Source organism: Paenibacillus agilis, from assembly GCF_007786455.1.
Classification (GTDB): domain Bacteria; phylum Bacillota; class Bacilli; order Paenibacillales; family Paenibacillaceae; genus Paenibacillus_B; species Paenibacillus_B agilis.
In genome coordinates this window covers 1,945,475-2,003,145 of record NZ_VNJK01000001.1, presented here as the reverse complement: position 1 = coordinate 2,003,145, position 57,671 = coordinate 1,945,475, and the positions used below count along the sequence as shown (strand labels likewise).

Annotated in this window: 51 protein-coding genes (1 of these 51 cut by a window edge); 10 read left to right on the top strand and 41 right to left on the bottom strand. The window is 41.3% G+C overall.

Annotated elements, in window-relative coordinates:
- The 9 genes from FPZ44_RS09065 to FPZ44_RS09025 all read right to left on the bottom strand — a co-directional run.
- A protein-coding gene (locus FPZ44_RS09065; RefSeq protein WP_186785974.1) for a DUF2975 domain-containing protein crosses the window boundary here: on the bottom strand, positions 1–304 show its 5' portion. Its footprint begins 194 nt before the window's first position; 304 of the gene's 498 nt are visible here — the first part of the coding sequence; it begins with the start codon at positions 302–304; its stop codon lies off the left edge, out of view.
- Positions 305–697: 393 nt separating this feature from the next.
- Complete coding sequence (locus tag FPZ44_RS09060; protein ID WP_144989435.1) at positions 698–961, bottom strand: hypothetical protein; 264 nt, start codon at positions 959–961, stop codon at positions 698–700.
- 159 nt (positions 962–1,120) lie between these two features.
- Entirely contained in the window at positions 1,121–2,014 is an 894-nt protein-coding gene (locus FPZ44_RS09055) for a DMT family transporter (RefSeq protein WP_272482986.1), read from the bottom strand.
- A complete protein-coding gene (locus FPZ44_RS09050) occupies positions 2,011–3,366 on the bottom strand; it encodes an opine metallophore biosynthesis dehydrogenase (protein ID WP_144989431.1) in 1,356 nt (451 codons plus the stop codon). The genes FPZ44_RS09055 and FPZ44_RS09050 overlap by 4 nt, the downstream gene beginning before the upstream one ends.
- 1 nt (position 3,367) lies before the next feature.
- Positions 3,368–4,153, bottom strand: a complete 786-nt coding sequence (locus FPZ44_RS09045) for a nicotianamine synthase family protein (RefSeq protein WP_186785973.1) — start codon at positions 4,151–4,153, stop codon at positions 3,368–3,370.
- A 26-nt stretch (positions 4,154–4,179) separates the two neighbouring features.
- Complete coding sequence (nikC, locus tag FPZ44_RS09040; RefSeq protein ID WP_144989427.1) at positions 4,180–5,073, bottom strand: nickel transporter permease; 894 nt, start codon at positions 5,071–5,073, stop codon at positions 4,180–4,182.
- Positions 5,070–6,014 (bottom strand): nickel ABC transporter permease, encoded by a 945-nt coding sequence (nikB, locus tag FPZ44_RS09035; protein ID WP_144989425.1) that lies wholly within the window; start codon positions 6,012–6,014, stop codon positions 5,070–5,072. Before nikB ends, nikC begins: the two co-directional genes overlap by 4 nt.
- Before the next feature lies 1 nt (position 6,015).
- Positions 6,016–7,563, bottom strand: coding sequence for a nickel ABC transporter substrate-binding protein (gene nikA, locus FPZ44_RS09030; RefSeq protein ID WP_144989423.1), 1,548 nt, complete (start codon positions 7,561–7,563; stop codon positions 6,016–6,018).
- Between the two features lie 276 nt (positions 7,564–7,839).
- Positions 7,840–9,060: a lytic polysaccharide monooxygenase gene (locus FPZ44_RS09025; protein ID WP_144989421.1), complete on the bottom strand. Its 1,221-nt coding sequence runs from the start codon at positions 9,058–9,060 to the stop codon at positions 7,840–7,842.
- 418 nt (positions 9,061–9,478) lie between these two features.
- Between FPZ44_RS09025 and FPZ44_RS09020 the strand changes: the two genes are divergently transcribed.
- Entirely contained in the window at positions 9,479–10,405 is a 927-nt protein-coding gene (locus FPZ44_RS09020; RefSeq protein ID WP_261378264.1) for a patatin-like phospholipase family protein, read from the top strand.
- Positions 10,406–10,538: 133 nt separating this feature from the next.
- Here the strand turns inward: FPZ44_RS09020 and FPZ44_RS09015 are convergent, their stop codons facing one another.
- Positions 10,539–11,414 carry an AraC family transcriptional regulator gene (locus FPZ44_RS09015; protein WP_144989420.1) on the bottom strand — a complete coding sequence of 292 codons (876 nt, stop codon included), beginning with the start codon at positions 11,412–11,414 and terminating at the stop codon, positions 10,539–10,541.
- Between the two features lie 173 nt (positions 11,415–11,587).
- Between FPZ44_RS09015 and FPZ44_RS09010 the strand changes: the two genes are divergently transcribed.
- Complete coding sequence (locus tag FPZ44_RS09010) at positions 11,588–13,852, top strand: GH92 family glycosyl hydrolase (protein WP_261378263.1); 2,265 nt, start codon at positions 11,588–11,590, stop codon at positions 13,850–13,852.
- A gap of 239 nt (positions 13,853–14,091) precedes the next feature.
- On the opposite strand, the gene FPZ44_RS09005 is transcribed toward FPZ44_RS09010, so the two are convergent.
- The 13 genes from FPZ44_RS09005 to FPZ44_RS08945 form a co-directional block, all read right to left on the bottom strand.
- Positions 14,092–15,579 (bottom strand): ABC transporter substrate-binding protein, encoded by a 1,488-nt coding sequence (locus FPZ44_RS09005; protein ID WP_144989416.1) that lies wholly within the window; start codon positions 15,577–15,579, stop codon positions 14,092–14,094.
- A gap of 249 nt (positions 15,580–15,828) precedes the next feature.
- The gene (locus tag FPZ44_RS09000; protein ID WP_144989414.1) at positions 15,829–16,779 is read right to left on the bottom strand and encodes a D-2-hydroxyacid dehydrogenase; all 951 of its coding nucleotides are present in this window, start codon (positions 16,777–16,779) and stop codon (positions 15,829–15,831) included.
- A 139-nt stretch (positions 16,780–16,918) separates the two neighbouring features.
- Positions 16,919–17,359 carry a hypothetical protein gene (locus FPZ44_RS08995; protein WP_144989412.1) on the bottom strand — a complete coding sequence of 147 codons (441 nt, stop codon included), beginning with the start codon at positions 17,357–17,359 and terminating at the stop codon, positions 16,919–16,921.
- Positions 17,305–17,469 (bottom strand): zinc ribbon domain-containing protein, encoded by a 165-nt coding sequence (locus FPZ44_RS27090; protein WP_144989410.1) that lies wholly within the window; start codon positions 17,467–17,469, stop codon positions 17,305–17,307. The genes FPZ44_RS08995 and FPZ44_RS27090 overlap by 55 nt, the downstream gene beginning before the upstream one ends.
- Positions 17,470–17,731: 262 nt before the next feature.
- A complete protein-coding gene (locus FPZ44_RS08985; protein ID WP_261378262.1) occupies positions 17,732–18,889 on the bottom strand; it encodes an AI-2E family transporter in 1,158 nt (385 codons plus the stop codon).
- 145 nt (positions 18,890–19,034) lie between these two features.
- Positions 19,035–20,192, bottom strand: coding sequence for a DUF418 domain-containing protein (locus tag FPZ44_RS08980; RefSeq protein ID WP_144989408.1), 1,158 nt, complete (start codon positions 20,190–20,192; stop codon positions 19,035–19,037).
- 22 nt (positions 20,193–20,214) lie between these two features.
- A complete protein-coding gene (locus FPZ44_RS08975) occupies positions 20,215–20,706 on the bottom strand; it encodes a PadR family transcriptional regulator (RefSeq protein WP_144989406.1) in 492 nt (163 codons plus the stop codon).
- A gap of 46 nt (positions 20,707–20,752) precedes the next feature.
- The gene (locus FPZ44_RS08970; protein WP_186785972.1) at positions 20,753–23,233 is read right to left on the bottom strand and encodes an ABC transporter permease; all 2,481 of its coding nucleotides are present in this window, start codon (positions 23,231–23,233) and stop codon (positions 20,753–20,755) included.
- Positions 23,193–23,924 carry an ABC transporter ATP-binding protein gene (locus FPZ44_RS08965; RefSeq protein WP_144991759.1) on the bottom strand — a complete coding sequence of 244 codons (732 nt, stop codon included), beginning with the start codon at positions 23,922–23,924 and terminating at the stop codon, positions 23,193–23,195. Before FPZ44_RS08965 ends, FPZ44_RS08970 begins: the two co-directional genes overlap by 41 nt.
- A 79-nt stretch (positions 23,925–24,003) precedes the next feature.
- On the bottom strand, positions 24,004–24,318 hold the full coding sequence (locus FPZ44_RS08960; RefSeq protein WP_144989402.1) for a DMT family transporter: 315 nt from the start codon (positions 24,316–24,318) through the stop codon (positions 24,004–24,006).
- A complete protein-coding gene (locus FPZ44_RS08955) occupies positions 24,318–24,659 on the bottom strand; it encodes a DMT family transporter (protein WP_144989400.1) in 342 nt (113 codons plus the stop codon). Before FPZ44_RS08955 ends, FPZ44_RS08960 begins: the two co-directional genes overlap by 1 nt.
- Positions 24,660–25,034: 375 nt before the next feature.
- Positions 25,035–25,886 (bottom strand): DUF2785 domain-containing protein, encoded by an 852-nt coding sequence (locus FPZ44_RS08950; RefSeq protein ID WP_144989398.1) that lies wholly within the window; start codon positions 25,884–25,886, stop codon positions 25,035–25,037.
- On the bottom strand, positions 25,883–26,593 hold the full coding sequence (locus tag FPZ44_RS08945; protein ID WP_418789172.1) for an alpha/beta fold hydrolase: 711 nt from the start codon (positions 26,591–26,593) through the stop codon (positions 25,883–25,885). Before FPZ44_RS08945 ends, FPZ44_RS08950 begins: the two co-directional genes overlap by 4 nt.
- Before the next feature lie 322 nt (positions 26,594–26,915).
- Between FPZ44_RS08945 and FPZ44_RS08940 the strand changes: the two genes are divergently transcribed.
- Complete coding sequence (locus FPZ44_RS08940; RefSeq protein ID WP_144989396.1) at positions 26,916–27,836, top strand: aldo/keto reductase; 921 nt, start codon at positions 26,916–26,918, stop codon at positions 27,834–27,836.
- A 169-nt stretch (positions 27,837–28,005) separates the two neighbouring features.
- Here FPZ44_RS08940 and FPZ44_RS08935 read toward each other — a convergent pair whose 3' ends face one another.
- From FPZ44_RS08935 to FPZ44_RS08895, 10 genes are all read right to left on the bottom strand, one after another.
- The gene (locus tag FPZ44_RS08935) at positions 28,006–28,767 is read right to left on the bottom strand and encodes a hypothetical protein (protein ID WP_144989394.1); all 762 of its coding nucleotides are present in this window, start codon (positions 28,765–28,767) and stop codon (positions 28,006–28,008) included.
- Between the two features lie 179 nt (positions 28,768–28,946).
- Positions 28,947–29,357: a thiol-disulfide oxidoreductase DCC family protein gene (locus FPZ44_RS08930; protein ID WP_144989392.1), complete on the bottom strand. Its 411-nt coding sequence runs from the start codon at positions 29,355–29,357 to the stop codon at positions 28,947–28,949.
- A gap of 381 nt (positions 29,358–29,738) precedes the next feature.
- Positions 29,739–30,200 carry a hypothetical protein gene (locus tag FPZ44_RS08925; protein ID WP_144989390.1) on the bottom strand — a complete coding sequence of 154 codons (462 nt, stop codon included), beginning with the start codon at positions 30,198–30,200 and terminating at the stop codon, positions 29,739–29,741.
- Positions 30,201–30,298: 98 nt separating this feature from the next.
- Positions 30,299–30,970 carry a hypothetical protein gene (locus FPZ44_RS08920; RefSeq protein ID WP_144989388.1) on the bottom strand — a complete coding sequence of 224 codons (672 nt, stop codon included), beginning with the start codon at positions 30,968–30,970 and terminating at the stop codon, positions 30,299–30,301.
- 12 nt (positions 30,971–30,982) lie between these two features.
- Positions 30,983–31,141 (bottom strand): hypothetical protein, encoded by a 159-nt coding sequence (locus FPZ44_RS26430; RefSeq protein WP_186785971.1) that lies wholly within the window; start codon positions 31,139–31,141, stop codon positions 30,983–30,985.
- 225 nt (positions 31,142–31,366) lie between these two features.
- A complete protein-coding gene (locus FPZ44_RS08915) occupies positions 31,367–31,828 on the bottom strand; it encodes a hypothetical protein (protein ID WP_144989386.1) in 462 nt (153 codons plus the stop codon).
- 20 nt (positions 31,829–31,848) lie between these two features.
- Complete coding sequence (locus FPZ44_RS08910; protein WP_144989384.1) at positions 31,849–36,840, bottom strand: RHS repeat-associated core domain-containing protein; 4,992 nt, start codon at positions 36,838–36,840, stop codon at positions 31,849–31,851.
- Between the two features lie 367 nt (positions 36,841–37,207).
- Entirely contained in the window at positions 37,208–37,405 is a 198-nt protein-coding gene (locus FPZ44_RS08905; protein ID WP_186785970.1) for a hypothetical protein, read from the bottom strand.
- Positions 37,406–37,526: 121 nt separating this feature from the next.
- Positions 37,527–38,219 carry an LrgB family protein gene (locus FPZ44_RS08900; RefSeq protein WP_144989382.1) on the bottom strand — a complete coding sequence of 231 codons (693 nt, stop codon included), beginning with the start codon at positions 38,217–38,219 and terminating at the stop codon, positions 37,527–37,529.
- Positions 38,216–38,623 carry a CidA/LrgA family protein gene (locus FPZ44_RS08895; protein WP_261378260.1) on the bottom strand — a complete coding sequence of 136 codons (408 nt, stop codon included), beginning with the start codon at positions 38,621–38,623 and terminating at the stop codon, positions 38,216–38,218. The genes FPZ44_RS08900 and FPZ44_RS08895 overlap by 4 nt, the downstream gene beginning before the upstream one ends.
- 145 nt (positions 38,624–38,768) lie before the next feature.
- On the opposite strand from FPZ44_RS08895, the gene map reads away from it, so the two are divergent.
- Positions 38,769–39,515: a type I methionyl aminopeptidase gene (gene map / locus FPZ44_RS08890; RefSeq protein WP_144989380.1), complete on the top strand. Its 747-nt coding sequence runs from the start codon at positions 38,769–38,771 to the stop codon at positions 39,513–39,515.
- A 165-nt stretch (positions 39,516–39,680) separates the two neighbouring features.
- On the opposite strand, the gene FPZ44_RS08885 is transcribed toward map, so the two are convergent.
- From FPZ44_RS08885 to FPZ44_RS08855, 7 genes are all read right to left on the bottom strand, one after another.
- Positions 39,681–40,610 carry a tyrosine-type recombinase/integrase gene (locus FPZ44_RS08885; RefSeq protein ID WP_144989378.1) on the bottom strand — a complete coding sequence of 310 codons (930 nt, stop codon included), beginning with the start codon at positions 40,608–40,610 and terminating at the stop codon, positions 39,681–39,683.
- Between the two features lie 413 nt (positions 40,611–41,023).
- Positions 41,024–41,197, bottom strand: a complete 174-nt coding sequence (locus FPZ44_RS08880) for a mersacidin family lantibiotic (protein WP_144989376.1) — start codon at positions 41,195–41,197, stop codon at positions 41,024–41,026.
- Positions 41,198–41,388: 191 nt separating this feature from the next.
- A complete protein-coding gene (locus tag FPZ44_RS08875) occupies positions 41,389–44,610 on the bottom strand; it encodes a type 2 lanthipeptide synthetase LanM family protein (RefSeq protein WP_261378259.1) in 3,222 nt (1,073 codons plus the stop codon).
- A gap of 51 nt (positions 44,611–44,661) precedes the next feature.
- The gene (locus FPZ44_RS08870; RefSeq protein ID WP_144989374.1) at positions 44,662–46,812 is read right to left on the bottom strand and encodes a peptidase domain-containing ABC transporter; all 2,151 of its coding nucleotides are present in this window, start codon (positions 46,810–46,812) and stop codon (positions 44,662–44,664) included.
- Positions 46,787–47,059, bottom strand: a complete 273-nt coding sequence (locus FPZ44_RS08865; RefSeq protein WP_144989372.1) for a response regulator transcription factor — start codon at positions 47,057–47,059, stop codon at positions 46,787–46,789. Before FPZ44_RS08865 ends, FPZ44_RS08870 begins: the two co-directional genes overlap by 26 nt.
- Positions 47,060–47,310: 251 nt before the next feature.
- The gene (locus FPZ44_RS08860; RefSeq protein WP_144989371.1) at positions 47,311–47,907 is read right to left on the bottom strand and encodes a YqaA family protein; all 597 of its coding nucleotides are present in this window, start codon (positions 47,905–47,907) and stop codon (positions 47,311–47,313) included.
- A 205-nt stretch (positions 47,908–48,112) separates the two neighbouring features.
- Positions 48,113–48,571, bottom strand: coding sequence for an Lrp/AsnC family transcriptional regulator (locus FPZ44_RS08855; RefSeq protein ID WP_144989368.1), 459 nt, complete (start codon positions 48,569–48,571; stop codon positions 48,113–48,115).
- A gap of 136 nt (positions 48,572–48,707) precedes the next feature.
- Between FPZ44_RS08855 and FPZ44_RS08850 the strand changes: the two genes are divergently transcribed.
- From FPZ44_RS08850 to FPZ44_RS08825, 6 genes are all read left to right on the top strand, one after another.
- Complete coding sequence (locus FPZ44_RS08850) at positions 48,708–49,295, top strand: DJ-1/PfpI family protein (RefSeq protein ID WP_144989366.1); 588 nt, start codon at positions 48,708–48,710, stop codon at positions 49,293–49,295.
- Between the two features lie 744 nt (positions 49,296–50,039).
- Complete coding sequence (locus FPZ44_RS08845; RefSeq protein ID WP_144989364.1) at positions 50,040–51,089, top strand: lytic polysaccharide monooxygenase; 1,050 nt, start codon at positions 50,040–50,042, stop codon at positions 51,087–51,089.
- 154 nt (positions 51,090–51,243) lie between these two features.
- Entirely contained in the window at positions 51,244–51,723 is a 480-nt protein-coding gene (locus FPZ44_RS08840) for a DinB family protein (RefSeq protein WP_144989362.1), read from the top strand.
- A gap of 324 nt (positions 51,724–52,047) precedes the next feature.
- A complete protein-coding gene (locus FPZ44_RS08835) occupies positions 52,048–53,100 on the top strand; it encodes a lytic polysaccharide monooxygenase (protein ID WP_144989360.1) in 1,053 nt (350 codons plus the stop codon).
- A gap of 725 nt (positions 53,101–53,825) precedes the next feature.
- Positions 53,826–54,878, top strand: a complete 1,053-nt coding sequence (locus FPZ44_RS08830) for a lytic polysaccharide monooxygenase (RefSeq protein WP_144989358.1) — start codon at positions 53,826–53,828, stop codon at positions 54,876–54,878.
- Between the two features lie 427 nt (positions 54,879–55,305).
- On the top strand, positions 55,306–56,064 hold the full coding sequence (locus FPZ44_RS08825; RefSeq protein WP_144989356.1) for a lytic polysaccharide monooxygenase: 759 nt from the start codon (positions 55,306–55,308) through the stop codon (positions 56,062–56,064).
- A gap of 252 nt (positions 56,065–56,316) precedes the next feature.
- Here the strand turns inward: FPZ44_RS08825 and FPZ44_RS08820 are convergent, their stop codons facing one another.
- Positions 56,317–57,648: a YheC/YheD family endospore coat-associated protein gene (locus tag FPZ44_RS08820; protein ID WP_144989354.1), complete on the bottom strand. Its 1,332-nt coding sequence runs from the start codon at positions 57,646–57,648 to the stop codon at positions 56,317–56,319.
- Positions 57,649–57,671: the final 23 nt, after the last annotated feature.

The following is a 57,671-nucleotide window of genomic DNA, read 5'->3' as shown; positions in this document are numbered from 1 at the left end:
TAGCTGCATATATGGAAATCCGCTTCAAACACTTCGGTATCTTCGCAGAAAAAGGGTGGCCCGTTGCAATCAACTTACATACTTTCTTCAAGTCAACTAAAGCAGCGACATATGGTATTGCACAAATATAAATAACAGCAATAACGATATTTACGACGTAATCCAATTCCGCCCCTGATAATGAAAGTCCAGACTTGGCAAAAGCGGTGAATACTAAAGGTGCAGCTAGCAATGATAGGATTGTAAGCGATAACCCGATCAAGACGATAAGATTTAATACTTTCGCTATAGTTTTGTTTTTCATGTTGATATTCCTCGACTTTCTTGATTTGTGGTACGCCATTTACAATATCCGATCATTTTTTCTTTGTCAACAAGAATTGATTAAAAAACAGATATATTTTATTATTAAACACTACTTATTTATTGATAAACAATAAATTAAGATCTCCTTCACCCAATTATGCCCTAACAATAAGCTTTGTATTACGTAATTCTGTAACTTCAATACGATTAAGCTGCAACAAATTACTTCGTTTTCCTTACTCTGACTTACATCATCGCAACCTTCGATCCATCTTTGATTTTGTTTGCGCAAATAGGTACACATACAGAAAAAGACCCTATGCCAAAGGGTCTTTCATCCGCACTGCAATCTTTCATCTGTACTCAATTAATGCCTATTATCTTATTTATCTTATATATCAATTGCAACATGAGGCTTGCTATAATGACTCGTTCCACCGCCACCTACTAATACATATCCGCCTTTGTTGAAAATGAGCCGCTTGCTCGAACCATTCGCCAACAGCACTTCCACTACTGATCGGTTTGCAAGAGCGATATATTTAACATATCCGCTGCGCAGCACAATGGTCTTCCAACTGTCACCAAACTCTGAACGCACTACCCGATTAGAGTAGACTTGATTTTCTTTACGTCCCACACGAGATTTTCCCATCGAGATATCGCCCCTTCACTAATAGCAGAATAATGATAATGATATTTCATGATCCTACTAACTACTCTTTTGTGAGTAGTATATTCAGCAGCGATACTCGATGTTTGGGTTTAAGGACAGCTACTCGATTTTAGAGTACTAGCTCGCACTTACCCAAGTTTACTTCCGACTGGTTGCTGGGCTTTGAGAACTTATAGAGCTCAATTGTTGATTCTTTAATTTTTGCTTACCTTGAGACATCATAATGCAAGTCGCCACTATTAGGCAGCCCCCTGCAATTGTGTAGATGTCCGGTATTTCGAACCAGAACAAGAATCCCCATAGCGCATTAAATACGATGCCAATATAACGAGTGACCTCTACCACAATCGCATTTTCATGTGTAAATGCCTTCGTCAAAAATACTTGCCCAATTAAGGATACGACACCAATTGCGATAAGATAGATCCATTCCGTTGTATTCGGTATCACGAAGCTATTCCACATAAGCGGGATGGAGACAAGCGTGGCTGTTGCTAGGAAGTAGAACACAATTTCATAGGCATGATGACGTTGGCTCAAATAACGAATTGAAGTTGCAGCACCTGCGCCAAGAACTGCACTCAACAGCCCTACGAGCGCATACATCGAATACGATGAGAATTGGAATGGCTTTACTAGCAGTAAGGCTCCGATAAATGCAATGGGCATAATGTACACCATTCGACGCGACAACTTCTCCTTAAGGAAAAAGAAAGCGAGAATAAATACGAAAATAGGAGACATATGTGCTAGTATGGTAGCGTCTGTTAAAGGTATTTTCGAGATCGTATAAAAATAAGTAATTAAGTAAATCGCCCCTAACACGCCTCGTGTCAGTAACATAGGAATCCCAGTTGTCGAGAAGGAAACTTTGCTCTGCTTCATCAAGGCAAAGATAAGTATCGTTCCAATCAGGCTGCGAAAGAAGGCAACCTCCGTTGGAGGGAGCGTGAAGCTGACGGCCTTTACAAGCGCATTCATAATACTGAACACAAGAGATGCTAAAATAGCTAAATAAATGCCGTTTTTCATGTTGTACACTCCCACGCTCTATAGATCGCATCTATGTCTTCACTCGTCGTATCGTTGAGCATATCAGGATGGATAGCGGATACTCCCTTTTCAGCAATAAACTGCCGCAATCGCTGCTCAAACAGCCGAATAAGCTGTAAGGTTTGTGGCATGTTCACCTTCATTAACTCCGCCACACCGTAAAGAACCTTTAACCGCCTATAATCCTCGAACGGTATCCGCGGTATCAGCCAGCGCCCACATCCATCTTGGTACACTTGTTTATACGGTACAGCAGAGAAATCAAAATACTTCCCCTTTTCATCAATGGACGAGAATGGATCGATAAGTAGAGATGAATAACGAATATAGAGCAAATATTCTTGATGGATCGGCTCCAGTTCTGCAAAATGTTCAATTTCATATCGTGACAGGCTCTCTTCCCGCACAGGATAATTATCATCATTCATAAATTGCAGCAAGTTAATTGGCTTAGACCCGCATTTCACTAGAAAACGGGATATTTCCCGCCACAGCTCTGCCATGACATGAATGACTTGAGACGTAATCGGGCCCTCTGGATACAGTTTGTACATCCATTTCTTCGAAGGCTCTTGGCTGTGGCTAAGAATTTGATCCAGCGAGAATTCATTTATAAACAATGGAGAATGTACATACATCGTAATGCTTCTGCTCTCTGCCTCAAGCGGATTACTTACTTTCTCACATTGAATACCCATACTTGAAATAAATTGTCGGAGAGGCTCGATAGACAAGCTGTTAGCTTGATTCGAGGCCACATAGACTTTCTTCTTCATTGCTTTCGTGTAGGCGGCTGTTATAGAAACGGAATCGAACTTCGTTGCGGCAAAATAAGTCGACAGACTAATAACATCAATACCTCTATCGATAGGAAGTTCGCTATTGACCAGCAGATTTGAACCAAGGCTTGGAGAAAGCAATATAATCGTGTTTACAAATGGTAATCGCTCTAGCTTAAGCTGACGGATTACATCCCGATAGCTATCACAAGGCGTACAAATGATAATCGTTTCCCAGCTTCCATGAGCCTCCAAACCCATATAACCCGCGTAAAAATGATCGAGTTGAACCGTCCCTTCTAAATGTTGAAGCTGCTCATCCTGTAATCGCGATGAAATCCTTTGTTGTGATTGCTCTAATGCTTGCAGCAGCCGAGCAGCATGCGGCCCTTCTCGATTCAATAAGCCAAGCTTACTGGAGCAGCCGCGAGATAATTGGACAGCTGCGTGTATCGCTGCAGGGCCAGCACCAATGAGCAAGGTATCACCAAAAGGTGTTGCACATATCTCTTGGGATGCTTTCCTATTTTGATCGGATGCATATCTCGTCATATTAACGTCTCTCCAATACTAACGTATCGTACAAATGCCGATCGTCATTGATTTTTCGCTGCACCCATGTGTCAGCAACATCTGCTTCCAGAGGATAATTGAAAATAGATTTGAGGCCATTTCCATAGCGGACAATAATTTTGGCCTGTGGGTTCATATGCTGACGAAGCTCTTCCAGCACCTCTAACTTGTTTTTTACTAACGAGGCGATAATAATATGCGTTGCTTCTCCAGTGAAGGACAATTCCTGAGCCTTCTTATTCGTAAAGCTGATGCAGTCTCCCAATCCAGAGGTAGCAGCCACTTGCTGGGCCCACTCAATAGCTTCAGGATCAATATCTAAGCACATGACCTGTGCTCTCGTCTCTCTCGCAATCGTTAAGGCAGAAGTCGGAAAAGCACCCGATCCGATAAACAGTACCTTGGAGCTATCATCAATATGATGCTTTTTCATTTCATCATTTACGGCACGCGCCAGCGTATCTAGGTAGTCACTAATATCTGAATGATGTTCACAAGTATATTTGGCTTGATATTTTTCCATATCACATAGAGCTTGAATGGAAGCTTCTCTCACTCTTTCTGCATACTCCGCTATTTCAGCATGTTCGCCCCATTGGCTCCACCGTTGCAAATTATCATCATTAATCATGAACTGGCACAAATAATCCAATCGCTCTTTTAACAATTCAAAACAATCACAATGTTGCTTCGAGTAAGTAGTCAATTCTCTAATTTCAAATTCAAGTAATTTTAAGGAGAGTAAATAATGATATTTGTCTTTCATAAACAGCTCCTCCATTCATGTAGGTTTTATTTGTTCCTAACGTCAAGAAGTTGACGAAGTCCATCCCCGATCAAATTGCATAACATAACGACTAGCATGATGCATAAGCCAGGGTAAATCATAAGTTCCGGAATCGTCTGAAAATAAGGTCTTCCATCATTCAGCATAGCCCCCCACTCGGGTGTTGGAGGTTGTGCTCCTAAGCCTAAATAAGAGAGCGATGAGACGATAAGAATAATTTTCCCGATATCCAGTGATGCAAGGACAATAACAGGAGATACGATATGAGGAAGCAGCTGTCTTCGAATCATATGCCATGTACCAAATCCCGCTGCACGTGCTGCCTCCATATATTCCTTCTCACGCTCCAACAATACGATGCTTCGTACGAGCCGGACATACTCAACCCATTTGACCGCAATGATAGCTATTAATAAATTCGTTATGCTCGGCCCGAGGAAGCCCGAAACTGCAATCGCGACAATGATTTCAGGCAATGCGCCAATACCATCGACAATCCTCATAATGAAGGAATCAAGCCTTCCTCCTACGTAGCCAGATAGAAGTCCTATCGGTACACCAATCAACACCGTCGCTGTAATCACGATTCCTGCTAAACTCAACGTCATTTGCGCCCCTGCTGCCAAACGCGAGAAAATACATCTGCCTAGATGATCCGTGCCGAGCGGATAGTCCCAACTTGCGGGTCGAAGACGTTCCGACATTTGGATTAGCAAAGGATCATTAGGTACAAAATAAGGTCCTGCAATGACAATCAAGATTAGCGTAAGAAATAGGGTGAAGCCAATCAACATGAGCGGATAGCGCATCAGAATCTTCCAACGGGAAGTGCTCCTAGTGCTTCTACCTTGCTGAATAAGAGCAGCGGCGGCAGACAACGTATTGTTATTGGAGCTCATGTTATCCTCTCCTTCACATAGCGAACACGAGGATCTATCCATGTATAACTGAGATCAATTAGCAAATTAACCATCACGATCATGCTCCCTGAAATCATGACGTAGGCCTGAATGACAGGATAATCACGCTTAAATATGGCTTCAATAGCCATGTCACCTAAACCCGGCCATGAAAACAGCGTTTCAATAATGACTGAACCGGCCAATATGCTTCCTGCACTCGTACCAAATACCGTCATAACGGGTATAAGTGCAGCACGCAGCGCATGTTTGTACATAATCCGCCATTCCCCTACACCCCGCGCACGAGCGGCACGTATGTAATCCTGTACAAGCACCTCTAGCAATCCAGCACGCAGCATACGCGCATAAATGGCAGCCAAACCAAAACCTAGCGTGATGCTAGGCAAAACAAGATGTGCAGCAGAACCCATACCCATTGTTGGCAGCCAGCCAAGCCTATATGAAAAACCGTAGATAAGCATAAGTCCCAGCCAGAAAGCAGGTATAGAAGCTCCTAACAAGGCGAGTATGCTGCTAATATGGTCAATCCATTTACCCTCATATTTCGCTGCTAATAGCCCTAGAGGAATCGAAATGACGAGCAATACGATTAAACTGCCCGCAGCAAGCTCCAAAGTAGCTGGCAAACGTTCTAGGATGTCTTTCCATACAGGCTTGCCATTAATAAGGGAGCTTCCGAAGTCGAATTGCATGATACTATACATCCATTTTGTATATTGAATATATATAGGCTGGTCCAGCCCAAGCTCCTTTCTTAGCGCTTCTTCATCTGCTGTAGTAGCAGCCACTTCGTCCGCACGCAATATAGAAAACACAGGATCACCAGGTGCTAATTTCATTAAAGTGAATGTAAACAACGATAGAAAAAACAATACGATTACTAGCTGCAGCAGCCGTTCTTTAATAATCGTCAGCATGCTACTTCACATCCATTTTGTTCGTGATGATATAATATTCCTCCGCTCCTGGCGCCCAATTGTGAACACGTTTATTTACACCAACTAAAATATTAGGGTAAATAACATAGGAATGTGGGACTTCCTTTTGAATCAAAGAGACTGCTTCTTTTGACAGCTTCATGCGGGTATTCGGATCTTCTGTTGCATTAAGCTGATTGAGGAACGGCATCAATTTGTTCACTTCTATATTGCCTGGATTTAAGGCGCCTCCTTGCTGATAAGCAGCGTTAAGGAAGTATCCCCCATCTCCTCGCGGAGCTGATAGACTGCTATAAGTGGCTATGTCCCATTGATCGTTTTCTTGTAAATGTGCATCAACGTTCTCTACAATCTTAATCTCAACCTGAATCCCAATCTTTGCTGCCTCTGACTGGAACAATTGAGCGATTAGTGTAAGTTCCGGACGAGTCTTATACGTAATGAGCTGGATGCTCATTGGCACACCATTCTTCTCAAGTTTGCCTTCCACATTCGGTTGATACCCCGCTTCATGAAGGAGTTCCAATGCTTTGGCTGAGTTAAATGCAGTAACTTCACCATCATTTCCAAAAGGCAGTGTCTTCGGGAAAGGTCCGTTGGCTGGCTGTGCATGGCCAAACATAATTCCTTCCACCACCGTTTTACGATCAACAAGCAAATCAAGAGCCTTTCTTACTCGTATATCTTGCATATGCGGCCGTTTAGCATTGTAGATCAGATAGTGAACGCGCAGGCCGGTAACTGACTTCACACTCAAATTGTCATCATGCTCCAAAGCTGCTATTGATTCGGCAGGCAGCTGATAGGCGATGTCTGCCTCATTGGACTGAAGTGCCATCATCCTCACATTTGCATCCTCATTAAATTGGAATGATACTTCGTCAAACATGGCAGGCGTATCCCAATATCCCTCGTAACGAACTAATTTAGCTTCACGGTTAGGGGCAAATGAAGCAATCTGGAATGGCCCCGTCCCTATAGGCATATCGTTGAATGACAAGGTACCCACTTTAGCCTCTGCAGCTGTACTGATAATCGAAGTGTACGGATTAATGAGTTCAGACGGCAGTGCTGGATTAGGTTCTGATGTGACAATCGTGAGCTCCTGTCCCTTTGCTTCCATAGAAGCTATTTTTAACCCTCTGGAAAGGGAATGATTGGCCTTCAACGAACGTTCAAGCGATGCCTTTACTGCTGCTGCATCCATTTTCAACCCATCATGAAACGTCACATTGTCTCGAAGTACAAATACCCATGTTTGCGGGTCTTTCAATTTCCATTCCTTTGCCAACCATGGACTCGGCTTCATTTCGTTATCGAGCTTTACCAGCGTCTCTACTGCGCCCGCTCGCAATGGTGCCCAGCTATTATGCGGATCTAACGTATTGACCGAAAGATGGTACATCATTGTTAGCTTTTTCAAATTCTTTATCGTGCTATCGTCAGAACCTCCCGTGCTGCAACCCGTAATCAAAAGTATCAAACCTAGAAATAACAATATTTTTGCTTTATGCTTGCTGCTATTCATGTAATCCTCCTCCATTTTCTTATTCGTAATTTTTACGATTAAACAAGGTTATAATATCCATTTCATTTCAGTATGTCAACAAAAAAAGTCTGTTAGCGTTAGCCAACAGACTTTCTAAGTAATGAATGGACTGCATTCTTATGCAAGAACACCGCATAGAATAGTACGATTTTTCCCACAGCTGTAAACGAAAAAAAAAAAAAGAACCTCCAACGCCAACAAGGCATTGAAGGTTCTTCGCTTGATTCTATCATTCTCCCCTAAAGAGCGTGGTAACTACTTAACGACTTTCCATACGCCAGCTTTACCAGGCTCTTCCCCTTGTGTCCACCAAGATGCTTGGTAAGTAACACCGTTAAATGTTACGGTTGCACCACCTACATAAGCTTTTTTAGCGTTCCACTCAAGCGTTACATTGCTAAGCAATTTCCATGCATCAGAATTGTCAGGAGTGTTGCCTTGTGTCCAATAAGCAGCTTGATACTCCAAGCCATTGTATTGAACTTTATCTCCGCCTACATATACTTTCGTTGCATCCCAAGCAGGAAGTGTGCTTGGACCACCAGGATTTGGGTTTCCTGGATTCGGGTTGCCAGGGTTGCCGTTATCGCTCGGAAGCGTTGTAACGGACACAGCACTGGACAGTGGAGACTTCTTGCCTGCTGCATCAACCGCGCGAACCGTATAGCTGTAAGCCGTGCTAGCAGTCAGACCATTGTCAGTAAATGTCGTTTGATTAACCGTGTTAACCAATGTTCCATTGCGGTATACTTCGTAAGCTGCTGCTTTTGCAGAAGCTGTCCAGTTGATTTCAACGCTAGTTGCGGAAAGAGCTTTACCTGCAACATTTTTCGGAGCTGCAATCGGTTCTACCGGAGCAGTTCCATCGTTTACAAGATTAACGTCGATAACTTGGTAGAAAGCATTTGGTGTATCTGCAATTTCCCACACGCCAAGAATCAAGTGGTAGCCACTGCGGTCACTTGGAACTTCGCATTCATGGGATGTAGTTTTAGATGGCTTCTTACCACCATCGTAATAGTAGCAGAATTGGTCCAAATCAGCACGAGTCAACGGCTTGTTCGGGTTCCAATCTTTTTTCGTAATGTAATATTTCCACTCTTTTGTAGCATGTGCAGCTGTCAAATTCCAAGTGAACGTTTGCTTGCCGCTGTTCAACGTATGTTTCTGCCAACGTTCAGCCGTTTGCTCGAACATTTCTGGGAAGATGCCTCCACCCGTAATTTCACCGTCTTTTGGACCAGCAACTGGGAAGTTACCAATCGCCTCCACACTTTGCGGTTCATATTGAATCGCACCGCACTTCGTGTTAGTTCCTTGCTTACACATATAAGCACGGCTGGAAGGTGACTCAATGTAACCATGCGCCGATGCTTTTTCAGCTACAGCTAAAGAACCTAGACCCAATAAGAACGCCGTTCCGAGTACGACCGATACTCCTTTGAACATGCTTTTCAATATACCTTGTTGCTTCATAACGTAATCTTACCTCCTACAAGTATGGTTTTTTCTGATAGGCTGCTATGCTATGTATCCCCTATCACTTAGCATATGAACTTGTGCTATCCGACCTCCTCTTGTATGTCATTTTATCGTTCACATTTGTCATTGTATTACATTCCATGTCAATTTAACGTAGTTCTAACTCACCAAATTTCTATCTCGTTCTACTTATTTCTGCAAGAAAACTTGTAAATTTTTGCTCAATCCGATCACATTGGCTTACAAATATAGGATTAAGGTATGATATATTACTTAGCCTCACTAATATTTAGTGTAGAAGACTAGTTTGTTAAGTCTCAACTCTTTCAATTTCTGAAGAAGGAAATTACTCTACTAATATCCAATTAATCTATAGCCTTACTAATGTTGTCTAACCTATTGGAGGTGGGAGATGATGCAGGTAGATGCTGTATTCGAAGGTGGCGGAGTGCGAGGAATTGCCTTTATCGGTGCCATTGAGCAAATAGAAGCAGCCGGCTACATGTGGCGGCATATCGCAGGAACATCAGCTGGGTCAATCTTCGCTGCGTTATTAGCAAGCGGCTACACATCTAACGAGTTAAAAGATCTGATGTATGGATTAGATTACACGAGCTTGCTGGGTCGCAATTGGCTGCACCACATCCCTATTGCAGGTCAGGCTATCCCAATGCTCCTCTACTCTGGCATTTATAGCAATACGGTATTAGAGCAGTATATGACGACTTGGTTGCATCAAAAAAATGTCCATACCTTTGCTGATCTTCCCCAAGGCAAGCTGAAAATTATCGCTTCTGATGTTAGCAGCGGCAACCTTATCGTATTTCCTGATGATCTCGCCAAGTACGGCTTCACACCTTCCGATTTCCCTATTGCAACCGCTGTTCGTATGAGCACGAACATCCCCTTTTTCTTTCGGCCGTATCGCTGGCAAACTCCCACGAATGTAAAACCATATTATGTCGTGGATGGAGCGCTGCTCAGTAATTTTCCTATTTGGATCTTTGATGTGGAAGATACACCTATTTGTCCAACCTTTGGATTTCGGCTGTCAGAGAAAAAAATCTTCACTCCACACCATCCGATAGAAGGACCTTTTTCATTGTTTAGCGCAATGTTCAAAACGATGCTGCAAGCTCATGATCAGAGGCATGTGGACAAGCATGGAGAGAGTCGCACCATGTTTATTCGCACGGGTCATGTCACACCTACGGACTTCGATTTAAGTGAAGAGGATCGCGTTTATTTGTACGAGGAAGGTAAAATTGCTGCACAACAGTTTCTTAAACGATGGGACTTTGAGGAGTATAAGCAAAAGTTCCGTTCGAATATCGTATAAATAGAATTCCTCCGCTAGAAGTATGTCATTAATGATCATTTGTTCATAATATATGCCGATTATCGGATAGATAATCGGCTTTTATACCGTTAACTAGCAAGCACACGATGCTTGGGCGCATCTTTTAATCCTCTTAATTCAAGAGAATATTTTTACTCTTGCGATAGGCAGTTGGTGTCATGTCCATTCTCGTTTGAAACACACGAATAAACGTTGGATATGACTTAAAGCCCGCTTCGTAACCAACTTCAGTTATTTTCATATCTGATCCAATCAATAGATTGCAGGCATGGGCAACACGAATCCGCTCTAAGAATGAATAATAGTTCTCCCCGACCATCTGCTTAAAGGAAATACTAATATAAGAGACACTGTAATTAAACTTTTTAGCAAGCATCTCAAGCGTGATATCTTCTTTGAAGTTCTGATACACATAGTGTATAACTTCCCACATTCCTTTGCGATGAGTCAACTCATGCGCCAACTTCTGTCTTAAGCCTGCCTGGGTCTGCCGGAAGCGATCGAATATAATAAACAGCTGCATTAACTTAGCCAAAAACATCATTCGGTTCCAAGGTTTCTCATCCAGCACTTCTTCATGCATTTCTTGAAGCAATGCCAACACTTGATTGCCGGTTGATTCATTTAATTTATAGGTCGTGTTCTCATCATCTTCAGCCTGCTTAAGCAAGCTGTGCAAGGTCAAAAATGAATCCCCTTCCCCGAAAAATGCTTTTAACCCAATGGCACCTACATAAAGAAATAATTCCTCTCCTGGCTCGATATCAATCTCATGCACTTGATGAGGAAACAGCAATGTAAAAGTTCCCGGTGTTAATTCTTTCTCAATTCCATTGATCATTTCTTTCGCTTTGCCCTTAAACGTATACGTAAACTCAATAAAATGATGGACATGAGCAGGCACTGGTTTCGTTAAATGATGAATTTTCAGAGTAAATGGGAAATCTCCGTATATTTCTTCGTCGCCATGTAAATTGTGCGGGATCAATCGATATCACTCTTTTCCGGATCTAAGTTGTCAATGATTGTTTTCCATTTCATTTTATCATCAAAAATGATAGAAATAATAAAAATTTGATAGGTGAAATCAACTAATTCTCTCTACAATTATAGTAGTACTTTCGATGCAATAGCCTATTTTCGATACAATGATATTTATCATTGTATCTTGATTATAACATCCAACAAAAGGGAGCGACCTATAAAATGAGTTTACTTAAACATGTTAATCCTTTGCAAGGTACTGATTCCATTTATCCCTATTCTAACGGTAACACATTACCGCTAACTTCCATGCCTTTCGGTATGAATGCATGGGCACCGCAAACGACAGAAGCTGGCGGTGGCTGGTGGTTTAGCCCGAATCACAATCGTTTGGAAGGCATTCGTCTTACCCATCAACCTAGCCCATGGATTGGTGATTATGGTCATATGGCATTTATGCCGCAAACAGGACCTGTAAAAGTATGGGCACCTGAACGTTCTTCTTCTTTCCGTAAACAAGATATGATCGTGAAGCCAGACTACTTCAAAGTAAACCTCCTTCGCTATCAGACGACATTAGAATTGACGCCGACAACTCGCTGTTCCAGTATGCGTATTAGCTTCGGTCAAGCGGATCAGGCACGTATGATCGTGTCTCCATTCCCAGGTGAGTCCTTCATGTCGATCAATGCGGAGAAACGTACTTTGACAGGTTATACAACGGCAAAAGCAGGCGGGACGCCTGATAACTATCGCATGTACTTCGTGGCAACGTTTGATTGCCCTATTATTGCAGATCAGAGCGGACTGTCTGATCAAGATAACAAGCTAGTAGCTGCGCTTACGATGACAGGTGAACGCGTTGGCGCTTATGTTGGGCTGCAATTGCCAGAGAATCGCATCGTTGAAGTTCGTGTCAGCACATCTTTCATTAGCGAGGAACAAGCTTTCATCAACCTGCAGCGTGAAATTGGCAGCCGCAGCTTCGATGAAGTACGCGCATTGGCAACAGAAGCTTGGGAAAAACAGTTAGGTGTCATTGAAGTCGAAAGCGATGACCAAGATAAGCTGGATACGTTCTATACTTGTTTGTATCGTACATCTTTGTATCCGCATACAACTCACGAATATGATGCACACAACAATCAAATTCATTACAGCCCTTACAATGGCATGATCGAAACAGGCCCAATGTTTGCTGACATTGGTTTCTGGGATACGTATCGAACATCATTCCCATTGTACAACTTGCTCTACCCTTCCTTCATGAACGAAATGATGCAAGGCTGGGTAAACGCTTATAAAGAAAGCGGATGGATGCCAAAATGGTCTTCCCCGGGCGAGCGCAGCATGATGCCAGGCACGTTGATCGACGTAAGCTTCGCAGATTCCGTAGCGAAGGGTGTCACTGGATTTGATGTAGAAAAAGCATTTGACGGCTTGCTGAAGCATGCAATGACTGCTGCTGCAGATAATCGCTTTGGCCGCAAAGGTACTTCGGAATATGTGAAATACGGCTATCTTCCAGCAGACGTTCATACGCATGAAAGTGTATGCAGTACGCTGGACTACGCGTACGGCGACTTCTGTATTGCGCAAATCGCGAAATATCTTGGCCGCGAAGAAGAACACGCGCAGCTTATGGAGCGTGCAGAGAACTATAAGAAGCTGTACGATCCATCAGTTGGATTTATGCGCGGACGCTTGCAAGATGGCAGTTGGCTGTCACATTTCGACGCAACGGAATGGGGCGGCGCGTATTGTGAAGGCGGAGCATGGCAGAGCTCTTGGGCGGTCCAGCACGATTTGCTCGGCCTATCAGATATTATCGGTGGACGTGAGAGTTTCAAACAGCGCCTAGATGAACTATTTGCAGCAGCTCCTGAATTCAAAGTTGGTTCGTACGGCTTTGAAATTCATGAAATGTCGGAAATGGCTGCTGTAGATTTCGGTCAATTTGCGATTAGCAATCAGCCAAGCTTCCATATCCCATACATTTATACGGCACTAGGCTACCCTGCCCTTACGCAGTACTGGGTTCGCAAAACGATGAATGAACTATTCAGCTCTCGTCCGGACGGTCTTCCTGGGGATGAAGACAACGGCAGCTTGACAGGCTGGTATGTATTTGGAGCAATGGGCTTGTACCCGCTCAGCCCTGGTGTTCCGGAGTATGTCATCGGCACACCATTGTTCAAAAAGATGACGGTGAACTTAGAGAACGGTAAACAACTCGTCATCCATGCAGACAACAATTCGGATAGTGCAAAATATGTAGCTGGCGTGGAGATGAATGGTGAAGTAGTATCCAACCTTTACGTAAGCCACGAGCTAGTGAAAAATGGTGGAGATTTGCGCTTCGATATGACGGAGACGGCTCCAAATGTAAGCTACGACGAGTCCGCATTGCCGTATGCGATGTCTAGACCGCGTTCTTATTAAAATCAAAAACAATGTAAATCGCTGATAATAATAGAAGGTCGAGACCAGGTTACATTTGTTCCTGAGCTCGACCTTTTGCTTTAAACTTGATATCTCTTCATCCGCCCCCGTTCCCGGCCCATTGCCGCTCACGTGGACAAAATAGCATCTTTTTTAAGTGAAAAACGTGATTATTCGATAAATTTAGGACATATGTGCAGTTTTTATTGAAACCATTAGACCTAATACCCTAGTTCGAATTAATGCCCAGGCCCTTCTACGCCATACTTTTCTTCTTCTTCAAGAGAAACACCATTTTTAATTTTTTGCAGCATTTCACTTCCCTTGGTTTCCCACTCTGCCAACGCATTTTTTGCTGATTTCTTGCCAGTAATCACTTCGTTGAACATTTCATCGCCTAAATAATCAACACGGTACAAGTCTTGTTTGTTATTATATAATTCACTTAATTTTTGATCGGCAGGTATAATAAATTTCCCGCCAAAGAACGCAGCGACATTGTAATTCGACCCTGAAGCTGGCTTAATATGAGATTTGCGTGTTACCATATCATAGCTGCTGCCGCGACTGCGAACTTTCGCCCAATTGTCTCCGTTCACGTAGCGGACAAAGTCCCAAGCATCTTCAGCATTCGGTGCTTTGGCATTAATTGCAAAGATATCATTTAGGCGTACCAACCCGGATACATTAGGAGCTTCGTCATGAAATGGCATTGTCACGACATCCCATTCAAATGGCTTAAAGTTCTTAATCCTCCCTGCATTTTGCATGGCCCGAATAAGTTCACTATTCATATAGCTCAAATCTGTAATTGTCATCGCCAATCTTCCGGATATAAACAAATCATGCACGAATGGCCCCTCATTTTGAGGCATGTTTTCCATGTTCCATGCTTCTTGGCCAGGTACGATTTTATTTTTGTATAACTTCGCAATGCTTTCCCACACTTGTAGCCACTTATCCGAGTTGACTAGCATTTTCTCTGCTTTACTATCAAATACTTGAAGTTGAAGTGGACTAATATACGCATTTTTTACGTCAGAGTAACTCGTGCCACTATAAGAATTGAAGGACAATCCGTATTTACGGTCCGCTCCCTCACCTTTGCTTACGCGTTCTGCTAATGTAAGTACTTCGCTCCAAGTCATACCATCCTTAGGAAACTCTACACCCGCATCTTGGAACAGCTTCTTATTATAAAGTAATACACTGGAATTAAACGTAGGAGACAAGCCGTATACACTTCCACTTCCCAGCTCCTTGATAGCATCATTTACTACAGGTACGATGTCGGAAGTGTCGAATTTATCCTGTACCATACGTTCATCCAGCTTCGCTAATTTCCCATCCGCAGCAAGCTGTCGGAAGCTGTTGGAATCAGTAATGACAACATCAACAGCATTAGCGCCTTCTAATAGCTTTTTCCAAGCTTCTTTAACATCTGGCGCTTTCTTCTTAGGATCATGCGGCTCATATCTTTGATCCTCATAGTTTATTGCAGGAACAAGTTCAATACGGACATTCGGATTAGCCATTTCAAACGTATCAATATATTGCTGTCTCATCGAAGGGTCATTTGCCCAGCCAGATTGATAACCAATACGCAGTACACGTTCTTGCCCAGGTGGAACCACTTCTTCTTGCTTCGTACATGCTGCTAACAGCGGTACGATCAGGGTCAATGTTAATGTGAACATTAACATTTTGCGTCCCCATCCTTGTTTCATCTCTTTCACTCCTCCTCAATCTTCCTTAAATACGTATACTGCTTCATCAAATTCTGTAAATGGTGCCTCTTTGTTTTTCATTCTCGCTTAAATACTTTACCAAGGAATTCCTTTTTATTGGTTACATAAATATAAAAAATAAGGGTGTCCTTTGTCATATTTATGACGCAGAAACACCCTTATTACATGTGATACTATATTGTTGAATACTTAGGATCTAGCAGTACCTTCATTATTTCCTGGAATCTCTTAATAACCTGCTTCTAAGTCTACTTCATTTATAAGCGACTCTCCCGTCATATAACGGCTTACATTGTCTATAAAAATAGCTGTACAACGATCATTATAGCGCTTTGATATCGCAGACACATGTGGGGTAATGACACAGTTGTCCAACTTCCACAGGGATGAATCCTGCGGCAAGGGCTCGACGTGAAACACATCTAAATACGCACGTTTGAAATGCTTTTCTTCCAAGGCATAAATAAGATCCTGTTCTACTACTAGGTCTCCTCTACCTAAATTCAAGAGCACCGCTTCTTGTTTAAGCTGGTTCAGCTTAGCGATACCCAACCAATTCTCGGTTTCACGAGTCAACGGAGCAATGAGAATCATATAATCAGCTTCATTCAACGGAAGTTCTTCTGCATCAAATCGATAGATACGATCAAAGTGTTCCGCTTGTTTTCCTGATCGATTAATACCCACTGTCTTCATCCCAAATACCTTACATCGAGCTGCTATTTCTTGCCCAATAGCCCCTGTTCCTAGCAAGCAGACCGTCTTACCTTCTAACTCCTCGAAATGAATCTTGCTGTTCCACTCATTGCGCTGCTGCTGTTCATGAAGCGTTATGAGCTGTTTGGCTTCTTGTAACATAAGTCCAAATGCGAACTCAGCCATCGGCACTTTGTGAGCACCGCGCGCATTTGTCACTGTAATATTTCGATTCGCTATAGTGGATAACGGTAGTGCATCTACGCCTGAACTAAACAATTGAATCCATTTTAAGTTTGGCATTTTACTCAATAGATCCTCTGTTATACCCGTCGAATAGCTAATAAGCACCTCCGTTATTTGCAGCTGCTCAATAGAAACATCCATCAGAGAGCGGCATGTATGAATGTTTATGTGCGAATAACGAGATAACAATACCTCTATTTGATCTTCTTTCAAACGAATGGTCGTAAGTATATTCACAGCTCATTCTCCTTTCGCAATCAATCTCTAGCTATATTTTTCAGCGTATCATATCAAGCAGAGATAGAGATAGTTTATCTCTCTATAATCTATACATCATCAACATTATAATAAAACAAACACGCATGCGTGAGTCCTCTTATCGGACATGTGCATGCGCGTTGGTCGCACTGGTTGACTTGGTTATTCTAGTAAAACTAATACGAGCGAGCACCCAATAGAGAGCCCCTCCACTCATGTAGGCGATAACATCCCACGGATCTGAAACACCTCGATGATAAAGTGGCGTTACATACTCCCAAAACAAACCCACAACAAATGTAAAACCGATAATTCGCCAAATACTGTACAAGCTCATACGAGCTTGCCCGCCTATTGCACTAGCCAAATTTGCGAATGCAACAATAAGGAGTCCGCCCATTACGTCATTAAAATGACTATACAAAAAATAAGAATCCAAGCTGGGCTTCATAATTTTATTGTTCAATATGTATAATAAAATAGCTAGTGTCCCAATAACGAAATTTATTCGAATGACATGATTAAAATAGCGAGAATGACGGCTCCTACTACGCCCCAAAAAGTAATTCCTCCTCCTGTTTTTGCTTTTAAAGGTTGACCGCAGCTAGGGCAAGATTGTGCCTGACTTGAAATTCTGTGACCGCATGCTGGACATTGTGTGAGATACATTTTGTCACTCCTTATGTGTATGTATAATGTTATATCCTATTTTGTAGGACGCAACTATTATACCATCCCCCTTAATTCCAAACCATAATTTAGGTTATATCTCCATTATTTTTACGATGGTAACAATAAAAAACGTTCATCCAGCATGTTTTATGCTTAATGAACGCTCTATTTGTATGAACATGAACGAATGTGACTCCACTATTTCTATGCACGCTCTCCATTACGCTATAACCGTCAAAAAATCAATTTTCACGAAAGACTACGGCTCCAAGCGCGAGGAGATTTGACGATCGACATAGGAGTTGATTGATGTAATGATGACAGCAATGACTGGCACAGCAACGAACATGCCCATGATGCCGAATAAGCCCCCGCCTACGAATACCGCCAAGATGATCCATATTGGGCCCACTCCTACTTTGCCGCCCATGATCTTAGGGTTTATATAATATGCATCCATTTGCTGAACAGCGAATATGAACAACGTCGCCCACAGCGCCTTAGATGGCTCCACCATCAACAAGATAAAGCCGCAAGCCAGCATGCCGACGAAAGGACCAACATACGGAATTACATTGGTTATCATGACAATTAAAGCTATTAGCAGCGCAAACGGCGTTCCCATCAAAAACAGGCCGATAAATACAATGGTACCAATGACTAATGCGTCAAGTATTAATCCTACAAAATATTGCGAAAATACACGATCCACACTTTTCGTATATTCAATAACACCTTTCGCTCGCTTATCGCTCATAAAGCCGTGCAGAAGCTTTTGTGAACCAGCTGCAAACTTCTCCTTGTCCACCAGCAAATAGGCAGATACAATCAGCCCGATGACCAAGTTCAACAAGATGGAAGAGAACGAGACAATTCCACCCACGAGCATATTCAGATTACTCTGGATGATTTGTCCAATCTTCGTCGTTTTCGTTTTTAAATACGCTTCTACCTCAGCACCGATACCGGATTGAATAAACCAGTCTGTTTCGAATACATTTGTTCGCATCCATTTCTCAATGTCGACAAGAAACTTTGGTAACGCTTGTACTAAACTCGATATACTGCCGATTACAGTAGGAATAACTATGGTCAAACCAAGAACGATGGTACCCAGCACTACGGCATATACAATCAGCATGCTGATTACACGTCGAAAGCGCAGTTTAGCCAAAACGGTGCGTTCCAACCAATTAATGAGGGGTCTTAGCAAATAAGCAATAAAAAAAGCAATAAAGAAAGGGGTAAGCAGCGATAGTATAGTTTGAAATCCTTTCCAAACATGCTCAGCGTTATCAATCACCTTGTACAAAGCAAGAAAAATGATAAACAGCCCGATATAATACAATGTCTTACGATCTTTAAACATAACATGCTCCTCATTCCAGATGTTCGGTCCTTTGATACGGATGATCATAAGACTCCTCATATTAAATCTACCTAAATTCAGAGCCAAATGCAAAAGGAGGAGCCTATTCATCAAGAGCTAATTGAAAATAGAGACAAAAAAGACTGCTATCGTTCAAGAAGTTATCCTTGATACGATGCAGTCCCTCCACATCCTATGCGTTTTTATTGTTCGTTGTTGCTGTTGGTTTTTGTTTCACTGTAATCGACGTCATCTGCTTCCATACCCATTCGAATGGACCTAACTTGAAGTAACGTAGCCATACATGGGAGAAAATGATCAGAATGACCACGATAAGCACCCACATCGCAACAGGGAACCAAGCAAAATAATCTTTAGCGAACCCATGTAAATTTAGTCCCCAACCGTAGAAAATAATAGAAGCGAGAATATTTTGCATAATATAACAGCTCAATGCCATTTTACCGACCTTTTCAATCCGAGCGGCCAGCCAGTTATCTTCCCGCTTCTCCATAAGCTTCGCTATAAGCGCCATATAACCAAGCGCGAGCAGAGGTGCGAACAAATAGCGCTGGGACATTGCAAACAGTTCTGGACTCATGAGCACTAGCAAATGCAGCGGCCCACCTACACCAATACCCCAGATTAACATTTTACGGCGAATAGCTTTACCTTTTTCATCAGCAGCGAAAGCGCCAGAACGCATTAACATGACACCTGATAAAAAGAGGAGTATGTTCATTGGTATAATAAATATCGCTTCGGCACGGAAAATGAGGAAATGATCAAGGCGGTACAGTACTTGTTCCCACCAGCTTCCAGTCGTATACACGGCTGTATCCATAGCACCCATTTCAGCTTCTCCACTGGACATAGCCATCGTCAACATGACCATAAACGCAACATGGATACTTCCAGCAATAATCATCGTACGTTTTATTACTTTTGTACTCCGTTTTACAATATAAGCAACAATGATGGCCGTGACCGCATAGCTCATTAAGACGTCATATTCCATTACGAGAATGAAATGAATGAGCCCATCTAAAAATAGCAAGAAAGAACTCCAGATATAGATTCCCGGCCATGGACGAAGATGTCTCTCTGCTTGCCGCCGCTTAATTTCTAGCCCGACACCGAACAAAATCGTCAACATGCCTAGAAACTTTCCATTCACGAACAGGGTAAATAGTGCCTGCACCATTGCCTCCGCACTAGACCAGAATGGTACTCCTACTTGCCCAGTAATGAAATCAATATCACCTACCGAAGCAAATATCCAAATATTTGTTCCTAACGTTCCAATGATGGCGAATCCTCTCAAGATGTCAAGCAATCGAATTCGCTGCATAACTCCACTCCTCCTATTTATCTCAATCTATTATGTCAAGCCATCTTAGGTCGGCTTCCAAATGCAGAAGGCCGCCTTCGACAAGCCAGATCATATCTTTATCACTCTGCTCATCTAAGCTGTTCTTGAATTGGGTTAGGCTCAATATTTCTTTAATAACGAGGCTGCGCTGCTGCTTGATCATATCTTGAACCGCCTCAAAGCCTATTTTTTTGGCACATAAAATTTTGAAAAAGAACTCATCCCGCAGCAAAGATCGTTCCACGGGCTGCAGCAGCCAACTCCTCAACTCTACACGCCCAGCTTCTGTAATCTGGTACTGCTTGCGATCCTTTGCATCTTCTCCTAACGTCTCTACGAACTCATCTCTAACGAGCCGATCAAGCGTTGTATACACTTGTCCCGTGTTCAGCTGCCACTTTTGATAAACGAGCTCATCAAACTGTGTTTTAATCTCGTATCCATGTCTCGGCTTACTATAAACAAGTCCTAGAATGGCATGCTTCACAGACATTTAACCACCACTTTTGCGATATAATTATCAATCACTTGCTCGAATGCTATTCGTACTTCATTGTGTACGTAATGTCCCATTTGACTGCGCGATATGCTGGCAGCAAGCATGCTAACAAGGATATGCCAATCCCTGTGGCACTAGCAACGAACACATCTTTCCATGGAACGATGAACTGAAGTGGAAGGTGTAGGTAATACCCTTGAATGACCGTTAAATACATAGAACCCAATCCAGCCAAAATACCGATTACAGCGGCTATCGCACCGATCATAAACGCTTTACTAAGCAGCAGCTTCACAATTTGCCAACGGGTAAAGCCTACAGCTCTCATCATCCCCAGCTCTCGGGCATACTCAACTGTGTTCATAAACATCGTGTTCGTAATCCCAATTGCCGCAATGAAAATGCTCAAATAAACAACGAGATTGATAATGCCAAATGTCTTCTGCAATTGTTGCTGGGACAAGAACATGATTTCACTCATCGTCTCTATGCTTTTAATTGGCATATCGTGTTTTGCTAGCAGGGTTTCTTTTAACAAAGTCGGATTATGCGTTTCAAGAATGGCCATATTGTCATGAGGAAGTCCGATCGACTCCTCCAACGTGCGCTGCGAGACAAATCCATTATTGTTAGCCATTCCCCAACCGACTGTTCCTACAACAACGAGCTCTTTTATTCCATTTGGAGTTTCTAGTTTAAAGGTATCGCCCTTCTTGCCACCCCACTCCCGATATACTTCTGCATCAAGCACAATAGTATTCGGACTCTCTAATAGCTTTGTAAATTTGGCCAGCTCACTCGTTAAATCTTGATTCACGATAAAAGATTGTTCAGCGCTGTTCACTTCCAAGAGGCGCGTCGAATGCTGCGTATGCTGAGGCTTCCAAGGCAAAAAATAGCTTGCATACGTAGAAATTTGACGGACACCCTGTATTTGTTGCAATTCTTGCTCCTGCTGGCTTGAAATCGCATTTGCATATTTCACAGTCACGACAGGCGTACTTGACGATTGTTCAAGGTTCACATAGAAAGAGCTTCCTAGTGCGCTAATATAAATAAGCATCGTTATCCCGAAGCTCAATATGGTAGACGACATCATAAAATGGCGACTTGTGCGTAACATTTGTTTCGAAGCCACGCTGCCCTCTCTTCCAAATAGCAATCGATTCAAGGGATTGATTAGCCAATGAACGATCCGAAATAAATAAGGAAAGATGAGTGCTAATCCTATGAACAAAGGTAGAAACGATATCATATGCGTAATAAATAGACTACCGATAATACAAAAGAGGCCAACGATTAACGCAATTTTCCCTTTCGGTCTTTCGCTTGTATTATCTAGTCGGCGCAGTGCATAGGATACCGACGTTTCACTGGCTTTTGCCACGGGACTCCATACTGCAATGAGAGGCAGTAAAATACCTGCAATCATAGACAAAATTACGGCCTCTTTCAAAGCCATTTCATACGGCAGTGCATTACCAAACACATTTAGCAGCATTGCCTGCAACTGAATAGCAAGTATAGCTCCTACTCCAATCCCAATTATGCTGCCTATGAAGGCAAGCAGAACAACCTCACGCAAAATATGTCCTTTAATTTGAAGCGAGGTGTAACCAACAGCTTTCATAATGGAGAAATCTCTTCTCCGTTCGGTAACATTAATATAAACCGTGCTATACATGATGAATGATCCAATAAGCAGGCCAAGCCCACCGATCACGTATAACGCCTGGTATAGCTCTCCCAATCCGCGAGCGCCCAACTGTGTATCTGCAACAGAACGCTGCACATACAGCGCAGGATCGCTAGATATCGCTCGTTCAAGATTTCTTTTGACTTGATCAGGCGGAACAGACTGATCGCTTTTCAGCATAATAACGTGAACCTGTTCATCCACCTTGCTTAGTTGCTGAGTAACAGCAAGCGGTACGAAAACATCTACCGGATACAAACGATCTCTCGCTTGCCTTGAGTTATTCAGCTGCGATGTATTTTCAATGATTGCTGCTACTTCTAAATAAGGAGAAGAATTCGGCGATGGTGACTTCAGATAAATGCGATCTCCTACACCAATTCCCCATAGTTGTGAAGTAACTTGATCAACAACAAGCCCACTCGATGTGAATTGCCCATCAACCACCTTCAGATCAAGAACAGAACTAGCTAAATCACTAACGCCGATGAACCGAATATTTTCAAAGGGAGCCTCTGTTTTATTGCCTTCAATTCGATCAAGCGGACGAACGAACATGATTTCTGCTACTGCAGATTCCACCCCATTAGTAGCTTGCAGCGCACTAACCCAGCGTTCGTCAAATGCCCCCTCTTCACTCGATACCAACCAATCAAATCGCCCATACGCATCCACAGTGAAAGAGTGTATCCATTTATTTGTGGTTTGTACCATACTTATCGTCGCGAGCGTAGACGCTACGCCAATTACGATAGCTAAAATAGTCAATACGGAACGAATTTTTTTATCTTTTATATTCCGCCATGAAACTCGCCAGGACTGCATCTGTATCGCCCTCCTCGCGCGTAGTATCGGATTGGACGGTACCATCCTTTATCATAATGATTCGATCCGCATAGCCAGCAGCTAATATATCGTGTGTGACCATAATAATCGTGTGCCGCTCTTCTTTATGAAGTTTAGTAAGCAGCTGTAAAATTTCAGTCCCACGCTTACGATCCAAGTTCCCTGTAGGCTCATCAGCCAACAGAAAACGAGGATTTGCGGCTAAGGCACGAGCAATCGCAACACGCTGCTGCTGCCCGCCACTCAGCACATTAGGTAATTCCTGAGCTTTATTTTCTAATCCCATTAAGGTGAGCAGCTTAAGCACTCGTGTTTTGATTTCAAGGCGCGAGACATTGTCTGCTTCCAAAGGCAGTGCCACATTTTCTTCAACAGTTAGCGTCGAGATAAGCTGATAGTCTTGGAAGACAAAGCCTACATTGCGCCTGCGGAACAATGTTCGCTCCTTCTCCGACAACTGATGCATGGCGATATCATCAATGAGGACCTCACCTTCCGTTGGCAGGTCAAGCCCACCAATAAGCTGCAGCAAAGTACTTTTTCCAGCCCCACTTGGCCCCATAATCGCAACGAATTCACCTTTTTTAATTTCTATATTAAGTTGATGCAACGCATGAAATGGCTCTTTGCCATTCAAAAATGTTTTCGTTACTTGTCGAGTAACAATCATCATTCTCAACTCCTATCTGTGCTACGGCTTCATAATTTTAGTAGTATTCAATAGGCTGTTGTTAGGCAGCACATATGCATCAACCCAACAGCTTAAGCGCAACAACAGCTCCGATGATTCCAAATATAAATAACATTCGAAGTAAATTTCTCGGCTCTTTGAATAAAAGCATTCCAACAATCGCTCCACCTACCGTGCCAATACCAGTCCATACGGCATAGGCAGTCGATAGCGGAATCGTCTTCAGTGCTTCTAACAAAAATGCAAAACTTATCATAAATCCGCCAATAAGGATGACATTATTCAAAAAGTTGTCTTTCTCGGATGCCCTCTTTATCCCGATAATTCCGATTACTTCGAAGCATCCAGCTATAATTAAATACATCCATGGCATTATGCTGCACTTCCTTTACTCGTTACTTTGAGTCCAATAATACACAACAGAAGGAATAAAATAATGCCTACTCTAGCTAAGCTAATCCCGTTAGAAGCAACTGCCTCCACGACCACGGTGCCTACCGTACCAATACCAGCGAACACTGCGTATACCGTACCAACAGGAAGTACGGAGGTTGCTTTAATAATAAGGTCAAAGCTAATGATTAATGAGATAATAACCGCAAACATGGGGACCGCTTCATATTTGAAGCCTGAAGCCCACACGATCTCTAATGCTCCTCCGATCAAGACATAGAGCCATGCATGGTTTGCTGATAAACGTTTTTTGTTACTCATTTTTACACCCCACCTATCTGGACGATTAGAACTATATACTGAGTATCTATATACTGAGTATATGAATTTATTGGAAAAATGCAACAGATTTTTTCAAGTTCTTTACAATTGTGCGATGTAAGTGGTTTCCTGTGTCCTTTATTCATGTTCTAATCGGCAGGTACATCAATGGTTTGGAGTATGGTCGGGTTCATGTCTAGCAACGGTCTTGATCGTACAACGTGCTTGTGTACATTATGTGTTGACTAATGATTAACGTAATTAAGTTTACATAATTAAAGATATGTAAACTTAATTAGACATAAAAAAACGCCCCGCTATGTTGAGGGACGTTACCTTATTACGTTATAATTTCAATTTAACCCATACCGTTGATTACATCTTACTTACCGCAAATCTATTTAACTTATTCTCCGCAGTTGTAATGGCCGCAAGTAAAGCTTCACTCCGACCTTCCTGAACTCTTCTAAAATAAAGGCAGCGCAAAACATTTTTGCTATTGACTCGCGCAATTACTTGCTCGCGGCTTCTCGGCCTGTCAGCGCATTGCGCCAAATTCCTTATCCACTCAACGATTTCTGCTAGAGGCAATCGTTCTGTTTCAATCATAACGTCTACAATGCTCGTAATACGCTCATCCTCTTCTTCATTAAAGATATGTATACCGTTATACAACACTTCCTGTATCGCGGAAAGCACTTCACGTTGTACCTTTGCATCGCTTTCAGAACACTGCACGAGCTCAACTAACATATCTGCACCATGAGCAGCACTGTGAGCCCAGCCTCCTTCTTCTAAGTACCCGCGGAAATCCTTTTCTTCCGCGTAATAACGGAGCATCGCATTCTTTAACTGCTGGAATTCCTTCAGTTCTAGGAATGGTTGCTGCCTATGGCGACGCACGATTAACACGACTGCTAGAGCAGTAAACGTCCTTGTAAATACGGTTTGATCGTTCTGACTTCCAATCGCATAGAATAAATGCTCTTCATCAACCAACACTGCTAACAGACTGCGTAATTCCTCTTCTGAAAGCTTATTTTCCTCCTGAATCCACATATAGAATGTCGGATAGATCAGATTATCCCTTAACTCAGAATCAGGATCGCCAATGTACTTCAGCATAAGTGGAATGAAATCTTGAATCGTTTCTCCTTCTCGAAGCTGATATTGTTCCTTCTCGATTCGTTGTAGATCCAGCTTTAATTTCGCTCTGATTTCGTTCACTTGTCTATCCCCTTTAACAAGATTAATATTTCCTCAATTACAATTTCGGGCTCGTCATGATGAATATAGTGCCTACTGTTAGCCGCAATGCGACTACGACTTGAGGTCGATAGACGTGTAAATTCGTGCTGCAGCATCTGCTCAATTTCTAATATAGCTTGATTCGGCCATTCTCCCTCCCCGATATCCGGTAGCCCCCTCGTAATAATAGAAAGCGGGATATCGTTTAAGCAAGAATGCTCTACGACTTGCTTATAACTTTGCACCTTATCGATCTTCTCGCCGTTCAATAGCGGATTCTCGTAATATTCTCGATTTCTTGCAATCAACTTTTTAGGCAAAGCTTTCTCATAAGCTAGCTCTTTATATTCGGGTGCTGCATCTACGAGAACGATACCAGCAATAAGCTGTGGATGGAGGCTCGCGTACAACCTCGCAACTAATCCTCCGAAAGAATGACCTACTAATATGTATGGTGGTTCAACATTTACCGATAACAAAAGTTGTGAGAGTTCATCTGCCAGATCCCGACACGTCCTTGAACCCGCTGCAGACTTGCTCCTACCAATTCCCGCTCTATCGTAAGAAAATGTCGAGGTTTCTAGAGCTATACGATCTTGAATGTCCTTCCATGTTTCACAGCTATCGCCCATCCCCGCGATAAACACAACACTCGGTGAACCTTTTTGACTGGATTTACTATAAATTTTGAGATTATTGCAGAAGTGGGCACTTTCAAGATAATCATTGTAAAGCAAGGAATCATCCCCTTTCCCCTATGCTATGCGCCTACTTGCCAATTAAAAATCACTTCTCCCTCATTTTGATCCACCAGAAGTATTTTGTCAATTTATTCTAATTTTTTTGTGGTTCATAGGTAAGATGAACGATTTGCTGGTATTTCTCTGTTGATTCGGATCCCCATCAAAGGTTAAGGAAAGTATAACTCCTGCCAAACATGTGGTAACATGAATATAGGCAAGGCTGGCATCAAGAGTTACGGTTTAGAAATAGAAAGGATGTGTAGCAATGCAATATCGTAGACTAGGTAGAACAGAACTTAAAGTATCTGCTATTGGAATCGGCACGTGGCAATTTGGTGGTGAATGGGGTCATCAATATACCCAAGAAGAGGCCGATCGAGTATTACATACAGCAAAAGAAGAAGGCATTAACTTTATTGATACGGCTGAATGTTATGGAGATCATTTATCCGAGTCCCTAATCGGAAATTTTCTAGCTCGTGATAAGCGTGAAGATTGGGTCGTTGCAACGAAATTCGGTCATCAATTCCACTCCCATTTGAATCGCACAGATCGGTTCGATGCTGAACATGTACTCACACAATTGGACAAATCATTGCTTGCATTGAAAACAGATTATATCGATTTGTATCAATTCCATTCTGGAAGCGATGAAGCTTTCGATCAGGATGATCTATGGACGCTGCTGAATAAGCAAGTCGAGGCAGGAAAGATTAGACACCTCGGCATTTCTTTAAACAAGAGCAACAGTATGCATCAAACGACACGTGCCCTTTCCGTGGGTGCCAGCACAATTCAAATCGTGTACAATCGATTGGAGCGTCAGCCAGAGCAGGAAGTATACCCTGCATGTGAAGCAGATGATCTTGGTGTGCTTGCTCGTGTACCACTGGCGAGCGGTTTCTTAAGCGGAAAGTACAAACCAGGTGTAACATTTGCCGACAACGATGTAAGAAAACGCAATGAAGGAATTGAATTAGACGAAACCTTAAAACAAGTTGAATTCATTCAGCAAAATGAAGTTCCTGCGGATGTTCCTATGGCACAATGGGCGTTGGCTTGGTGCCTTCGTCACCCTGCTGTCGCTTCCGTTATCCCAGGGTGTAAAGATGAAGCACAAGTTCGCAGCAATGCTCGCGCTGCTACCCTGCTTGACGCGGATCATCCACTTGTCATTAATTCATAATTGGAGTCACACGAATAGACCGGTTCCATGAACCGGTCTATTTTAGTCCGTTTACTTGAATAATATGGTAAGAACCCTGCCAGTTCATATCTTTTTCTATTGCTAAGTACACGTTCTACTCTGTTACGAGCATCACACTCATTATTTGCTACGGAGAAGAAAAGTATAATCACTCTCCATAAGCCGGAAAGATTCTTTTATATACAGCATAAAGCATGAGTAGAAGCACAATTGGGACGATCCATACAAGGAAAGAATATTGGAGGATATATTGTAGGGAGAGGTCAGGCACAGGAATGAATTGATTCGTTTCTAGATTCACCCATAAAAATAAGCGAACTGTCAGATCATGTGTTGCTTGCATGAGAATAGCGATAGCTGCAGGCTGCCATGTACGATATTTTCGTAACAAATAAACGCTCATTATGATATTAATAACAACAATGATATATAAAGAAAAAATAAAACTGATATATGCGATAATCGCACTGCTAAAGAGCGCTACATAGGCATGATGCTTACGCCAACTATGTGCGACAACTGTTAATAAGCATGACCAGCCAGTTAGCATCAAGAGCAACACAAGCCATGGAATTGGCACAGCACTAATAAGTGGTAGTAAGTAAGAAGTCAATCCAAAGTGACCGTGAAACACAAGAAAAAGTACGATGTTAAATCCAATAAACGTCACAATCAGAGCCCATAACGGAGCGCGTTGTTTGCTGCTCGTTCGTTCTCGAAGAATAGGGTCACATTGTATCATTTCAATGGCTTTTGCAGCACTTTCTTCGACACTGTAGCCTCGTATGGTGTAGTCACGGGATAGCGTGTACAGCTGTTTTTTTGTTCTCAGTATGAGCGAAGAAGACTCTTCTGATGAACCCAGCCGCTGAGATAACCGTTCCAAGTATCGTTCAATAGCCTCCATCATTTGCCCCTTCCTGTTCTAAAATCGCTCGTGTAGTCAAATGTAACATACATCTTCCATTATTGGGAAGGTAATCATGACATATTTCTACAAAATCCTGCATATATTTATACAAGTCGTTCGAGCTAAAGATTCAAACAGGACCATAACAAAGAACAATACATTCCCTCGCACGATCAAGGCTATTTCTTGTTTAATGGACAAAGTCCATCTGTGCAATGCCCCACTGGTATGATCATTCTGCCTCCAGCGATCCAGTTATAAAGCTTCTCCCCCACTCCCATTCTAGCCAGCAGCGCAAGCACCGGATACAACGGCCATAACGGAGGTACCACCTTAGTAATGGATATAACCGCGTGAATCCCCGATTGAATGCTATTTGATGCAATCCACCTAACATGCAGTTCTTTTTCTACCTGCTCCATGCTCACACCATACTTCTCCAACGTGGCTACGAGCTCCGGCGCGCGTATCGATACAAACTGTAGGGATTTGAACCAATCCAGCTTCAACAGTCGCTTATGAATTTGTTGGCACAAAGGACACCAACTGTCATACCATACTTCCAGCTTAGCCGTGCGATGGACATTCATAAGGACTTCCCCTTTCTTATTGAAGATCAACCTGAGGCAGCATGATAATTCATGCAAGGTTAATCAAATGTATTTAAAGTTACATATAAAATATTATGTTAACTTATATCTGTAGTTACCTTTATCGCTCATCATATCTTATGCTCAACCTGCTTCAGGAAATGTTAATTTTCAGCATTCGATATCGAATAGGTATTTGCTTCATCAAAAATGGATAACCATGCGATGTATAAGTAATTGAGCTGTGACATCAAACTGAACAACAACTTGCGTATTTTCTACATACACACAAAAAGAGACCTGTCTGTAATAGACAGATCTCTAGCATTGCATGTGTCTAATTAAGCACTAGAATAAATAGTTAGCGTCTATCGTTTCCTGTTACTCGATCAAGCCTGCTGTAAACATAGCGAGATCAAGATGCGCGGCCGCAATTCGTGTACGCTCTTCGTCACCCAATGTGCTCAACTGATCAATTGCTGACTTCATATTGCCAACATTCTCTTTCACAGCGTCTAATTCCACATGTTTAAACACTTTTAACCGTGCTTCAAGATCAAACAATGGCAGCTTATAATGTGCAACAATATCATGAGACAACGACCTACGAGCATCACTGCTCAGCCCATTCACATATTCCAAGTTCCCATATGTAGATTGGAATTCGTTGTTGAACTTGCCCTCGTCCTCTTGTTCGAGTACATAATCAAGTAAACAATAGTTGTACTGACTCGTTTGCAACAACTGCTTGTTCCAATTATCTTTGTTTGCTTTAAATATGTTCAGTTCTAATTCATAATTTTGAATACTAGGCTCAATGCCCAGAAAACTAATCTCTTCCACTGCAAATGCTTATTCTAAATGAAAATGAGGTTAACCATTAATCTGGCCAACCTCATAAACAAAATTATTTTACGATCTAGATCTCTAATGCTTTATAATTATCCCCAATAAATCCCTAACTCATCAAAAGATTCTTTACTCTCTCTTAATCCTTCTTCATCAGTTGTGCCTAGCATCTTTATTTCTTTTACTGTCAAATAGATTGACTCAGATGGATTATTGATTTTTTTATAATAGAGCATTGTTAGTAATTCAATTTGTTCTGTGTTCATTTCATAATATTTAATCCATGATTCAAGGGATTCTTCGAATTCTGATAACTGATTTAAAATGATATCTCCACCATGTAATAGTAGATCATCTTGATTATCCGGAGAATAGATATTTTTATCATCGCCCCAAAATACAGCACTGATTGATGGTACCAGTGAGCCACTAATCTCATCTAGAAGATATTGAAATGTTTCATTTGCTGCAATTTGAACTACCTCATCTGGAGCACTTTTCGAACCATTGCTATACCAATCGTTATGATTTAATCTATCACTTTCCTCTTTTTGAAATGCTGCTATGATCCACTTTTCATCAAATGTAATTGTTCCTCTTGTACCAGAACTGTCTTGCACATTATAATTGACACCATCCCATGAATGTTCGTGTGAAAGTTCTGGATAATGCGCTACCATCATAGCATGTGCTAATGCCGCCAATATACAGCCATTACGTATTTGTTCCTTATTCATGTCCAATGTATATAAATTACTCTTCATAGTATAACTCCTTTATCCATCCCATTTATCTCTATTTTCTTTACGTGAAAGTACTTCCGCATTTTTATAATTATTAGATTCACCTTTACTTTTGGGGTGAATATAACCAATTTGCCATTCTTTCATCATCGTAGAAGTATTTTTTCGTTCCATATGTAGTGACAACTTCATTGCGCTTTCCTATTTCATCAGAGTCTGCTTGGAAGTATATAAATTCAAAAATATCCTCTTTTTTAAAAAAGAGGATATTTTTACAAGTTTAATAACTTATTATATCGTGGACTTTTACTTTGTTCACGACCAGAGACTAACGTAATCTTCAACAGGGGGAGGTCAATTTGCATTTACACATGATATTTTACGCTCTCCAATTTGTAGATTTAAATTAATATATTTTTATATCAATTTTAAAATTAACACGTCTGTTTTAAATTCAAAGTTCCAACTAGAGATTGAAAACAAGCTTGTATTTAAGTCCTCTTCTGAAGAAATCAATTCAAGAATGTTATCTTCTTTTTTATTTTCAGAAGCATTATTAACAATAATTAATTTCAAACTTCCGATGTTTCTATCTTTCAATATAATTTTCAATATTTTTATGAATTTTATTATTTTAATCGGTGGTGAAGAAACATCTTCCCAATCTTCAAACTCTCCTATAAATTCTTTATCTACTAATTCTATAACTGTAGTTTTTAAATGGTCTTTAAGATAGATTAGCTTATTATTAGAGATTTGCTCATTGAATTTTAAATCAAAACCTAACTGCTTAAATGCTTCTTTTATGTTCTCAATACTGTTATCATCATGAGTGTCTAAAGTTACAAACTGGGTGCAATCAAAAACGGTATACGACATATCTTCCAACCTCCATTTAATTACCTATATTTACCATTGTATGCATAGTCATATAACTGTTTTACATCCTTTCTTGTTGGAGCAGTCACACCACCATTTTTCGTTTTAGTTCCCACTATACCTCTTATTTTCCCATTTTTAACATTTCTAATAGGCTGATGAACATGTGGTGCTAGTCCTGCATGAGAGTCAGTTCCAAACCTTTTAAATTGTCCACCTGAAGAACCAACATTATTAAATCCAGATGATTTTGTATATAATTTCGTTTCTTTTGTTTTAGGTACATTTTTATTTACAAAACCTTCAAATGTTCTTTCACCAGGTCTAGACTTATATCCCCGAGAAGCTAACCCTTTACTTTTAGTAACCTTTTGAGTAGATTTCTTTGCAAGTTTAATAACTTTCGGTGCAACTTTGATTACAATTCTAATAACTAATGAAACCCATTCACCATCAGGGTCAACCAAGTTCACTGGATTATTATTAGCGTACGTGTATCCATTCTTTGTAAGCGGCATCTCCATAGATCCCAGATGAGGATCAAGCGTCAAGAAGCTGCCATTCGTCGGATTATAATATCGTGCCAATAAATAATACAAACCTGTTTGCTTATCATAGCGATAACCTGCATAGCGATACGGATTACCTTCTGCTAATGGTCCGTTTTGCGCTGTAATGTTACCCCACGCATCATAAGCATAGGAAGCCACAATATTTCCTTTGCTGTCCGTCAGAGCCGTTACATCCGAATGACCATTCAGATGATAATAATACGTCTCTCCGTCTTTGCTCATCGTAACCGGATTACCGGAATCATCCCATGTATATTGAACGGTGATTTCGTTCTTTTCGTTCGTCTCATAAATAACGTTATCGCCATCATAGAAATAGTTTGTCATGCCAGATGGAGTGATAACAAGATTGCGCTTGCCTGTTTCATCATAATCTGCTTGGAATAGAACTTGTCCGTTCTCGTCTTTAACAAGAATTAAATGATCTTGTTCATTGTAACGATACTGACGTTTACCGTCCGATGTCAAGTTTCCGCTCTTGTCATGAGTATAAGCGACACCGTCGACATTTTTTAATTGATTGGCTTCGTTGTAGGCATAAGAAATTGTATGGCTATTACCTTTTGTATCCGTAATCGTCTTCGCTTCACGATTGCCGACTTTATCATATTTATACGAAATCGTCGTTCCGTCAGCCATAACTTCCTTGAGTAGCTGCTCCAGACCATCATACTCATAATGTATAGTACCTAACGGTGTTTCAATACTCTTCATGTTACCATTTTTGTCGTAATGATAAGTCGCTTTATCCATCACTTGACCAGTTGCACCCGTGTTCGTATAAGTATTCAATTGATTGCCTTGGTCGTATGTCAAACCCGTCGTTGTACCATTGTTGCGATTCATTCGTTCTAAATTATCTAGTTTGTTATAATGATAATCGACTTGCTGAGCCCCATCTTTACGAATCTCTTTTAATTGATTGGCCGCGTTATAATCGTAGTTCAATTGCGTGCGTATATTTCCTACACGGTAAGCTAGTTGCTTCACTTGTTGATTCGGATCATAGTCATAGAACAAATTGTTGCCACGATCCGTAATCTGTTTAAGCATGTCATTTTTAAAATAAATATACTCTTTCAAAAGAATGCCACCACGAGACACCGTCTTTACATTTCCATTTGCGTCGTATTGATAGCTCCAGTCCTTTTTGCCATTAACAAAAGTATCTGCAACAAGATTTCGCTCATTATAAGTTGACGATAACGTGTTGCCATTAGGTGTTACTGTCTTTTTAACATTTCCGTTCGCATCGTATTCCAGCTTCGTCGTATTGCCAAGCGGATTTGTACTGTTTGTAATTAGTCCTTGACCATTATATTCGTAGCTAGTCGTATACTGCTTGGCATTTATGAATTTTGTCAGATAGCCCGCATCATTGTAATTGTACTCGGTTACATGCTGCAACGCATCAGTGACCGTCTCAATCTGATTACGCTTATTATACGTGTATGATGTCTTGTTCTGCTCGCCATCTATTAGATCCGTTACATTACCGTGTTTATCTGTATGCGTAGTGATTATGTTACCTGAAGGGTCTTTTACGGTTTTCACATAGTTTCCATTCGAATCATAACTAAAGGACTCTATTGTACCGTTCGGTAAAGTTGCTGTTAATCGATTGCCGTACTGATCATACGTATACGTCGTACGTTCATTGTTAGCATCGATAACGAACATCAAGTCGCCTACATCATTGTAATCGTAGGTCGTCTTATTTCCTTTGGCATCAATTTCTGATTTTACATTACTGAATGCATCATACGTGTAAGTTGTAACGAATCCTTCTTCATCTGTAGATGTTAAAATATTACCTTTATCGTCGTACGTTCGTTTCACAAGACCGTTTTCAGCGTCAACGGATTCTGTAGGATTGTAGTTTTCATCTAGGATAGTCGTAAATACATTGCCTGCAGCATCCACAACTTTCGTAACCACATAATTACTGTTCATGTGATAAGCTGTCCTATTGCCAAGCGGATCCGTTATGCTAGCCAGAGCTTTTTCAATTTGATAATTGTAGCTCGTTCCCGGACGATCCGGTGCGTCTATATTACTCTCATCCGACGATGGCTCTTGCACGGATAATAGAGAACCGTCATCTGTATAAGTGAAGTCAGTACGACGTCCGTTGTTATCAATAACAGCATGAATACGATTATTTTTGTCATATTCAAACTGCGTGCGGATTTTCTTAGTAGCATCCAAAAACTCGTCCACATAAAGCAACTTCGAAGATGTATCATATTCATATTCGAACTTTTTATCTTCCAAAACGGAGCTTCTTACTTTTCCACGTTCATTGTAATCCAGTACAAGCTTACGTCCAGATGGGTCAGTAATTGTAGTAAGTTTGCCTGCTTCATCATATCCATACGATACAGTATTACCATGGCGGTCCTTCTCCGAGCTAATCCGCGCACGGATAATACTTACCTCTTCATCAGACTTAAGACGTTCAAAATAAGTTTTATTTCCAAATTTGTCAAAGATCTCATAACCAGTTGTAAACCCTTTTGCATCAAAAACTTTATTCAATCTGGTATAGAGACCAGGTGGTGTTTCAAATCGATTCGTATCTTTATTGTATTTAAACGTATGAGATGTTCCATCACTGTCTGTATATAAAATTTCACCTGCACGGGGAGCTTCCATAATCGTTTCAGATCCAGTGAAAGACCATCCATAGCCAAATGGAGCATGTTCTACTGCTTTGGAATTGTAGGTTCTGGTTAATGAAAATCCAAAATTTCCGCGTCCATCAAGGACATGGTCTGTGAACGACAACACATGGTTTCCTGTTCCAAGATTTGCAGAACTGACACCATCTCCAACTGGAAGACTGCCATAAGTCCAATACGGTTCCATACCTAAACGACTTGCTGGATAGTACGTAATTGCTAGAACTGGAGAATAATCTGCAAATGCCGTATCATCACCAGATATAAATTTCTTATACGTGTTCGTCGTTTCTGAATGACTCTTAAATAAGAGTCCACGATTTCGCGTAGGATCGTTAATCCATCTGTCTACAATATATGGAGCAATCGACCACTGATAAATAATATCCAGTGTTGTTAAAGCACCGATACCAGATACCGTAGAAGTTTGAGCCGCTGCAAAGTCCCCACCTTTTACTTTCCAAGGATCGTTGACATTCGCATTGTTCCACGACGCTCCTGTTTCAGACCATGTTTTCTCTATAACGTGCATCGTTCCGCTAATATCTGTATCATTAGATACAGAGGCAAGACGCATATTGATTTCCGCTGTTAGTACTTGAGAACCTTTTTTGATGTTACTTGTATCAAAATGAAGCAATGAACGAATGACATTACTCTTTGTACTGTCCTTATATAAACCAACACCAAGTGTTGTCTCCGTTGCTGCGGTTGCTGTTGGTGAAGCACTGCGAATGTTAGTATCATTCAATTTCGCCTTTGGCTGGTACTTCACGATCGTAGGATCGATCGTTACAGGATAGACACGACTGCTATCTTCTAGCCATGCACGATTAGGGACAATATCCAGCGTAAGCTGATCTCCCTCTTCTTGCATTCGCATTTCTACGTCAAACGACAAAGCCTCTTCAGGATACGTATCAACCTGTGGATTGGATTTGTATCCTTCAGGTCTGTACGAATCATACATGAATGGCTTGTCAATGAAGTAAACAATCTCTTGCGTCTGCTTATCAAGTAATGAAATTGTTCCATTCGGTTCAGCACGGTAATCAAGATTTTTCAAATCAATGCTGAAAGAATAGACAGTTGGTGTAGCTGGATCAGGCTTCTTTTCAAGAATTATATCTTCCTTGATACGATTTGAAGCCAATGTATACTTAATATTTACATCCGGATATACATCAGGATATTCAATGTTGTTATTCTCATGTGAGCTTGTTACTTCTTTAGGAGCATCTAGCACAGCTTGATTAGTACTCGTATCTCTCTTTTTTCGGGAATTCTTGTTCTCATGCTTTCTGCCTACTGGATGTAGAGTAATCCCATAGTGATCCTCTGTTAATTCAAATAGACTCGAATTCTTTTTATTTTGTTTATTAAATTTGACTTTATAATCATTCGCATTGTTATATACGATTTGCCCATTTGTGTGGAGTTTATTATCAATGGGGAGCCATTTATCCGAGGATTGGTCCTTGTAGTGAATAGGTACTTGGGAAATCTCCGTCGTTAATGTACCATCACCATTAGAAAAGGTGCGTGAATCTTCCGTTCTTAGATCTTCTACTTCTTCTTTAGGCAAATCCTTTTCTTTGCTTTGTTGCTCTTGGTTCTTTTTCAAAGAATCTGGTGCAGCTAGTTCTGATCCAGTACTAGGTAGTGCATAACCAACAGGAACAGCTGTTACAATAAGTGCAACCACCAAAATAGAAACTACAAATCTTTGAAAACTTCTTAATCTCTTCCTAGAATACATTTCTTTACCCCTTATGCAAAATAATATGAACACAATGATCCATTCTATTTACAGCATAAGGAATTGACAAGTATCAACTTTTTTCCAGCTGTTTAATGAACTACTCTGTAGGACCAACACTTAAATAGGTATCGTCCTAACTTGTAAAAAAGCGCAGCTCATTTTTAGAAACATAACAATTATTATGTAAACTTAATTTCTGATGCAAGATTAACTAGTCCCAGCAAAAAGAGCTGACGATTAGCATCCTCTAAAAGATGTAATCTTCAGCCCGTAACTATATACCCCAGCTAATGTTTAGCCTTTTGATCTCAACTAGTTCAAGTGATTATTTTCACATGAAAGTTCATACTTTTTATCTCTCTCATTAAGCGTAATAAGCATTCATTAAATTCTGTGTCTCTTGCTGCCCTTCTCCATTGAGTACTCCTTGTTCAGTCCAGCAATCGCGGCAAGCTTCTTCGGTAGCGCATAGATGCTTGTCATCACACATGTAGCATAATTGAAGGAAGTTACGCGTTACGTTTTGCTCTTTATGGTCAAATGTTGTGAATGTTCTCATCATTATCACTCCTCTTCTGGATTGATTTCACTATACCATGAATGTTAAATTTGTTATGTGAATTAAATCACAATATTAAATCAAGAAATGTGCTTCCCCTTCTTAAAGGAAAGCACATTCGTTGTTAAGGTATTAACCATATATAGATGGGAACGAATAAAATAGACGTAATGACACCAGCTAGACCCATAGCAAGACCACTAAAAGAACCCTGTTCTTCCGAGTTGGCAAGACATCTTGCCGTCCCGATGCCGTGAGCTGCGGTTCCCATTGCAAGTCCTATTGACATGTCATCGCGGAACCCAAACTTTTGGAGAATCGTAATGCCGAATACACTGCCGAATAGCCCCGTGCATACACTAAACACAGCAGCAAGTTCCGGCACACCGTTTAGCACTTTAGAAATCTCGATGGATATCGGTGAGCTGACGGACTTTGGCAGCATACTAAGTATGATCGCTTGTACATCCGTGAGCAACCAGAGGATAACCATTACGCTAACTATGCCAATAACAGAGCCACATATGATCGAGATCATAATCGGTTTGAATTGTTTCGCAATTTGTTCCCGATGCTTGTATATTGGAACACCTAGCGCTACAGTCGCTGGTCCAAGCAGCATGGATAGCCACTCCCCGCCAGCCGAGTATGCCTCCAACGGTATGTCGGCTGTGACAATAATGACAATCAACAATCCTGCACTAATTAAAATGGGATGCATCCATGGAAAACGCCCATGTACGTAGCGTGCCAATAAATAAGCGCCGATAGTAGCAGTAATACCTGTTATAATAAGAAGGAGTTCACTAAACATCATAGCATTCTTTCTCCCCTCTTCTCGATGGGAGAGGATGTGGGAACCTGTTCAGCATCGATTGACGGTTGTGACTTCCAACGACGAGCAGACCAAGCAGTAGCAAGTAAGACTGCTGTCGTACTGCCACCGATGCCGGCTAATATGCTAAACCAGTGTTCGCCTAACAATGGGGCAAATGCAATGATGCCTACTACATACGGAATGAAAAACAGCAGCATATGCTTCAATAGGAATTGGGCCGCTTGCTCTACCCATTCTAAACGGACCCAGCGCATGTATAAAGCAAATAGGAATAATAGTAAGCCTATTACATTGCCGGGCAAAGGAATGTTTCCAACATGCTGAAGCCATACACCTACAAGATGAAATGCAGCTAAGATGATAAATCCGAGCAGGCCGTACATACTCCATCACCTTTCATGATACGTATTGAACTTGTGCAATTTACAACATTGTTATTATACTACGATAAGGAGATTACCACGTAACTTATTTCACGATAATTACGCTATTACCGAAAGACTATATAGATGAAAGAGGAGAATTATTATGATCGTTAAGACAGAACAAGAAATTGCGAGTTTAAAAAAGATTGGTCACATCGTCGCTCTGACGATTCAAGAAATGAGAAAGCATACTCGTGTTGGCGTGACAACACGTGAGCTCGATGAAATAGGTGCTCGTGTTCTTAAAGAACATGGGGCATTGTCAGCACCGAAAGTAACCTATGACTTCCCAGGCTATACATGTATTAGCGTCAACCAAGAGGTTGCGCATGGCATACCAGGTGACTACGTTATCCAACCGGGAGACCTCGTCAACATTGACGTTTCCGCACAATTGGATGGCTATTTCGCAGACGCAGGTCAATCTTTTCAAGTCGAACCGCACGATCCCAAGCTAACGCAGCTATGCGATGACACCTACGAAACGATGATGAAAGTTATCTCCAAGCTTAAGCATGGCGTGCGATTGAACGAAATCGGCAAAACCATTCAGCAAGAGGCGAAGGATCGCGGCTATGCCGTTATTAATAATTTGTGCAGCCACGGCATTGGCAAAGCACTTCATGAGTATCCGCAGCAAATACTGCCTTACTATGAAAAGGGAGATAAGCGCACGTTAAAAGAAGGTTTGGTACTCACAATTGAACCATTCCTATCAACGGAAGCGGACTTTGTACTGCAGCAATCTGATGGCTGGACACTCAAAGTGCCTGATCAGAGCTTTGTTGCTCAATTCGAACATACGATCATCATCACCAAGGACGAGCCAATTATTTTAACGGTTGTCTAGTCCGAATTAATGCACGCTAATAAATAGGAAGACCAATACCAATACATGAAAATGTGTCCCCTTACCTGAAGGATGACGGCAATGTAGTGCTGAACAATCAACACTCGCATTAACGCAGTCACTTCAATAAGGGGACTTTTTTATGTACTGTCACTACATCTACACCTACATCCACATCGACAACTTCTGTGCCGCTTCCTCTTTTTGCTTATCACTAACATGCGTATATACCGTCGTCGTCTGAATCGATGAATGACCGAGCATTTCCTGAACCGTTCGAATATCTGTCCCGCTGCGTACGAGCATCGTAGCAAAAGAATGCCGCAGCTTATGGCAGGAATATGATCGTTTGCGCATCATAGTTGCTTGCCCCGTGTCTTGTTGGAAACGCGCAAAGGTCTGCTCCGCGATAAGCTGAATGTTACGGATCGATAGCCGCCTTCCCTGTTGAGATACAAATATGGCATCTTCGCCGGCGCGTCGTGGTTGCTTACGTTCTTGCAAAGCTTTGTTTAGTTGCTGAATAACTGGCTCTGGCAGAGGTACCGTTCGCCACTTTCTCCCTTTACCAAACACTTCGATATAGCCTCTGTCGGCTCGATAATCAGATAAGTTCAAGCGATGAACTTCACTAACGCGCAATCCCCCATAAGCCATCAACATTAATACAGCCATATTTCTCTCTCGGTACTTCCCATCCGTTAGCTGCACAACAGTTCGCAGCTCTTGCGGTTCCAAATAAACGGGTGCTCGATTCATCTCTGTTTTCGACTTCTTCACCTGCAGCGCAGGATTCGTCTCTGCCATGTCAAACTCATTTAATGCCCGATAGAAGCTGACAAGTGCGCAATGCTTGCGATTGCGTGTTGCATCACTGACCCCTGCTGCTTTTACTTGCGATAAATATGACACGATTTGCAGCTTCTTTGCATCCTGCACACGCTTGCCTTGAAGGCTGCGCAAGAAACTATACAAGTCACCCATATAATTGCGTTCCGTATAAATGGTGTAACCTGCGTTCGACATCCACAAACGAAAAGCTTCGATTTCTTCAGCGTAATGTTCTGTCAACTCTGCTTTTGACCAACTGTCCATACCCTTCTCCTTTCTGCTATAACTCTCTTCATTTACTATACGAGTCGAGCTGTTTTCCCTACTATATCAACGTAAAAGCGCATGAAAATAACTGCATATAATCATTATTATACGCAGTTTTGATTTAAAGACGCAAATTAATAGTTTCTCGAGGCGTTATACACGTTTAAAAACCCATAAAATATCCCTTCTTAACTAGAATTAGGAACTTCAGTATGAAGCCTCTTTAAGTTGATACAATGACGCAATGAATCAAGATAAGTACTAGGATGAAGTAGTACCAACTCCCTTACTCTAGGACCGCCCAAATTAATTAGCGGTAAATGAAAAAACCATAGTGCTATCAGACATAGCACTATGGTTTGACTTATTATTGATATTCGTATGTTTGAATTAGGCTACCCTACATTGAGCTACTCGGCTATGGTGATTGTAACTATTATAATAGTAGTGCAAATCGGGGTCGACATAATATTCATATCTGCTCCACCATAGACACGCTCCAATTCATCTTTGGACAATTCAATCAATTTGGAACCTGCTGGGTCGTTTTCATGAAGAGAAGCAAGGATTTGATTACGGCTCATGTACAACACCTCATTTTTTGGATTTTTAATTACATAGTTATTTTACCAAGTGACTCATTTATTTCACACTTCGCAAGATTGCATTTTTTATAAATACAATCAATTTCAGTAGCTTCACCAATGCACGGGCATAAAGCAGCCGTTGCCTTTGAGCGCCCGAAAATCCGAGCCCTCTCTTACAGTTCCTTACATCACACAGATGCTAACGGTTTTTCTAACGTTAACACGGACGGGACCATATCGGGTGAAGCCAATCTCAAGTATTGATACCCTATCCCTGAAAGTCCTGTAAATAACCCTGGTACCTCAATATGGCGTGCGGCGCTTGAACGATATTTTCCAAGCTGCTTTTTCTCTTGGAGAACGTTCATCCCTATCTGATTCGCCCTTTGCACCCATTCCGGACGCTGTAAGGACTTACCCGCTAAATAGAAGAACTCTGCATTTCCTAGATCACCGTGACAAAGAGAATGACTGTATCCCATTCCTGTACGGGCTGTAGTCATTACAGCCGTTTCAATTTCTTGTTGGAACGCGGGATCATCTACATAGGATCGATAAAGAATGCGACTTAATCCGAGCCCAAACGCTCCATGACTCCAAGAAGTAGAGCATTGCTCTTCTTCAGTGGACTTACTTCTTAGGTCTGTTCCATTTTCCATTACATCCTCGAAAAAAGAACGATCGTAGCGGAGTGCATCAAGTCCAGTGTCCAGGTATGCTTGGCTGGAGGTGACATGATATAGTCGGAATAAAGACCAGGTAATACCACTTACACCATGAGATAGCCCGACTAAAGGCGATTGTTTAAAATTATTTAGTCCCATCCAACTTGCTCCAGCAGCTGTAAGGGTTTTGTTGTTTACTAAATGTTCGCCAAACTTGGAGGCAAGTTGAAGGGCTTCTTCCCATTGAAAATGTTCATAGAGGTTAAGTAACACCTGAATAACCCCAGCACTCCCTCCGAACAAGTTGTAATGCTGTTCCTTCTCCACTTGTTTCCCCATATGTTCTAGTGACTGCTTCATATATGACATCCATCTGTCATTTTCTCCGTATATGGCTGCAAGATGTGTTAATGTGTGCAAAATAGATGATTGCCCGAAATACGCACTAGATAATGCGTGGACCTGAGGAGGTGCATTAAGAATAGATTCCAGCGTTTCATTTACAATACCCACAAATTCCGTATCCTTCGTCACGCGATCTAAATAAGCAAAAAACAAGGCGATGCCGCTAAGCCCGTTGTACAAACCATGATTCAGGGCAGATACTTGCCACTGACCGTGATAATTGGTTTCTAGTCCAATCCATGTCGCATCATTTTTACTACCTTGGATGGCCTGTTCCATCAAACGATACCCAATGTTTTTCGACGCTCTGAGAAATAGTTCCGTTCGCTCTTTGGGAGATACATCTTTTACGTCAGCCACATCCTCATTAACTAGGTATAGCGGACTATGTATCTCTGCATTACTCGCTATCGATCCCTCGATCCATGAGATTTGTTGTTCGATCACTTCCGCAGTCAGGCTTTTGATTCGAATCATGACTTTCTCGTAACTAGATTGAGAAAAATACTGGGGTATCCTTTCACCCGAACTGGCGATAAGATCCGTGCTCCCTGGTGTGGTTGTAAAAAACGGGATATCTCCTCCCCACAAATCTTGCTTTTCGTAACGTATTTGGCGTGAATCCAGAAATGTAAACCATAAGCGGTCCAACAGCTTTTCTCGCTCAAGCATATCTCTCATATAGTCAGGATGATTCGTCTCAATGACAAAATTTCCGTAATAGTTAGTCGCGCGAATCACAACTCGAATCGGATCATTCTTAAATCTGGTCAATGGGCTATTTCCAGCTGTAAGCTCTTCTTTGTTTTCAAAGATAATCTGAATTGCTTCCCTAAAGCCTTGGATGATGGCATCTACATAATCGTGAGCCAATATCGGTTTTCCGTTTAAGTGAGGAGTGTTCTGAGAACTTACCTTTAACATGGCCTTTTTGCGGACAAAACGCATCTCATCCGTACCGTCGTTTTCAATTCGCAGAACAAGGCTCGGCAGTTCCTGCTCATTGGTTGCATTAGTGTTGATCCCACTAAGATCAATGCCACGGCCGTCCGCACTTTGGAAATATAAACGAGGGAGCAGTGATGTCCCCATCACGGAGTTAACAATCATATACTTTGCTCTAGTATCAGCCGTGTCTTCTATCATCAATTCCGGACTATGGTGAAAAATCGTTTCCAAATCTATCAATCTAGGGTGTTCTCCATCTGCAATCATATTTTCATAGTGAAAATCAGCTCCATGGAGCGCGTACAAAACAGCGAGCAGACCACCTAGCCGCTTATAGTAATGCTCCGCTTCTTGTTCCGTTTGGCAATGTCTATGTTCAACGTATTCTTCCCATGCGTATTGTTTCCTGTACAGAATCTGGTGACTAGAAAGAGATGGTGTAAATCCCTTTTCATTCATCCAATCCAAAAATTCAAAAAAATGACGAGCGATAGAAAGGTCTTTTGGTTTATAGAAGACAACCTTATTGGAAGTAAAGATAAAACGCATGACGGTGCGCCCTTTTTGATGAGAATCTCCCAATCCTGTGGAAATTGTAGCCAACTTTTCGCCTTCTAGATGGAACATGCTTTGCATGTTTTCCCAGTCATCACAAAATCGTTCTAATGCTTCGAAAATGGACTGAATAAAATAGGAGGTTCGGAGCATAAGTAGACGAGTTAAAACAGGATATTCCTTGTAGATAAATTCTAATGAATCTGGATTAAGCAGTTTGCTTTTTACAAAATGTTTATAGCGTGCCTCAGGAGTCTCCCCTTCTAATTCGTTCATTTGTTTACTGATATACATTTCAAGTACAATAGTTCTTGCGCCCATTTGGTTTAATCCCGCCACAAGGTGATGGAGGAGCGACGGTAATAATTGCTCTGTATCTACTCTCTCCAATAATAGTGGATGTTTCTGAATAAATTCCGCGTACTTCTTTTTTGTCCATAATGTAAATGGTCGGAAGGCAAGACTAAGGAGTGGTTTGTCCTCTTCTAGCCAAGGCTCAACCCGATTCAGCATTAAGGCCTCATCCAACCAATCCATCCAATCTGGCTTATGTTTATCTTTCAAATGATAGGTGTGTATCCACTCGTCATCTTTAGCCAACTCGATTACTTTGGCAAAGTCAGTTGCCTCCAAGCCCTCCACTTGCAGACGCTCTTGCCACATGCGGTCGTCTAGCAGAGAAGCTTCTTTCCATTGTTGTATATGTTGTTGCAGGTCATCGTGAGCTATACCAAGTTGTTCTATGTTCTGTATAAACGCTAATCTTTCTTTTATAGTCAGCGATCTATAGAGATCGTCTGATATTTTTTTTGAATTCATCTCACTTGCAATAGACATGATCTACACCTCGCTTGGACAATGGAATGAATACATTAGAATTTTTCATTATTACGAGTTCGCCAGTTCATTCTGTTGACTCCCCATTTGGTTCTTATATAACTGATAGTACAAGCCCTCTCTGTCCAGTAGTTCCTGATGCTGTCCCATTTCAACAATCCGCCCGTCTTTCATGACAACAATCCGATCTGCATGAACAACAGTACTCAGACGATGAGCAATAATCACTTGTGTACAGGTCAATCGCTGCAAATTTTCTTGCACGCGCGATTCTGAAAGCGCATCCAAAGCAGAAGTTGCTTCATCAAGGACAATCAATTTCGCCTGCCTCACCAATGCCCGAGCCAGAAGCAGCCTTTGCCTTTGCCCACCCGAAAAGTTGATCCCCCCCTCAGAAATCATCGTATTGTACCCAATCGGCTGCTTGAGAATATCTTCATGAATATCAGCCAATTGCGCGGCACTAATGGAATTTTCCACCGAAATATTGTCATGGAATAGTCTGATATTATCCAACACTGTACCGTGGAACAATCTCGTCTCCTGCAAAACCGTACCAATTTGTCTACGTACTGTGTTCAAGTCAAGCTCTTCCATTGCTATCCCATCAAACTTAATCCTTCCTTCAGTCGGCGCATAAAGTCCATTAATCAGCTTGGCGAGTGTACTTTTTCCAGAACCGGACTCTCCGACAATCGCCACCTTTTCTCCAGGTTTGATCTGCAAAGAAACAGCAGTTAAATGGTTGGGACCAAAAGTGTCATACGTAAAAGATACGTTGTCCAATTCTATCGACCCCTTAAAATCATCCAAAGCTCTTCCACCCTGTTCCTCCGACTTACTCTCCATCACATCCTGCAATCGCTGTGTATAGGAGCCTAGTACGAGAAATTGCGAGTAGGTCGTCACGATAGAAAAAATAGGAATCATGAAAGAGACAGCTAAAGCACTAAATCCAAGGAGTTGTCCTAATGTAAAAGTCCCTTGCAAAACATAGACCGAACCTATCCATAATAAAATTAGCGGGGTGCTTAGTTGGATTCCAGAACTGAACGTATCCAGTACGGATGTATACACGGTTTGTTTTTGCGACACTTCCAACTGGGAGGTAAATAAATTGCGCCAATGTTCAAGCACCTTTTTCTCTGCCCCCAAAATCTTAATATCACAAATACCGTATATGCTTTCCGTCAAATAACTTTGTGTTTTCGTTTGAGCAGAGACATGTCGATCAGACAACTTTCGCAACAGACGGCTGCTAAAGAATAGCGTCCCTGACACGACCATACACAACAGAATAACCATTAAGGCAAGCTTCCAATGGAGGGAGAACATCATTACAGCGTACCCGACAACAAGGATCAGATCGATGATAATAGAGAGTACTCGAGAAGACAGGATTTGTCTGATTATGATATTTGAATTAGCTCGAAAGATAAGATCGCCGCTTGTCCTGCTTTCAAAAAACGGAAAATTCAAATGAAATAGCTTCGAGATAAAGGTGGACATCAGTGACATATCCATTGAGGTTTGTAATTTTGCAATGAGGTAGCCTCTAAGTAACGAAAAGAGCTGATGAAACAAGTAGAGCCCGAGAATCGAATAGCCCATGACGCTCCACTGTGAGCTGTCTTCCTTTAAAATAACCTGATCTGTCAGCCACTGTGTCAATTTAGGAGTAATTAGCCCTACTCCCTGAAGCAAGAGAGAGGCAAGAAGAAGATGAGTCAGAAGTTTTCGCTGCTTTAAAATGTGGATTAGCAGAAGATTTATCCTTCGCTTCTTTGGCTGAGGGGTGAATTTGTCAGCTGGTTCGAAGGTTAATACGTAACCGGAGTAGGCGGTTTGGAATTCCTCCTTCGAGATGCATCTTCTACTACTGGAAGGATCTAAAATGGTGACCGTTTTCTTGTCCATGCGTTCCACGACCACATAATGCTTGTATTCCCAGAACACGATATAAGGCATCAATAATTCCGGCAATTGATGAACTTCTGCTCTGTATGCCCTTCCTGTCATATGAAATTGTTTTCCCATTTCAATCAAATGATATAGAGATGAGCCTTTTTTAGAAGAGCCAAACTGATTGCGCAATTCAGTCAAGGTAATATGGTAACCGTGGTATCCCAAGACCATGGCAAGGCAAGCTAAGCCACACTCACTGTGTTCCATTTGTTCAATAAACGGGATTTTCTTTCTCATATGAATCATGTTCCCCTTCGGAATGATTACTTTGAATAAAATCCTGTTTGTCCAACCAGCCAAGTTGATAAACAAGAATTCCTATTTGGACTCTAGAGGTTATCTGACATTTTCCCTTGATGGAAGCAATAATCTCGCCCACTCTTCTACGACTGACAAATAGTTTCTTAGAAATCTCTACGTCTTTGAATCCTTTTGCTATTAGAATTGCTACTTCTTTCTCCTTCTGAGTAAGATATTCATTCATCACGCCACCTCCTATCCATTGGTAAATGAATGCTAGTTATGTTTTACATGCAGTTACGTTCTATGGTAATGAGTGTTGCAATTTTTCCGTAAACAGCTCTTTGTAATACTTGATAAATGGCAATCATAGAGATCTTGATGTAACAAGTCGCGTTAATTTAAAACCGTTTTATGGGACAAAAAAAGGACTCACATACTAGTCATGACTAATATGTGAATCCTCTATTACATTCTAATTGTATGCTAGCGACCTTACTCCGTCTCACTGCTAGCGTTAATTTGAGCTTTCTTTTTAGCGCGAAACTTACGAAATAGGAACCAGACCAATGCAATAACAAGGAAGAGTGCGAAACTGATAAGAGTAAAATACTCATTAATTACATTTTCAGCTAATGAGCCATAAATATAAAACAGTATCCCTACAATGTAAAATTTAGCTGCTCGTCCGATCGCTGCGTAGCCCATCAATTTCCACAAAGGGAAGTTTGTACTACCTGAAAGAATGGTAAAGATTTTAAACGGAATCGGTGTGAAGGATCCTAGAAAAATAGCAGCTTCTCCATGTCGATTAAACATTTCAGATGCGGAATCGACCCATTCTTTTTTCAGTATTTTGTTCAAAAATGATCGCCCTGCCACTTTTCCAATCCAGTATCCAATTGGCGAGCCCAATAAACATCCGACAAATCCAACAGTAGCCAACCATAACGCATTGGAAGGATCAACCATACTTAAAGATACTTGAGTAAAGAAAGCTGGTATTGGGAAAATAATGGCATCAATAAAAGAATGAAACATCATTCCCCATATCCCAAAATCTTTTAGAAAGTTTAATATAGAATCTACCATTCAGTTGTTCCGCTCCTCATTTGTTGTGTCTATTCAATATTCATTGATTGCTTGTTTCTGTAATTCCATCTACTCGGTTATGACTATTACTTCCCGCTTCATCATAATCAACGAAAATGAACAAACGCCGAAGAAAATCTGAATTAATTATTAAAATTTCCTGAAAGAAATCCTCATAACCTTTATCTTACCATAGATATGACGTTTAAATCTCTTCGACTACTTTAAGATTTTCAACTTTATATTGACTTCTTACTTTTTTTTCATGGGATGACAATACAATATTCGTTGATGGCGTTCCATATTTCATCGCCTCATCAATAAATTGCTCCAAGCTTTCTACTGAATGCGTAGCCACTTTTGCAATATAGCTTATTTCCCCTGCTACGCGATAGCATTCAATTACATCAGGATGATTGTTGCAAAAATGAGATAGCGCTTTACAATCCTTTGATTCAAATAAAATAAGCGCCATAATGTTACGATCCAGCTTTTTTAAGGACACACTTGCGTGATACCCTTCAATTGTATTGTTATCTTCGAGCTTTCTTACTCGCTCTATGACAGCAGGCGATGATAAATGAACGATCTCCGCCAATTCTTTCATCGAAATTTTAGCGTTTTTCTGCAGCTCTTCTAGTATTTGCTCATCGATTTTGTCCAAATCTATCCCTGCCTTTCTTTATAAAGCATTTTAAGGTAATAACCATTGTAAGTAAAGCTACACTATATATTAACCGTATTAAACTCATGTATTTAGCGGTAGTTATTTTTTAAACTAAACGTATGGAGGCGATAAGATGAAAAAAGTATTGTTATTGTTGGCAGATGGCTTTGAAGCTGTAGAAGCGAGTGTGTTTACTGATGTTTTTGGATGGAATAAGTGGGAAGGTGATAGATCTACAGAGTTGATCACGGTCGGCTTGCGGAAGCAAATTAAATGTACTTGGAACTTTACGGTTCTCGTTGAACAAGTAGTTGGTGATATCGATCTAGAACAATTTGATGCGCTCGCTATTCCTGGAGGATTTGAAGAAGTCGGCTATTACAAGGATGCCTATGATGAAAGATTTCTCGAAGTAATCAGACATTTTGACGCTAAGGATAAACCAATCGCTTCAATTTGCGTTGCATCCTTGACCTTAGGGAGAAGTGGAATTTTACAAAATAGGCAGGCCACTACTTATAACCATCCAACAAGCCACCGCAAAGAACAGTTGAAAGCATTCGGTGCGCATGTACAGCATTCACCTATCGTTCAAGACGGTCATATTATCACTTCATCCAATCCAGCGACAGGCTTTGATGTTGCATTTCTTCTTCTAGAGGCTCTAACGTCAAAGGAAAATACTAAACGCGTTAAAGAATTAATGGGGTTTAATAATTAATTGAAAAAGGAGCTTATATTACCGAAAAGATAGTTATATATGCTCCTTTTATCTCCCCTACTTTATGCTTTCCATCCAAATATAAGGACTCGTGGTCTATTTCAATAGAGGTTAAAATTTTGTAAACTAATACCAACATCAATCGGAATTTAAGCGTCTTAACTTTTCACAACCTTCGACACACCACTACATGACTACAATGAGTGAAAGCATTTAGACCAGTAGGCATCCCAGAAGCCTGCAACTATCACTCTCTCATAAATATTCCGAATAAGACTTACTCCTGATATTTAATGTAAATTATACGCACACCATTCAAGTGGTTGATACTAACGGCAACAAATCTGTGGCGCTATCTTTGAGTCACGTTGGTGTACGCAAGTTGAAACACCAGGTATAGCTGAAGTTTGGAACAAGATCGGATCATACAAGACGACATAGAAACAACTATCTCATTACATAATTTAGGACAACTACATTCTTATGATTATATTAATTATTAAATAATATTTTTTATAAATAACAGTTCACAACCCTATTACTTTGATCTATAATAAGATCACTCATGAAAGGGGGTGAGTATGAACATAGCCCGCTATTAACATATATGGAGGTGTATACACTAACAAATAACTGCTTCATAGCATGCTTGGCTTCATCTTCACATATGTGTGGACATGCCTAGCAACACATGCTCTGAAACCAATCCAATTTTCCCAAATCCATGTTAGGAGGAATAATAATATGATACAAACACGCAATTTATTAAACCCATTTAAAAATGTCCCGTTCCTTGCAGCATTCTCAATGACATTGCTGTTGGCTCTCATTTCTCTCGTTTTCGCTCAACAAGCTTCTGCACACGGTTACATTGAAGCTCCACAAAGCCGTTCTTACAAATGTAAATTAACGACCAACATTAACTGCGGCGCAGCACAATACAATCCGCACGATCAAGAAGGCCTTAAAGGTTTCCCAGCTGCTGGCCCAGCTGACGGTCAAATTGCAAGTGCAGGAAAAGCTTCTTACGCTGCACTAAATGAGCAATCCCCTACTCGTTGGGATAAAGTTACGTTGAATGGTGGAGCGAATACATTCACATGGCATTTAACAGCTCAACACGTTACAACAGATTGGAAATACTACATCACGAAGAAGAATTGGGACCCAAGCCAACCGCTGAAGCGTTCTGATCTTGAATTGTTCTGTTCTGTCTACGATGGCGGTGCTAAGCCTCCACAAAAAGTTTCCCATTCCTGTAACGTTCCTACTGACCGCTCCGGTTATCACCTCATCCTTGGAACTTGGGATGTGCATGATACTGCAAATGCCTTCTATCAAGTTATCGACGTTAACTTGATCAACAACGGTTCTGGCATTCAATTGCCATCTGTTCCTGGCAACATCACTTCTATCGTTCAAACGCTTAACAGCATCACATTGAACTGGTCTGCTTCCACTGCATCTGCTGGCATCAGCTACTATGAAGTATTCCGTAACGGGGCACTTGTTGGTTCCCCTACTTCAACTTCTTTTGTAGACACAGGCTTGCAAGCTAACACTTCCTACACATACACAATTAAGGCTGTAGACAATAATGGCAATAAATCTGCTGCTTCCGCACCTGCATCATTCACAACGAACAACGGCGGCGGCACAACTGCACCAGCATGGAGTGCAACTCAAGCTTATCTTGGCGGCGCCAAAGTTAGTTACAACGGATTTATTTATCAAGCTAAATGGTGGACACAAGGTGAGACTCCAGGCGTAGCTGCAGTTTGGACGAAGCTCTAGAATGTAATGAACAACAACAACCTTACTCCTTTTCTGGGGTAAGGTTGTTTTACTACTGCTCTATTTTCATAAATGCATATGCATATCTATTAAGCCTGTCTATTAAACTAAAGTAACGTAGTTACCTAATTATATAAATGTAAGGAGTGAAATAATGAATGCAATCGATCTAATCATTTTCAATTTGGAAGAAGTTAGACGCAGAAGTATAAAAGTATGGAAAGCTATACCCGATGAAAAACTGCATTGGAAACCTGATGAAGAAGCACTCACATGTGCTGAAATGATAAGACATCTATTACAAGCTGAGTTTTTGTATCACAAAGTTCTTAAAGGGAGAGGTGGTCAAGCATTATCCAATTTGTATAATCCCTATGACACAAAGAAATTCATTTCTGTAGATGATGAGCTTGAGTTCTCACAGCCTTATCACGAGAAATTTCTGGAGTATGTAAAAACGATTCCATTAAACGACTTAGAGCATATACAAATCGACCTTTATGATCTAGGTGGATTTATTAGACCACTTGGGGATATGCTGCTCCGCATCGCATACCATGAATCTGTTCACACAGGTCAATTATTGGACTATATGAGAACTATGGGGATTGAACGACCCAAAATATGGGACTAATGGTTTGGAACAGGACTTTAACTTTGTTAAAGTCTTTTTTTTATTCAGCTACCGTAGTGCAGCAATCATGATTTCTTTAACAAACCTTTACATCATTTTTACATAACCTTTATTGTTTTCAAGATAAAGTAATATTAGAATTACAAGTGTAATACATAATGTGAGGAGGTGAATATCGTCAGGAGCTTCTAACGATAAAGGAGGTGGCTTGGTACAAATGGATCATGTATAACTCGCTTCAGCATCATCGATACCAAGATGAGCGGCATCAACAAAAGCAAGTATGGCATTTGCTTACCATATCTATGTTAGGAGGAATATAATATGATACAAGCACGCACTTTGTTAAATCCTTTTAAAAATGTCCCGTTCCTTGCAGCATTCGCTATGACACTACTGTTGGCTCTTATTTCTGTAATATTTGCCGAACAAGCTTCGGCACATGGTTACATCGAGTCCCCTAAGAGCCGCGTCTATAAATGTAATCAGTTGATCAACATTAACTGTGGGGATGCACAGTACAACCATAACAATCTTGAAACAACTAAGGGCTTCCCTGCATCCGGACCTGCAGATGGTCAAATTCCAAGCGCGGGTTGGACTTCATACAGTGCACTAAATGCGCAAAGCACTACCCGTTGGGACAAAACAACAATGAATGGCGGACCAAACACATTCACATGGTATCTCACCAATCCACATGCTACGACAGATTGGAAATACTACATTACCAAGCCAGGATGGAATCCTAACCAACCACTCAAACGTTCCGACCTAGAGCTATTCTGCACGTACACCGATGGAGGCACTACTCCACCTAAAAACGTCTCACATACATGCGATGTTCCTACTGACCGCTCCGGCTATCACATCATACTCGGCACTTGGGATGTTTATAACACTACTAATGCCTTCTACCAAGTTATTGACGTTAACTTGATCAACAACGGAACTGGCCCTCAATTACCATCTGTTCCTGGAAACATCACTTCGATCATCCAAACATTGAACAGCATCACATTAAATTGGTCCGCTTCCACTTCATCTTCGGGTATCAGCTACTATGAAGTATTCCGTAACGGTTCACTTGTAGGCTCACCTGCTCAACCTTCTTTTGTAGATACAGGCTTACAAGCCAACACGTCGTACACCTACACCATTAAAGCTGTAGACAATAACGGGAACAAATCCGCTGCTTCCGCGCCTGCAGCATTCTCCACAAATAACGGTGGCGGCACGACAGCTCCAGCATGGAGTGCATCTCAAGTGTACCTCGCAGGCAACAAAGTAACTTATAACGGTGTTGTATATGAAGCGCAATGGTGGACACAAGGTGATACTCCTGGTACAGCCGCAGTGTGGAAAAAAGTCGTGTAAAGCGTCTAATACGTATTAAGACAGTCAAACACCCTTGCTCCTTTTACTCGGCAAGGGTGTTTGACTATTGTTAACATAAATTTATGCTATATTAAACTTCATCTGCTGCTTCAACTACTGACTATATAAACACATACCATTATTATTTCTCCAACAAGTTAGCCATCTTGCGAAGGCATTGTTCAAGACCTTGTTTCGAATAGTCCATCATTGGTCCTACAGTCCAATCATATTCGGTAATAACTAATTCCGTCTTGTTATCTGATAAACAGTGAAATTGCACGACATGCAGCTGGTCTTTGGGGAAATCCGGAGGCATTCCTACAGAAACAGGATCGATCTTGTTTCCTTCATGTAACTTTATTTTACCAGTACATCTTATCATAAGAAGCAAGCAAAAGGGAACGTATGTTCTATAATTTACATTATTGATAAAGGTTATCGCAAACAAGTTTCATTATTTACATATGTTTAGATTTATTCTTAAATAAAATTATTTACAAAAGGAAGTTCACAACTCTATTTCCATGATCTATAATATAAACATTGTGAAAGGAGGTGTACTTCGCTTGAGCTTCTAACTTGAAGGAGGTGTCTCGTACTCGTTAATTGCAGCAATATTCATAGCATGCTTTTGCATGCTCCCTTAATAGGGATTATTGGCACACATGCATGAGCAGCTTTTGAACGCATTTTACCCAATCCATGTTAGGAGGAATAATAATATGATACAAGCTCGCACTTTATTAAACCCTTTTAAAAATGTCCCTTTTCTAGCGGCATTTGCAATGACTCTACTACTTGCTCTTATCTCGGTAGTATTTGCTGAGAAAGCTTCTGCACACGGTTACATTGAATCTCCACAAAGCCGCGTTGTTAAATGTAGCGCGCTTATAAATCTTAACTGTGGCGCAGCACAATATAATAAAAATGACCTCGAAGGCCTTAAAGGCTTCCCAGCCGCTGGACCTGCTGATGGTCAAATTCCAAGCGCAGGCAGAGCTCCTTACAGTGCACTCAACGAACAAACAGCAACTCGCTGGGATAAAGTATCGATGAATGGCGGACCGAACACGTTCACTTGGACATTAACTGCAAATCATGCTACAACTAACTGGAAATACTACATTACAAAACCAAACTGGAATCCGAACCAACCGCTGAAACGCTCCGATCTTGAGTTATTCTGTACTTACAACGACGGTGGTGCAAAACCTCCTACAACCGTTTCCCATTCATGTAACGTTCCTACTGACCGCTCTGGCTACCACCTCATCCTTGGAACATGGGATGTCCATGATACAGCTAATGCCTTCTATCAAGTTATCGACGTTAACCTAGCTAACAACGGTACAAGCCCTCAATTACCATCTGTTCCTGGCAACATCACTTCTATTGTTCAGTCTCTTAACAGCATCACATTGAACTGGTCTGCTTCCACTGCATCTGCGGGCGTTAGCTATTATGAAGTATTCCGCAATGGTGCACTTGTTGGCTCTCCTACTTCACCTTCTTTTGTAGATACAGGCTTGCAAGCTAACACTTCTTATACGTACACAATTAAAGCTGTAGACAATTCCGGTAATAAATCCGCTGCTTCCGCAGGTGTGACATTCAAAACTTTAGCGAACGGCGGTGGTACAACAGCACCTGCATGGAGTGCAACTCAAGCTTATCTTGGCGGAGCCAAAGTTTCTTACAATGGCGCTACCTATGAAGCTCAATGGTGGACACAAGGTGAAACTCCTGGTGTTGCTACCGTGTGGAAAAAGCTATAACCTAAGCTAATTGATACCCAAACAACCTTGTTCCTTTTCTAAGGACAAGGTTGTTTTTATTAATTCCGATTATCCAATCGACCGACTGGGTTATAGGACCCTCTAATCTCTAACGGAACTTCTCACCTGTCTGCCTTCATACTGTACAATTGGACGACACTATTATTCAAGCTGTGAAAAGATTAAATCTATGAATCTAAAAATTTATATAAATGGAAGTTTCCAACTCCAATTCTATGATCTATAATAGAAATAATTAGGAAAGGAGGTGTACCGTCAGCTTAATATGAAGGAGGTGCTGTAACAAACTGAAAGCGATTACAAAAAAAGTTTCTATAGCGCAGCTACATTACTCACAGGGATAATTTAATTTTGGCTGCCTACCCCGATTTTACCTACCCAAAACCATATTAGGAGGAATTATATTATGATACAAACTCGTACATTATTAAATCCTTTCAAAAGCGTCCCATTCCTTGCAGCATTCGCAATGACACTTCTATTGGCTCTTATTTCTGTCGTTTTTGCTCAACAAGCATCCGCACACGGTTACATTGAATCCCCTAAAAGTCGCTCTTATAAGTGTAATCAGCTCATAAACGTAAACTGCGGACAAGTACAGTACAACCCACACGATCTTGAAGGACTAAAAGGCTTCCCTGCTGCTGGACCTGCTGATGGTCAAATTACTAGTGCAGGTAGAGGTACTTACAGTGTACTTAACACACAAACGGCTACACGTTGGGATAAAACAACTTTGAGTGGTGGACAGAACACGTTCTCATGGCATCTAACCACTGCACATGCTACGACAAACTGGAAATACTATATCACAAAGAAAAATTGGGATCCAAACCAACCTATTAAGCGTTCTGATCTTGAACTGTTCTGTACGTACAATGATGGCGGTGCAAAACCACCAATGAAAGTAAACCATACATGTAACGTTCCTACTGACCGTACTGGCTATCATGTTATCCTTGGAACATGGGATGTTTTTGATACGAATAATGCCTTCTATCAAGCAATAGACGTAAACTTGACTAATAGCGTTTCAGCCCTTGAATCCTCATCCACTCCTGGTAACATTGCTTCTATCGTTCAATCCCTTAACAACGTTGCACTGAATACTGTTAATACAAATATAACTAGCTACTACGAAGTTTTCCACAATACTACAGTGTAGACTACATTTCATTGAACTATCACACACCTGCAAATGACGTAAGCAATCTCCTCAGCACGAAACATGCATTTCACATCTATCACATACCGCTACGTTTTTAGCGTTCCCTAAGACGAACTTCTAACAGCTCTTAGGGTGAACCATTCTTGCAGCTCAATTGAGCAGCGAAAGCAGCATATGCTCTCACGGAACATCAATAACCTTGCTCCTTTGTCTAGGGGCAAGGTTATTTACTCATTGATCGCTTCATTTTTAGTATCCTGCCTGTGTTCGACAATGCTCCGCAAGCAGCGCAGTAGAATGATTCAGACGGTCTTTGATCTTCCAATGTTTATAAATATGAAGTCCTGGCTTAGAATTCACTTCAAACAGCCACGCCTTCCCCTTTTGATCCACACCGATATCCAATGCTACTTCCCCCACCGGCTGCTTGATGCATCTCGTTACCTGATTGGCTACCTGCAGGCTAAGCGTAAGTATCCCCTTCTCAACCATTGTCGCTTTAGCTCCAAACACAGGTTTCAATACTTCCTGAACCGGCTTAATCCATCCCCCGTGGGTCGTAACATTTTGACTGCCAAAAACATTGGCCCCGATTGCGCTAATCTGCCACTTATGTTTGCCATCTTTAAAAAGGTGTACACGAAAATCAAAGAAATCGTTGTTAATCTTGGCTAATTGAACATCAGCCTGCACAATATAGGCAGTTCGCGTACTTTTCCCTACAATTTCATGATACAGCTTGGAAAGATCTTTGGATGTAGATACGATATACCTCTTATTAAAACGTGCTTCTTTGATAAAGCTCCCATCGGTAGCCTTCTTAATTTTATAAATTCCTTTTCCTTGTGAACCTGTAACTGGCTTGAAAAATACCGCTTGATGGCTGGCAAGTAGCTGTTGCACCTGCTCCAGTGAAGGCCCAATAATACTAGCTGGAAGATGAGAACGAATGGAAGCATGCTTCATTAAGTACTGATGAATCGTATCTTTTCGAAAAATAAACGGCGGATTAAATAGCGGAATACGTCTCGTGCGTGCATTTTGCAGAAACTGCCTAACATGAGGACGCTCATATACCTTGTAAGGTACGATACGATTATAGATAACGTCTGGTATAGGCAATGGCTGTTTATTCACTCGATATTCGCCTGTAGTACTTCGTGACAAGCTGCGACCATGGACCATTCCTGTTGACCAATTTACTTCATTTGGAAGAAATGAAACTACAACGTTTGCATGCGCATTCAACTGTCGTAGCATAAGCCCAGCGTGATCCGTAATTCGTGCATACACAATCCCTATAACAGGTCCGAGACGCAGCTTGCCATTCTGATACTTCATATGCAAGCTCTGTATAGACGGCAGCAATAGCTTCTTCTGCAGCATCCTTGATATGTGAATGGTGCTTGAATTTCCTTGCTTGTCAGAGCGAATGACAGCTTTTACATTTCTTCCCCCAACTTGCACAACGTAAGTCTGTCCGTCTTTTAACCCCCACCGTGTAAGGAGTACACTAGGTAATACAAGTTCGTCAGTAGATTTATTTGTCCATTGGATATGGACACGTGTAGATCGGTTCAATCGGATTCACCTCTTCAGCACCA

Coding starts and splice junctions, on each gene's coding strand:
- FPZ44_RS08865 (WP_144989372.1), bottom strand. CDS start 47,059: ATGAATGAATATCTTACTCAGAAGGAGAAAGAAGTAGCAATTCTAATA.
- FPZ44_RS08870 (WP_144989374.1), bottom strand. CDS start 46,812: ATGAGAAAGAAAATCCCGTTTATTGAACAAATGGAACACAGTGAGTGT.
- FPZ44_RS08960 (WP_144989402.1), bottom strand. CDS start 24,318: ATGCCATGGATGTATTTAATTATAGCTGGATGCTTCGAAGTAATCGGA.
- FPZ44_RS08980 (WP_144989408.1), bottom strand. CDS start 20,192: ATGCAGCGAATTCGATTGCTTGACATCTTGAGAGGATTCGCCATCATT.
- nikC (WP_144989427.1), bottom strand. CDS start 5,073: ATGAGCTCCAATAACAATACGTTGTCTGCCGCCGCTGCTCTTATTCAG.
- FPZ44_RS08875 (WP_261378259.1), bottom strand. CDS start 44,610: ATGTCTATTGCAAGTGAGATGAATTCAAAAAAAATATCAGACGATCTC.
- FPZ44_RS09025 (WP_144989421.1), bottom strand. CDS start 9,060: ATGAAGCAACAAGGTATATTGAAAAGCATGTTCAAAGGAGTATCGGTC.
- FPZ44_RS08895 (WP_261378260.1), bottom strand. CDS start 38,623: ATGTACGGCCTGCTCGGATTTATCATCTTAGCTGCATTTCATCTTGTA.
- FPZ44_RS08830 (WP_144989358.1), top strand. CDS start 53,826: ATGATACAAGCTCGCACTTTATTAAACCCTTTTAAAAATGTCCCTTTT.
- FPZ44_RS08965 (WP_144991759.1), bottom strand. CDS start 23,924: ATGATTGTTACTCGACAAGTAACGAAAACATTTTTGAATGGCAAAGAG.
- nikB (WP_144989425.1), bottom strand. CDS start 6,014: ATGCTGACGATTATTAAAGAACGGCTGCTGCAGCTAGTAATCGTATTG.
- FPZ44_RS08975 (WP_144989406.1), bottom strand. CDS start 20,706: ATGTCTGTGAAGCATGCCATTCTAGGACTTGTTTATAGTAAGCCGAGA.
- FPZ44_RS09020 (WP_261378264.1), top strand. CDS start 9,479: ATGATGCAGGTAGATGCTGTATTCGAAGGTGGCGGAGTGCGAGGAATT.
- FPZ44_RS08860 (WP_144989371.1), bottom strand. CDS start 47,907: ATGGTAGATTCTATATTAAACTTTCTAAAAGATTTTGGGATATGGGGA.
- FPZ44_RS08850 (WP_144989366.1), top strand. CDS start 48,708: ATGAAAAAAGTATTGTTATTGTTGGCAGATGGCTTTGAAGCTGTAGAA.
- FPZ44_RS08900 (WP_144989382.1), bottom strand. CDS start 38,219: ATGATGTTTAGTGAACTCCTTCTTATTATAACAGGTATTACTGCTACT.
- FPZ44_RS08825 (WP_144989356.1), top strand. CDS start 55,306: ATGATACAAACTCGTACATTATTAAATCCTTTCAAAAGCGTCCCATTC.
- FPZ44_RS08880 (WP_144989376.1), bottom strand. CDS start 41,197: ATGAGCCGTAATCAAATCCTTGCTTCTCTTCATGAAAACGACCCAGCA.
- FPZ44_RS09050 (WP_144989431.1), bottom strand. CDS start 3,366: ATGACGAGATATGCATCCGATCAAAATAGGAAAGCATCCCAAGAGATA.
- FPZ44_RS08970 (WP_186785972.1), bottom strand. CDS start 23,233: ATGCAGTCCTGGCGAGTTTCATGGCGGAATATAAAAGATAAAAAAATT.
- FPZ44_RS26430 (WP_186785971.1), bottom strand. CDS start 31,141: ATGAAGTTGTCACTACATATGGAACGAAAAAATACTTCTACGATGATG.
- FPZ44_RS08915 (WP_144989386.1), bottom strand. CDS start 31,828: ATGTCGTATACCGTTTTTGATTGCACCCAGTTTGTAACTTTAGACACT.
- FPZ44_RS08955 (WP_144989400.1), bottom strand. CDS start 24,659: ATGAGTAACAAAAAACGTTTATCAGCAAACCATGCATGGCTCTATGTC.
- map (WP_144989380.1), top strand. CDS start 38,769: ATGATCGTTAAGACAGAACAAGAAATTGCGAGTTTAAAAAAGATTGGT.
- FPZ44_RS27090 (WP_144989410.1), bottom strand. CDS start 17,469: ATGTATCTCACACAATGTCCAGCATGCGGTCACAGAATTTCAAGTCAG.
- FPZ44_RS08845 (WP_144989364.1), top strand. CDS start 50,040: ATGATACAAACACGCAATTTATTAAACCCATTTAAAAATGTCCCGTTC.
- FPZ44_RS08940 (WP_144989396.1), top strand. CDS start 26,916: ATGCAATATCGTAGACTAGGTAGAACAGAACTTAAAGTATCTGCTATT.
- nikA (WP_144989423.1), bottom strand. CDS start 7,563: ATGAATAGCAGCAAGCATAAAGCAAAAATATTGTTATTTCTAGGTTTG.
- FPZ44_RS09060 (WP_144989435.1), bottom strand. CDS start 961: ATGGGAAAATCTCGTGTGGGACGTAAAGAAAATCAAGTCTACTCTAAT.
- FPZ44_RS09005 (WP_144989416.1), bottom strand. CDS start 15,579: ATGAAACAAGGATGGGGACGCAAAATGTTAATGTTCACATTAACATTG.
- FPZ44_RS08985 (WP_261378262.1), bottom strand. CDS start 18,889: ATGATCATCCGTATCAAAGGACCGAACATCTGGAATGAGGAGCATGTT.
- FPZ44_RS08840 (WP_144989362.1), top strand. CDS start 51,244: ATGAATGCAATCGATCTAATCATTTTCAATTTGGAAGAAGTTAGACGC.
- FPZ44_RS08935 (WP_144989394.1), bottom strand. CDS start 28,767: ATGATGGAGGCTATTGAACGATACTTGGAACGGTTATCTCAGCGGCTG.
- FPZ44_RS09045 (WP_186785973.1), bottom strand. CDS start 4,153: ATGAAAGACAAATATCATTATTTACTCTCCTTAAAATTACTTGAATTT.
- FPZ44_RS09055 (WP_272482986.1), bottom strand. CDS start 2,014: ATGAAAAACGGCATTTATTTAGCTATTTTAGCATCTCTTGTGTTCAGT.
- FPZ44_RS08835 (WP_144989360.1), top strand. CDS start 52,048: ATGATACAAGCACGCACTTTGTTAAATCCTTTTAAAAATGTCCCGTTC.
- FPZ44_RS08885 (WP_144989378.1), bottom strand. CDS start 40,610: ATGGACAGTTGGTCAAAAGCAGAGTTGACAGAACATTACGCTGAAGAA.
- FPZ44_RS08920 (WP_144989388.1), bottom strand. CDS start 30,970: ATGAAGAGTAATTTATATACATTGGACATGAATAAGGAACAAATACGT.
- FPZ44_RS08930 (WP_144989392.1), bottom strand. CDS start 29,357: ATGAATGTCCATCGCACGGCTAAGCTGGAAGTATGGTATGACAGTTGG.
- FPZ44_RS08905 (WP_186785970.1), bottom strand. CDS start 37,405: ATGATGAGAACATTCACAACATTTGACCATAAAGAGCAAAACGTAACG.
- FPZ44_RS08910 (WP_144989384.1), bottom strand. CDS start 36,840: ATGTATTCTAGGAAGAGATTAAGAAGTTTTCAAAGATTTGTAGTTTCT.